Consider the following 56,915-nt stretch of genomic DNA (forward strand, 5'->3'; position numbering starts at 1 on the left):
CAACGATGTGGGCTGGACCAACCTCGGTGCGACCAAGCACCAGGGTATCGAGGCCTCGGTGCGCTATGACCTGGACGGTCTGGACCCGCGCCTGGAAGGGCTGTCGGTGAGCGGCGGCTACACCTATACCCGCGCTACTTATGAAGGGGACATCCCTGGCTTCGAGGGCCGTGACCTGCCGTTCTATTCACGCCAGGTGGCCACTGCCGGCGTGCGTTACGCGGTCAATCACTGGACCTGGAACCTGGATGCCTACGCCCAATCCAAGCAGCGCGCGCCGGGTACCGGGATCAATGCCGATGGCAGCTTCAACGGCGACTACATCACCGAGCCGAGTGCGGACGGGCAGTTTGGCGATATCCCGGGTTATGTGACCTGGCATGCCCGTGGCGGGTATGAGTTCGGGCCCCAGATGTCCAACCTGAAGCTGGCGGCGGGGGTGAAGAACCTGTTCGACAAGCAGTACTTCACCCGCTCCAGCGACAACAATGCCGGCATCTATGTGGGTGAGCCACGGACCTTTTACGTGCAGGCCAGTGTAGGGTTCTGACACCGCGTCGCCTGCTTCGCGGGTTTACCCGCGAAGAGGCCGGCACAGGCAATCCATTACTTGGGTTTTGAGCCGAGATTGCCGGGGCCGCTTTGCGGCCCATCGCGACACAAGGCCGCTCCTACAGAGGAGCGCGATCTGCTGTAGGAGCGGCCTTGTGTCGCGAAAGGGGCGCAGCGCGCCCCCGGCGATTACGAAACCACCGCCTCGGCCGGCGAGACAATGCTGGTCTTGGCCCCCCGCGAGCGCCCCGAACTCAGGTAAGCCGCAATCGACTCCTGCGTCACCTCGCCCAGGAACACCTGTTCGGCATCCAGCACCGGCAGCCACGCCCGGTTGAACTCGTACATCCGCGACAGCAGGATGCGCAAATGCTCATCATGCGACGCCGTGGCATTGAACGGCCGCAGGAAGTCGCCACAAGTCCCTTGCTGGCGATGCATGTCACGCCGGCGCACGTAGCCCAGTGCCTTGTTCTGCGCATCGGTCACCACCACGTAACGGCGGTCGTGCTCGTCCAGCAGCTCGAGTGCATCGCTCACCGGCGTCTGCGGGCTCACCGATGGCGCGTTGTCCGCCGCATCCTCCGCACGTACCAGCAGCAGGCGCTTGAGGGTGCTGTCCTGGCCGACGAAGTTGCTGACGAACTCGTCCGCCGGGTGCGCCAGCAAGGTGTCCGGGTGGTCCAGCTGCAACAGCTTGCCGGCGCGGAAGATGGCGATCTTGTCGCCCAGCTTGATCGCTTCGTCGATGTCGTGGCTGACCATGATCACGGTCTTGTTCAAGGCCCGCTGCATCTCGAAGAACTCGTTCTGGATCATCTCGCGGTTGATCGGGTCGACCGCGCCGAACGGCTCGTCCATCAGCAGCACCGGCGCTTCCGCCGCCAAGGCGCGGATCACGCCGATACGCTGCTGCTGCCCGCCGGACAGCTCGCGCGGGTAGCGCTGCAGGTACTGCTTGGGCTCCAGCTTGATCATGTGCATCAGCTCGCGGGCGCGTTCATGGCACTTCTGTTTGTCCCAGCCGAGCAGGCGCGGCACCACGGTGATGTTCTCCTCGATGGTCATGTTGGGGAACAGGCCGATCTGCTGGATGACATAGCCGATATGCCGGCGCAGGGTGACTTCGTCCAGCCCGGTGGTGTCTTCGCCATTGATGAATACCTGGCCGGAAGTGGGCGTGATCAGGCGGTTGATCATTTTCAGGGTAGTGCTCTTGCCGCAGCCCGAGGGGCCGAGGAACACGCAGATTTCCCCTTCGTTGACGGTGAGGCTTACCGAGTCGACGGCTTTGACGTCCTTGCCGTTGACGTTGAAGGTTTTGCTGAGGTTCTTCAGTTCGATCATGAGCGCAGTCCTTCTGGAGTCAGGGCACGTTGCAGGGTTTGCAGGAGCAGGTCGGCGATGATCGCCAGCAGGCTGACCAGCACGGCGCCGACCAGCAGCATCGACATGTCGCTGCGGCTGATGGAGGTGAGGATGAGTACGCCAAGGCCGCCGGCGCCGATGGTGGCGGCGATGGTCATCACGCCGATGTTCATCACCACGGCGGTGCGCACACCGGCGAGGATCACCGGCACTGCGATGGGCAGTTCGACCATGCGCAGGCGCTGGCCGAAGGTCATGCCGATGCCACGCGCGGCTTCACGGATGCCGGGTTCGACGTTGGTCAAAGCCAGGTAGGTGTTGCGCATGATCGGCAGCAGTGAGTAGAGGAACACCGCAGTGATCGCCGGCAGCGGCCCCAGGCCCTGGCCGAACCTGGAGTAGAACGGCAGCAGCAGGCCGAACAGGGCGATCGAGGGAATGGTCAGCAACACCGTGGCACTGGCCTGCAATGGGCCGGCGACGGCCGGGAAGCGGGTCATGAGGATGCCCAGCGGTACGCCGACGATGATCGCCAGGCCCACGGCGACGCCGACCAGCATGATGTGTTGCCAGGTCAGCTGCAGTACCTGGGCCCAGTCGAGGTGGGCGAACGTGTCGAGCAGGCTCATGGTTGTACCTCGCCAGGCATTGGGTGGTCACGCAGGAAGGCGGCGGCCACCTTGGTCGGGTTCTGGTGTTCGACGTCGACCTTGGCATTGAGCTGGCGCATGGTTTCGTCATCCAGTTGCTCGGCCAGAGGCTTGAGCAGGCCGGCCAGTTGCGGGTTGGCGTCGAGCACCTGTTTGCGCACCACCGGGGCGGCGGTGTAGTCGGGGAAGTAGTGCTTGTCGTCTTCCAGCAGCTTGAGGTTGAACGCGTTCAAGCGACCATCGGTGGTGTACACAAGGCCGGCGAACACCTGGTTGTTGTGCATGGCGGTGTAGACCAGGCCGGCATCCATCTGGCGGATGTTGGCGCGGCCCACTTGCAGGTCGTACATCGCTTTCAGGCCTACCAGGCCGTCCGGGCGGTTGGCGAACTCGGTGTCCAGCGCCACCAGGTGGTTGCGGTGGCTTTCGTCACGTAGTACCTGGTTGAGGTCGCTGATCGAGTTGATCTGCGGATAAGCCTCGGCGACCTGCTTGGGCAGGCCCAGCGCATAGGTGTTGCTGAACTTCGACGGGGTCAGCCAGATCAGGTCCTTCTTCGCGTCCAGTGCCTTGACCTTGGCGTAGGTGGCCTCGGCACTGGGCATGCGCTCGTCGATATGGTTGTACGACACCAGTGACACGCCGGTGTATTCCCACATCAGGTCGAGCTGGCCGGTTTCCTGGGCCTGGCGTGCGATGTTGCTGCCAAGGCCGCTGGTGACGCGCACATCAAAACCGTTGGCGCGCAGGTATTGCGCGGTGATTTCGGCGAGTACGGTCTGTTCGGTGAACACCCGCGCGCCGATACGGACAAGTGGTTTTTCCGCTGCCTGGGCAAATCCTGCGAACAGCAGGGTCGCGCCCAACAACAAGGCGATTCTCTTGCTCATATGTTCCCTCTCGTTATCCAGCCAGGCCACGTTCCAGCCAGCGCTTGCTGGAGAAACTCACCGCTGCGTCCAGCGCCAGCGCCAGTAGTGCGGTGCAGGCAGCCCCCAGCAGCAGTTGTGGCTGGTTGTTCAGGGCGATGCCGGGGAAGATCAGGCTGCCCAGGCTGTTGGCGCCAATCAGGAACGCCAGCGGTGCGGTGCCGACGTTCAGCGCCAGGGCCACACGCACGCCACCAACGATGATTGGCACGGCGTTGGGCAGCTCCACCTGCCAGAGTTGCTGGCGCGGAGTCATGCCGATGCCGGTGGCGGCTTCCTTGAGCGAGGCGGGGACGTTTTTCAGGCCCTCGTAGGTGTTGCGCACGATGGGCAGGAGGGAGGCGAGGAACAGCGCGAAGATCGCGGGCCCGGCGCCGATGCCCAGGATACTCAGGGCGATGGCCAGAACGGCCAGGGGAGGGATGGTGTTACCAACGTTGAAGAACTGCATGAAGCGTTCGGCTTTGTCGACCCGGTGCGGTCGACTTAACGCAATGCCGGCGGGGATGCCCACGGCGAGCGCCGCCGCCATCGAAGCCAGCACCAGTACCAGGTGCGCTTGCAGGTAGAACCCAAGATCGTCGCGATACCGCGCGATCGTGTCGATGCCGATCCAGTGGACCAGCAGGGCCAGGATGACGAGCACGGAGGCCCATCCCAACAGCCCTTTTCCGTAGCGTTTTGCCACAGGCGGACTCCTTGTGTAGTCGGCGAGCACACTTCTTGGTTGCCGACCAGTCCTGGCGGCGGGTGGTGTGTTCGCGAGTAGCAGCGTGACGCACGCCGAAGGCTGCGATCAGGCTATGAGCCGAACCCCGTCGGGCCCGAAAATGCTGATGAAAAAAGCTCCCCAACCGAAGCGGGTTGCAGGGGAGTGGACGTCTCCGTGGGCGTAAAGGTTCCCATCTGGGGCGGCATTTGGCCAGCGTTAATCACTGGCTGGTTGGAAAATTGACGAGAGAAAGCAACGGGTTGGTGCGCTGTAGGCGTTGAAATAACTGCCCTTTGGCCATTTGTCGTGATAAAGCGGCTGGTTGTTGAATTTGTAATGGCAGTGCCGGCCTCTTCGCGGGCACGCCCGCTCCCACAGGGATCTCCACTGCTGTGCAGGCCTGTGCAGTACCGGTGGGAGCGGGCGTGCCCGCGAAAGGGCCGGAACAGGCACCGCCGGTTCAGCAAATTTTGGTCCCGGCCCAACTTCAGGTATGATATCGCCCCTTTTTAATCCCCCAGTCAGGCGATTTCCCATGACCAACCAGGCCGCCGAAGTCGCGAAGCGCCGCACTTTCGCAATCATTTCCCACCCCGACGCCGGTAAGACCACCATCACCGAGAAGCTGCTGCTGATGGGCAAGGCCATTGCCGTCGCCGGTACCGTGAAGTCGCGCAAGTCCGACCGCCACGCCACCTCCGACTGGATGGAAATGGAGAAGCAGCGCGGCATCTCCATCACCACCTCGGTGATGCAGTTCCCGTACCGCGAGCACATGATCAACCTGCTCGACACCCCCGGCCACGAAGACTTCTCGGAAGACACCTACCGCACCCTGACCGCGGTGGACTCGGCGCTGATGGTGCTCGACGGCGGTAAAGGTGTAGAGCCACGTACCATCGCCCTGATGGACGTGTGCCGCCTGCGCGACACGCCGATCGTCAGCTTCATCAACAAACTCGACCGCGACATCCGCGACCCTATCGAACTGCTCGACGAGATCGAAGCCGTGCTGAAGATCAAGGCCGCGCCGATCACCTGGCCGATCGGTTGCTACCGCGACTTCAAAGGCGTGTACCACCTGACCGGTGACTACATCGTGGTGTACACCCCGGGCCACGGCCACGAGCGCACCGAAGCCAAGATCATCCAGAAGCTGGATTCGGACGAAGCCCGTGCCCACCTGGGCGACCAGTACGATTCGTTCGTCGAACAGCTGGAGCTGGTGCAGGGCGCCTGCCATGAGTTCAACCAGGAAGAGTTCATCAACGGCCAGCTGACCCCGGTGTTCTTCGGTACCGCGCTGGGCAACTTCGGTGTCGACCATGTGCTTGACGCCGTCGTCGACTGGGCGCCGCGCCCGCTGGGCCGTGTGGCTCACGAGCGCACCGTGGAGCCTGTGGAAGAGAAGTTCACCGGTTTCGTGTTCAAGATCCAGGCGAACATGGACCCGAAACACCGCGACCGCATCGCCTTCATGCGCATCTGCTCGGGCAAGTACGAGAAGGGCATGAAGATGCGCCACGTGCGCATCAACAAGGACCTGCGCATCGGCGACGCGCTGACTTTCTTCTCCTCCGAGCGTGAGCAGCTGGAAGAGGCCTATGCCGGCGATATCATTGGCCTGCACAACCACGGCACCATCCAGATCGGCGACACCTTCACCGAAGGCGAGGCGCTGGGCTTCACCGGTATTCCGCACTTCGCTCCGGAGCTGTTCCGCCGCGTGCGCCTGAAGGACCCGCTGAAATCCAAGCAGCTGCGTCAGGGCCTGCAACAGCTGGCCGAAGAAGGTGCGACCCAGGTGTTCTTCCCTGAGCGCAGCAACGACATCATCCTCGGTGCAGTCGGTGTGCTGCAGTTCGACGTGGTCGCCAGCCGCCTGAAGGAAGAGTACAAGGTCGAGTGCGCCTACGAGCCGATCACCGTGTGGTCGGCCCGCTGGATCGGCTGTGACGACAAGAAGAAGCTCGAGGAATTCCAGAACAAGGCCATGGAGAACCTGGCCATCGACGGTGGCGGGCACCTGACCTACCTGGCGCCGACCCGCGTCAACCTGTCGCTGATGGAAGAGCGTTGGCCGGACATCAAGTTCCGCGCTACCCGCGAGCACCACTAAGTATTGAAATGGGGCTGCGTTGCAGCCCTTCGCGGGCACGCCCGCTCCCACAGGGAATCACTACACCTGAAGGTTACGCGATACCTGTGGGAGCGGGCGTGCCCGCGAAGGGCCGCAAAGCGGCCCCATTCAGTTCCCGGCCTTGATACTGGTCCAGATCCGCGTGCGAATACGGTCGATCTTGGCCGGCATCGCCTCCAGCGCATACAGCTTGCCCATTACTTCCTCGCTCGGGTAAATCATCGTATTACCCTTCATCGCCGGATCCACCAGCCCGTCCGCCTTGAGGTTGCCGTTGGCGTATTGCACATGGTTGCTGATGTTGGCCATCACCTCTGGCTGCAGCAGGTAGTTCATGTAGGCATACCCGGCCTTTTCGTCCGGTGCATCGGCCGGCATGGCAACCATGTCGAACCACATCGGTGCGCCTTCCCTGGGTATCGAGTAGCCCACTTTCACCCCGTTCTTCGCCTCCTCGGCGCGGTTCTTCGCTTGCAGCACATCCCCTGAGAAGCCCACCACCACGCAGATGTCGCCATTGGCCAGGTCGCCGGTGTACTTCGAGGAGTGGAAGTAGCTGATATACGGTCGCACCTGCATCAGCAGCGCCTTGGCCTTGTCATAGTCCGCCGGGTCCTGGCTGTGGTGCGGCAGGCCCAGGTAGTGCAGGGCGATCGGTAGCAGTCCAGGGCCGTTGTCCAACACCGCGACGCCGCAGCTTTTCAGCTTGCTCATGTACTCGGGCTTGAAGATCAGGTCCCAGGAGTCCACCGGGGCATCGTCGCCCAGCACTGCCTTGACCTTGTCGATGTTGTAACCGATGCCGGTGCTGCCCCACAGGTATGGGAAACCGTACTGGTTACCCGGGTCGTTCACTTCGAGCGCCTTGAGCAGCACCGGGTTGAGGTTGTGCCAGTTGGGCAATTGCGACTTGTCCAGGCGCTTGAGGGCCTTGCCCTGGATTTGCCGGGCCATGAAATGGTTGGACGGAAACACCACGTCGTAGCCGGAGTTGCCGGTCATCAGCTTGCCGTCGAGGGTTTCGTTGCTGTCGTAAACGTCGTAGGTGGGCACGATACCGCTGGCTTGCTGGAAGTTCTTCAGTGTGTCGGGGGCAACGTAGCTGGACCAGTTGTAGATCTTCACCGTTTCGGCGGCGCCGGCCACGCTGGCGGCCAGCATCAGGGGGGCGAGAAGGAGCGTGCGCATGTCGGGGTTACCTTGCTTTGTGTGTTGTTATCGAAGGCAGGCGATCAGCGGATCAGAAGACAAGAACGTAGGTTTTGCGCACGGTCTCCTGGATGTCCCAGGTGCCAGTGCTGTTGGCCGGTAGCATCAGTGCGTCTCCGGCTTCTATGAGCAGGGGCTCGCCACCGTCGGGAGTGAAGGTGCAGCGGCCCTTGATGAAATGGCAGAACTCCTGCTGCACGATCTGCCGCCGCCAGCGCCCGGGGGTGCACTCCCAGATGCCGGTTTCGACGCCGTCGCTGCGTTCCACGCAGGTGACCGAAGTCACTGCAACGGGGTCGCCAAGCGGCACCGTGACCGGGTTGGAGCTGTCGAGCACGGCGCTGTCGGTGTTCTTGAAATGGGTGATGCTCATGACCGGTAAATCCTGTGTCAGTGAGGGGGAAAAATCAGCGCATGAAGCCTTCCATGAAGTCCGCAAGATTGCTGGCAAGGCGCCGCCTCCAGGGCGCACTGGCGGGGTTGGCGAGGGTCCGGTCCTCGTGGACGAAGCTCTGGATGATCGCGTTGTAGCCCAGCCATCGGCAGGGCTCGGGTGGCCAGCTGGCCAGGCTTGAAAGCGGGCGGTTGTCGAGCACCCAGGGTTGCGCGGTCAGTTCGTTGTGCTGGTTGAGGATCAGCGCGGCCAGGGTGCGCCCGCCCAGGTTGGTGGCGCCGACGCCTTCGCCGCCGTAGCCGCCCGCCAGGGCGATGCCGCGTTGACGGTCGCAGAGCATGTGCGGGCGGAAGCGCCGCGCCATGCCCAGGTTGCCGCCCCAGGAATGGGTGATGCGTGCGTGCTTCAACTGTGGGAACAACTCGCTGAACAGGTAGCGGCGCAGCTCGATTTCCTGTTCGTCGAGGTTGAAGTTTTCGCGCAGGCGGCCACCGAAGCGGTAGCCGCCACGGGCGCCGAATACCAGGCGGTTGTCGGCGGTGCGCTGGCCGTAAGTGACCTGGCGGCTGCTCTCGCTGAACGCCTGGCCCTGGTTCAGGCCGATCTGTTGCCAGGTGGCCTCCGGCAGTGGTTCGGTGGCCACCAACAGGCTCTGTACCGGCAGCTGATGTTTACCCAGTGGCGGCAGGCTGACGGCATAGCCCTCCACGGCGGGTACCGTCCATTGGCAACGGATGCGCGCCAACGGGGTGCGCACCTCACCCGGCTGCCAGTCGATGGCTGGGGTGTTTTCGTAGATGGTTACGCCCAGCGCTTCTACCGCCCGGGCCAGGCCACGCGCCAGCTTGGCGGGTTGGATGGTTGCGGTGTGCGGGCTGTAGATGGCGCCATAGGCGTTGCTGACCCGCAACTGAGCGTCAAGCTGTTCGGGGCGCAGCCAGCGGTAGTCGTCCTCGGTCATGCCTTGGCGATAAAGGTCGTCTAGGTAGGCGCGCAGGCTGCGCTCCTGTTCCGGGTAGCGCGCGGCGCAGTAGAGCACGCCGCCTTTGCGGTAGTCGCAGTCGATGCTCTCGCGATGCAGTACGCGGTGTACTTCATCGGGAATGCCATGCAGCAGGTCGATGCTGGCGCGGCGTTGTTGCGGTGAAAGGGTGGCCAGCAGGCGGTCTTCGCCGAGCAGGTTGCCCATCAGCCAGCCGCCGTTGCGCCCCGAAGCGCCGAAGCCGGCGATGTTGGCGTCGATTACCGCGATGTTCAACTGTGGCGCCTGGCGCTTGAGGTAGTAGGCGGTCCACAGGCCGGTGTAGCCAGCGCCGATGATGCACACATCCGCGTCCAGGTCCTGACGCAGGGCCGGGCGGGCGCACAACGGCTCGTCGAGCTGGTCCATCCACAGGCTGAGCGTGCGCAGGGGTTGCATCGGGTTCGGCTCCACATCCGTCAAGGTCTGTGGGCGATCCTAGTGGTGTCGGCGGGCGGCTGTCCTACGTGCGTGCACGCAGGGAAATTTGCTTCAGGTACGCCTTGGGCGTAAGCCCGGTGTGTTCGCGGAAACACTTGTAGAACGCCGACAACGAGTTGAAACCGGCATTGAACGCCAGCTCGTCGATCGTGGCCTCGATGCTGTCGTTATCAAGGCTGGCCATCAGGTGCTGCAGGCGGGCCTGGTTGACGTAGCGGTAGAAGCTTTGCCCGAGCACCTGGTTGAGCAGGTAGGAGATCTGGTTGCGGCTGTAGCCGCTGGCGTCGGCCACCTGCTGCAGGTCCAGCTCCGGGTCCAGGTAGGGGCGCTGGCGCTGGAAGTAGTGTTCCAGGTCCTGGGCCATGGTCGACAGCTGTCGGGGTGACAGGCCCAGGCGGCTGGTGGCCGGGCGCGGGCCGCTGCTGGCATGGCCACTGCTGCTCCGGCGGACCAGCGTGGCGTATTCGTTGACCTGCCAGATCAGGCCGTCCTTGACGGTAATCGCCTCGCTGGACTGGAACGCCACCAGGCCGTCGCCGCCCTGGACCGTGACCTGGTACTGGATGAACGCGGTACAGCCGTCGACGCGGATGCGGTCGCTGTGCACGATGTCTTCGCCGGCTTCATGGGGCAGGCAGGCGCGCACATAGTCACGCAGTTCCTGGTAGCCGAGCACGCGGTTCTGGAAGAAGTCGTGGTACTGGATGTCGGGGTGGTAGAGCGCCATGACGCCGTCGAGGTCGCGGTGCTTCCAGCACAGGTGGTAGCGCAGCACGGTGTCGGCGGTGAGCGGGGTCTGCTCGGGGCCGTCGGGGAGGGTGGTGGCGGTCATGAGCCTGATAGTGCATTGCAGAACACCCAGCTGCAAGGGGGCGGATCCGGCATATTGCACGGTTTTGCCAAGCGGCTTGGGGCGTAAGCCGTTGATTTGGTTGAGAGTGATTTTTTGACAGGGATGGCATGGCGAGTGCACCGGTCTGTTCAACATCGAACAAGGAGAAAGGCCATGCGCTCGATACTGCTCTGGATGATTGGGGTGCCGATTCCGGTGATTATCCTGATCTGGTTCTTCATGCATTGAGATTATTGGGGCCGCTTTGCGGCCCCGGCTATCCAAAGGCTAAAGAAACTGCTCGGCATAGTGACAAGCCACCTGCCGCGTACTCACCTGCCGCAACGCCGGCACCTCCTTGGCACACCGCTCCGTCGCATGCGGGCACCGTTTGTGAAACGCGCACCCATCCGGGGACCAGTCAGTTGAGGCGGTCATTGACTGTGTTTGACTTGGTGGGGCGGACTCCAGCAAGCCCTCGCATACTCAGGAAAAATCGAACTGAGTCTGGAATATCGATCCACGTCCCCGTTCTGTAAAGGGGGGCGGTGGACGCTACGGAGCTTCCTGATAGCGTGGGAATAACACTCGAGTCTCTTTGATGCGATAACCCGGTGATACTGAACGACTGTTGTCGAAGCAGGGAGACTGGTCAGCATCCAGGCAACCTAGATTCTGCAGCAACTCGGTCATGCTATCTGGCATGACCGGCCACAACGCAAGCGCCCCACGACGCAGAGCCTCAAGACAATCATGCAGAATATAACCTACTTGAGCGAGATTTTCAGGCTGTTTAATCAGCTTGTATGGTTCGGTAAAATTCACGTGCTGATCGATTGTCCGGAAGATAGTAAGTGCCAAGGCAATCATTTTGTCGTATTGGAATGCCTGTGCCTTTTCCCGAGATGCTTGGCTGAGATCGGTAATTTTATTGTGAAACTCACTGGCAATAGTAGGCTTTGCAGGTATTACACCATCAAAGTAGCGATTAACCATTCCTGTTATTCGATTGAGGCAATTGCCCACAGTATTGGCCAGGTTTGCGTTGTAGCTTTCTATGAACCGCAGATGCGAAAAGTCCGAGTCGCTAGCGCCCACCGGTCCCGTGCTGGCGAGAAAGAAACGAAGGCTGTCCACCCCGAACTCGCTACAGTAACGGTGCAGAGCTTCGATGCCGACGAAGTTACCCATGCTTTTCGACATCTTCTCGCCTTCGTGTATCCAGAATCCGTGAGCAAGGATGTTACGTGGTAGATCCAGCCACTCGTTCCCTTTCACTTTTTTTAGGGCCAACAACATGGCTGGCCAGATTACGGCATGGAACCAAAGAATATCTTTGCCGACCACCTGAAGTGTCGCTGGCCATAGGTGGCGAAGCTCGTCGGTGTCGATTGCAGTAAGATAATTGAACAAAGCGTCGACCCAGACGTAAACTACATGTGAGCTATCGCCAGGAATATTGATTCCCCAAGCTTCGGAGCTATATCTTGAAATTGGAATGTCGCTCAACCCATCTTGAACCCTTGCAACGATTTCTGCAGTCCGGCTAGCGGGATGGATATTCAGTTCACCGGTATTGAGTAACGCCAGTAACTGCTCCTGATAGCGACTAAGGCGGAAGAAGTAATTTTTTTCAGCGCGCTGAAGCAAAGGCTTTTTGTTAATGGGTGATTTATACTCATATTGCTTGGCCTTGGCATCGGACACGTATTCTTCTTGGCCCGCATCATACCAGCCAACATATTCGCCTAGATAAACATCGCCGGTAGCCATCAGCTGCTCTATGCGTCTGTGAACATTTACCTTGTGTCGTGGTTCGCTAGTCCTGATGAAATCATCGAAGCCGATGTTGAACGCTTTGAATGCCTGGCGGAATGCATCGGCATTATTTCGTGCCCAAGTCTTTACTGGAATTTCTCGGGATTGTGCTGCGTCGATTACCTTCGTCGAGTGTTCGTCCGTACCGGTCAACAGGAATTTTTCCTGGTTTTCGAGTTGCGCCGTGCGTGCTCCGATATCGGCGAGTAGCGTGGAGAATATGTGGCCAATGTGTGGCGCGTCATTGACGTAGTAGATGGGGGTTGTGAAATAGCTCGCTGACTTCATTGGCTGCGTCCAAATCAGGGGGAATAGAGCAAGGTAGCGGGTTAGGGGTGGTGGAGTAAATAAACATGGTGTTTAAAATTAAGCGTAGGATCTTTCCTACATATAAGCAGCGAGATTTTGGTGGTTGCGCTTGTGATTTTTTTCATGCTAGCGTTTATCTTCTCTGAGGTGGCGATCGCTCTGTGACGTTTGGGGTGTTTGTCGGTCGGTGAACTAACTATTGGCTATTTTAGTTATGTATAACTGTGTGCTGTCCAAGGATTGGTTAACAGCGTGCTATCTATTCCCAAATTTTCGAACAATGGGATGGAGCTACGATGAAACTTAATCGGCTCTTTGAATCGGAAGCTTAATGCTTTTGAGGGAGCGCTGTTAATTAAAAATGGAGTTTTATTATGGCAGGAAGAATCAACTATCCGTTAGGTGTGCGTGGCTATCAGGTTGCTGCGGTGCAGAAGCTCTGTGAGGGTGTGGATGCTGTCTACGGCTCGGCAGTCCAGGGGGATTTTATCGAGTTCGGCACCGGTTGGGGCACCACTGCGGGAGTTCTGGCTCAAGCCATGGCGGCCTGTGATCTGTCTTGGCCGGCTGATTGGGCCGAACGTCATGGTGTCAAGCAAGGCCGGGAGTTATACCTGCTCGACAGTTCCGATGGCCTGCCCACTGCTGAGCATGAAGCGGATGCGAACATGCCACATGTTCAGTCGGGGTATCGGAACCGGGGGGTGGGCAAAGCGTTGGATCCGCACCAACTCATGGGGCAGTGCGCCCAGCATCTACCTTCCGAGCGCATCTGCCAGTGTTCTTACAGTTAAAGAAACTGCTCGACATAGTGGCAGGCCACCTGCCGGGTACTCACCCGCCTGAGCGCCGGCACCTTCTTGGCACACCGCTCGGTCGCATAAGGGCAACGCTTGTGAAACGCACACCCATTCGGCGTGTTCAGCGGGTTGGGTATCTTCGGCCCAATCTCCGCCGGCCGGTGCCGATTCCGGTGATTATCCTGATCTGGTTCTTCATGCATTGAGATTTTTGGGGCCGCTTTGCGGCCCATCGCGACACAAGGCCGCTCCTACAGGAGATCGCGGTCCCTTGTAGGAGCGGTCTTGTGTCGCGATGGGCTGCAAAGCAGCCCCGGCTATCTAAAGGCTAAAGAAACTGCTCGGCATAGTGACAAGCCACCTGCCGCGTACTCACCTGCCGCAACGCCGGCACCTCCTTGGCACACCGCTCCGTCGCATGCGGGCACCGTTTGTGAAACGCACACCCATCCGGCGGGTTCAGCGGGTTGGGCAACTCCCCGGCAATGCGGATCTTCGGCTTCAAAGGGTCCGGGTGAATCGCCGGCGTCGCCGACAGCAGCGCCTGGGTATATGGGTGCAACGGCCTTTCGTAGATATCTTCTTTTGGCCCCATCTCCGCCGGCCGGCCGAGGTACATCACCAGCACCTGATCGGCCACATGCCGCACCACCGCAAGGTTGTGCGAAATAAACACGTAGGCGGTGTTGAACTCCTTCTGCAAGTCCATGAACAGGTTCAGCACCTGGGCCTGGATCGACACGTCCAGCGCCGAGGTCGGCTCGTCCGCCACCAGCACCTTGGGCTGCAGCATCATTGCCCGGGCTAGGGCAATACGTTGGCGCTGGCCACCGGAGAACATGTGCGGGTAACGCTGGTAATGCTCGGGGCGCAGGCCGACCTGTTCCATCATCTTCTGCACCTTTTCTCGCCGCTCGGCCTTGCTCAGCGAGGTGTTGATCAGCAGCGGCTCGGCCAGCTGGTCACCAATCTTCTGCCGTGGGTTGAGCGAGGCGTAGGGGCTCTGGAACACCATCTGCACGTCGCGGCGCAGTTGCTTGCGCTCGCTCTTGCTGGCGCCTTTCACTTCGGTGCCGGCAATTTGCAGCGAGCCGGACGACGGCTCTTCGATCAGGGTCAGGGCGCGGGCCAGGGTCGACTTGCCGCAGCCGGATTCGCCGACCACGGCCAGGGTCTTGCCGGCCTCCAGTTCGAACGACACGCCATTCAGCGCGCGGACCAGGGCGTGCCCCTTGAACAGCCCACGGGAGACTTCGTAATGCCGGGTCAGCTCCCGGGCGGATAGAACGACGGCCATCACGCCACCTCCTGGTTCAGCGGGTAGAAGCAACGCACCAGGCCATGGGCCTGGGGATCGAGGGGCGGGCGCTGGCGCCGGCAGTTGTCCTGCACGTACGGGCAGCGCGGTGACAGCAGGCAACCCACGGGGCGGTCGTAGCGGCCGGGGACGATGCCAGGCAGGGTGGCCAGGCGTTCGGCACCGATGCTGTGCTCGGGGATCGCCGCCAGCAACGCTTCGCTGTAGGGGTGGGCGGGCACGTCGAACAGCTCCGGCACCTGGCCCACTTCCACGGCCTGGCCGGCGTACATCACGCACACCCGCCTGGCCGTTTCGGCGACCACGGCGAGGTCGTGGGTGATCAGGATGAGCGCCATGTTGCGCTCCTTCTGCAGGTTGACCAGCAGCTCCATGATCTGCGCCTGGATGGTCACGTCCAGCGCAGTGGTGGGTTCGTCGGCAATCAGCAGCTTGGGTTCGCCGGCAATCGCCATGGCAATCGCCACGCGCTGGCTCATGCCGCCGGACAGCTGGTGCGGGTAGGCGTCCAGGCGGCTTTCCGCAGCCGGGATCTCGACCTTCTTCAGCAGCTCCAGGGCACGCTGGCGCGCGGCCTTGCCCTTCAGGCCCAGGTGCTGGCGCAGCACTTCCTCGATCTGGTAACCCACGGTGTAGCTGGGGTTGAGCGCGGTCATCGGGTCCTGGAAAACCATGGCGATGTCCTTGCCCACTACCTTGCGTCGCTGGCGACCGCTGAGCTTGAGCATGTCGGTGCCGTCGAAGGTGAGCGAGTCGGCGGTGATGCGCCCGGGGGCGTCGATCAGGCCCATCAGGGCCATCATGGTCACGGACTTGCCCGAGCCGGATTCGCCGACGATGGCCAGGATCTCGCCGGCTTCCACCGTCAGGTCCAGGCCATCGACTACCGGTACCGCATTGGTGTCGCCGAAGCGCACGTTCAGGTTGTTGATCTGCAACAGTGACATGGCGTTCTCCTCAGGCGGCGTTCTTGAGTTTCGGGTCCAGCGCATCGCGCAGGCCGTCGCCCATCAGGTTGATTGCCAGCACACTGAGCAGAATGGTCAGGCCGGGCAGGCTCACCACCCACCAGGCGCGCTCGATGTAGTCACGGGCCGAAGCCAGCATGGTGCCCCACTCCGGGGTCGGCGGCTGTACGCCAAGGCCAAGGAAGCCCAGGGCGGCGGCGTCGAGGATGGCCGAGGAGAAGCTGAGGGTGGCCTGCACGATCAGCGGTGCCATGCAGTTGGGCAGCACGGTGACGAACATCAGCCGTGGCAGCCCGGCACCAGCCAGGCGTGCGGCGGTGACGTAGTCGCGGTTCAGCTCGCCCATCACGGCGGCGCGGGTCAGGCGCACGTAGGATGGCAACGACACGATGGCGATGGCGATCACGGTGTTGATCAGGCCTGGGCCGAGGATGGCGACGATGGCCACCGCCAGCAGCAGCGAGGGCAGGGCGAGCATCACGTCCATCAGGCGCATGATCGACGGGCCGAGCAGTTGCGGGAAGAAACCGGCCAGCAGGCCCAGCAGGATGCCAGGGATCAGCGACATCACCACCGACGACAGGCCGATCAGCAGCGAAAGCCGTGCGCCCTGGATCAGCCGCGAAAGCAGGTCGCGGCCCAGTTCGTCGGTGCCGAGGATGAACTGCCAGCTGCCACCTTCGAGCCACACCGGTGGGGTCAGCAGGAATTCGCGGTACTGCTCGCTCGGGTCGTGCGGGGCGACCCACGGCGCGAACAGCGCGCAGAACACTACCAGGCACATGAAGGCCAGGCCCATCACCGCGCCTTTGTTGCGGGCGAAGGCTTGCCAGAATTCTTTGTATGGCGAGGGGTAGAGCAGGCTCTGGTCCACCGGGCTGGCCGGCGTGACGGATTTCGGAATCGGGCTAGTCATGGCGAAGGCCTCAGCGCTGATGACGGATGCGTGGGTTGGCCAGGCCGTAGAGGATATCCACGACGAAGTTGACCAGGATCACCAGGCAGGCGATCAACAGGATGCCGTTCTGGACCACGGGGTAGTCACGGGCACCGATGGCTTCGATCAGCCACTTGCCGATGCCCGGCCAGGAAAAGATGGTTTCGGTCAGCACCGCACCGGCCAGCAACGTACCGACCTGCAGGCCGAATACGGTCAGTACCGGGATCAGCGCGTTGCGCAGGCCGTGCACGAACACCACGCGGGCCGGCGACAGGCCTTTGGCGCGGGCGGTGCGGATGTAGTCCTCGCGCAGCACTTCGAGCATCGACGAGCGGGTCATGCGGGCAATCACCGCCAGCGGGATGGTGCCGAGCACGATGGCCGGCAGGATCAGGTGCATCACCGCGTCCTTGAACGCACCTTCCTCGTCGCTGAGCAGGGTGTCGATGAGCATGAAGCCGGTCTTCGGCTCGATGTCGTAGAGCAGGTCGATGCGCCCGGACACCGGGGTCCAGCCCAGGCTTACCGAGAAGAACATGATCAGGATCAGGCCCCACCAGAAGATCGGCATCGAATAACCCGCCAGCGAAATGCCCATCACCCCGTGGTCGAACAGCGAACCGCGCTTGAGCGCGGCGATCACCCCGGCCAGCAGGCCGACGATGCCGGCGAACAACAGGGCGGCGAAGGCCAGTTCGAGTGTGGCCGGGAACAGGGTGAGGAACTCGCTCCAAACGCTCTCGCGGGTGCGCAGCGATTCACCGAGGTCACCCTGGGCCAGCTTGCCGACGTAGTCCAGGTACTGGACCGGCAGCGGCTTGTTCAACCCCAGGCGCTCCATGGCCTGGGCATGCATTTCGGGGTCGACCCTGCGCTCGCCCATCATCACTTCCACCGGGTCGCCGGGGATCAGGCGTATGAGCGCGAAGGTCAGCAAGGTGATGCCGAAAAAGGTCGGTATCAGCAGGCCAAGGCGCCGGGCAATAAAGCTCAACATTGTCGGGGTTACCTCATCAGGCCGTGGGGCGATCAGCCCGCTACGGTGGTGCCGCCGGTTCCCGTGTGGGTTGCCGGCGGTCGTTGTTGTTCTACTTCACCTTGGTGGTGGCGAAGTTGTTGTTGGTCAGAGGGTTGATCACGTAGCCCTCCACGTTGTCACGCATGGCGGTGAACATCTTCGGATGGGCCATGCTGATCCAGGGTTGTTCGTCATCGTACACTTTCAATGCCTCGTTATAGAGCCTTGCACGCTCGTCGTTGTCGATCACTTCGCGGGCGCGGCTGATCAGCTCCTGGAACTTGGGGTTGCACCAGCGTGCATAGTTCTCGCCGCTTTTGGCGGCATCGCAACTGAGCAGCGGGCTGAGGAAATTGTCCGGGTCGCCGTTGTCGCCGGCCCAGCCGGTGGACACCAGGTCGGCCTCGCCCTTCTTGGCCCGGCGCAGCATTTCGGCCCACTCCATCACGCGGATGTCCAGCTTCAGTCCGATCTGCTTGAGGTCAGCCTGCAGCATCTCGGCAGACAAGCGCGGGTTGGGGTTGGTCGGGCCGCCGCCGTTGCGCGTGAACAGGGTGATTACCGTACCTTCGGGCACGCCCGCCTGCTTGAGCAGATCGCGCGCCTTGGCCAGGTCGCGGGGTGGGTTTCTGTTCTCGTTGTTGTAGCCGATCATGGTCGGCGGGTACGGGTTCACGCCGACCAATGCGTTGCCTTTGCCGAACAACTGGTCGACATGGGTCTGGCGGTCGAAGGCCATGTTGATGGCTTTGCGCACGCGAACGTCGCTCAGGTATTTGTGTTCGGTGTTCATCGAGATGTAACCGGTGACCAAGGCCTCGATCTCCTCGACCTTGAGTTTCGGGTCCTGCTTGATCGACGGCACGTCATCGGGCTTGGGATAGAGCGCTACCTGGCACTCGTTGGCGCGCAGTTTCTGCAGGCGCACATTGCTGTCGGTAGCGATGGCGAAGACCAGCGCATCGGCCGGTGGCTTGCCGCGGAAATAGTCCGGGTTGGGCTTGAAGCGAACCTGGGCATCCTTGTTGTAACGCTGGAAGATGAACGGGCCGGTGCCGATCGGCTTGCTGTTCAACTCGGCAGCCTTGCCAGCCTTGAGCAACTGGTCGCCGTATTCGGCGGAGTAGATCGAGGTGAAGCCCATGGCCATGTCGCGCAGGAACGGCGCTTCCGGTCGGGTAAGGGTAATCACCACGGTGTGCTCGTCGGCCTTGCTGACCGACTTGAGCAGGTCCTTGAAGCCCATGCTCTCGAAGTACGGGTATCCGACGCTGGTCTTGTCATGCCATGGATGGTTCGGATCGAGCTGGCGATTGAGGCTCCACAGGACGTCATCGGCGTTGAAGTCGCGGGTGGGCTTGAAGTAGTCGGTAGTGTGGAACTTCACGCCCTGGCGCAGATGGAAGGTGTAGGTCAGGCCATCGGCTGAAATGGCCCAACGCTCGGCCAGGGCCGGCTGGACTTCGGTGGTACCGGGCTTGAAGTCGACCAGGCGATTGAACACCGTCTCGGCCGAGGCATCGGCGGTGACCGCAGTGGTGTACTGGACGATGTCGAACCCTTCCGGGCTGGCTTCGGTGCACACCACCAATGGTTTGGCCGCCAGTTGCGTGGCACCGCCCAGAAGCAGTGCGGCCAGGGCCAGGCGCAGTGGCCGCGATTTCATGAAAGCTCTCTGCATGGGTTGAAACTCCCTGCTTGCATTGATTCCAGCGTAGCCGCCACGGCCCGCAGCGAAGCAGGCCGTGGCGCCGGCGGTCAGAGAATGTTGAATGGAATGGTGGTAACCACCCGGAACTCATCCAGGCTGCCATCGCCCTGGGCCTTGCTGGCGCGGTGCGCGGTGTAGGTGGCACGGATGCTGGTGTCTTTCAATGGCCCGCTCTGTACCGCGTAGCTGGTGCCGAAGCCCCACTCGTAGTGGGTTTCGCCATCCAGGCCGTTCACGTCGTAGGCGGTACCGCGGTAATGGGTACCATCGATGCCCCAGCCGCGGGCGTTGTACAGGTTGAACTTCAGGCCCGGCACGCCGTACGGCGCCATGTTCAGCACGTAGGAAATCTGCAGCGATTTCTCGTTGGGGCCGTTGAAGTCCGACAGCAGCGAGTTGGCCAGGTAGATGCCGTTGGTTTCGTGCAGGTAGTCGAAGTACTCGTTGCCGTTGACCTGCTGCCAGGAGGCGCTGAGGGTGTGGGCCTGATGGGTCAGGCCGAACGACAGGCTGTAGGTGTCGTTGTCGATATCGCCCATCTTCTTGCTGCCGGCGTCGACGGTCTTGTAGTAGTTCAGGCCGGTGCTCAGGCTTAGCACTGCACTATCACCGAGCACATGGTTGGCGCCGAAGTAGTACTGGTTCCAGAAGTCGTCGACCTTGGTGGCGTACAGGCTGGTGCTCAGGCTCTTGAACGGCTGGTAGTTGATGCCGGCGGTGCTGGCGCGGTCGGTCTCCACGCCAGTGGCGCTGTACTCGGTGCGGAACTTGCTGAGGCTCTGTTCGGTACGTGGCGAGACGCGGTCGAAGGTGCCCAGGTCGAAGCTCAGGTTGTCGAATTCGGCACTGTGCAGGAACGCGCCCTGGAAACTCGAGGGCAGGGCGCGGTTGCCGATGTAGGCGATCATCGGCGTGTCCACCGATTGGCGGCCGACGGTGAGCGTGGTGTTGGACACCCGCGCCTTGACGTTGGCCAGGCCCATCTTGCTCCACTGGCCGACCGGGTCGCCGTCGCTGTGGGTCAGGGTGCGGTTGTTGGGGCCGGCGACGTCCTCGCGGTTCTGCAGCAGGGCGATGGCATTGTAACCGGCGGCTTCGACGGCGAAGCCGACGGTGCCCTGGGTGAAACCGGAACTGTAGTTGAGGATGGTGCCCTGCACCCAGTTCTCGCGGCTGTGGGTGTCGTGGCGGGTGCCGTCGCTCTTGTAGTACTTCCACAGCGGGGCGCGTGCGGCGCGCTCGCGGGCATACCAGTTGCGGGTGCTGCCGGACAGGCTCTGGCCGTCGACGAAGCCGCTGGCCTGCTCCTGCTCGCTGCTGCCTTTGAGGGTGATGGGCACGTATTCCTGGCTTTGCGGGGCTGCCTGGGTCACGGTGGATAAGGCACTGATGGATAAAGCCAGTGCGGTCAAGGTGAATAGTCTCAAGGTTAAAGCTCCCTTTCTGTTCTTCTAGTTATTGCCTGGCCTTGTGGGCCGGGCTTCTTGCTGCGGTGTTGCCAGGGTTGCCCGGGGTCACCGGGCAGAATCGGGGCGTTGTGTTGGCTGTGCCGGCCTCTTCGCGGGCGCGCCCGCTCCCACAGGTTTCGTGAACCTGAGGAGAACCCTGTGGGAGCGGGTTTACCCGCGAAGAGGCCGGTACCGGCTAATGCTCAATCAACACTCACACCGGAAAAATCGTTGCGCCCGAAAGGGCTGACCTTGAATTCGGAAACCTTGATGCTCAGCGGTTGGTTGACCGTTGAATGTGCCACCGGGGTAATCGGCACCTGCTGCTTGAGCCGCTGCTGGGCCTGCTGGTACAGGGCGGTGCGCTGCGCGCGGTCGGTGACCTGCTTGGCCTGCTTGACCAGGCTGTCGTACTGCGGATCGCACCACAGCGAGTAGTTGTTGCTGCCGATGGCATCGCAGTTGTAGAGGGTGCCCAGCCAGTTGTCCGGGTCGCCGTTGTCCCCGGTCCAGCCGATCAGGGCGATATCGTGCTCGCCGCTTTTCATGCGCTTGAGGTACTCGCCCCATTCATAGCTGACAATGCGCACCTTGAAGCCGAGCTTGCTCCAGTCGGCCTGGAGCATTTCCGCCATCAGCTTGGCGTTTGGGTTGTACGGGCGCTGCACCGGCATGGCCCACAGGGTGATCTCGGTGCCCGGCTTGACTCCGGCCTGCTGCAGTAGCTGTTTGGCCTTTTCCGGATCGAAGGGGGCGTCCTTGATGCTGTCGTCATAGGACCACTGGGTTGGCGGCATGGCGTTGACTGCCAGCTGGCCGGAATCCTGATACACAGCCTGGATGATCGCCTGCTTGTTCACTGCCATATCCATTGCCTGGCGCACTTCCAACCGGTCGAACGGTGGGTGTTGAGTGTTGTAGGCGATATAGCCGAGGTTGAAGCCAGGCTGTTGCAGCACCTGCAGTTTGCTGTCGGCCTTGAGCGCCGGCAGGTCGGCGGGGCGCGGGTTCAGGGTGACCTGGCATTCGTTGCGGCGCAGCTTCTGGATGCGCACCGAAGGGTCGATGTTGATCGAGAACACCAGGTTGTCGATCTTCACGTCCTGCGGTGACCAATAGGCCTTGTTGCCCTTGTAGCGGATCTGCGAATCCTTCTGATAACGCTGGAACACGAACGGGCCGGTGCCGATCGGTTGCTGGTTGATGTCGCTGGGGCGCCCGCTGGTCATCAACTGTTCGGCGTATTCAGCAGAGAGGATCGAGGCGAAGCTCATGGCCAGGTTCTGGATGAACGCGGCATCGACCTTGTTCAGGGTGAATACCACGGTCAGTGGACCGGTCTTTTCGACACGGGCGATGTTCTTGTCCAGGCCCATGCTGATGAAATAGGGGAACTCGGTCGGGTAGGCCTGGCGGAACGGGTGGTTCTTGTCGAGCATGCGGTTGAAGGTGAACAGCACGTCGTCGGCGTTGAAGTCGCGGCTCGGTGCAAAGGCCTTGTTGCTGTGGAACTTCACCCCTTCGCGCAGGTGGAAGGTGTAGCGCAGGCCATCTTCGGACACCTCCCAGCGGGTCGCCAGGGCAGGGTGCACGGCAGTGCCGCCGCGTTCGAACTCGACCAGGCGGTTGTAGATCGGTTCGGCGGCGTCGTTGTCGGTGGCGCTGGTGTACTGGGCAGTGTCGAAGCCGGCGGGGCTGCCTTCGGAACAGAACACCAGGTTGTTGGCCAGCAGGGCCGGCGATTGGCTGATCAGGCCCAGGGCCAGCAGGGCGGAAACTCGGGTGGTATGGCGCATGGCAAGTCCTTTTACGTCTGTTTGCGCCGCCTCGGGGTACGAATGGCGGCAACAGGTCGCCGACCCCGCTGCGGATGGCAGCGGGACGACATGGAGGGGGACGAGGTTGGCGGGGCACCCGCAGCTCGGCGGGTGCCTTGGCTAGCCTATTTGTCCACGCTGACGCCGTAGAAGGAGTTCAGCGCGAACGGGCTGATCTTGAAGTCCTTCACCTTGGCGCTCATGGGCTGGTACACGGTGGAGTGGGCGATCGGGGTGATCGGCACCTGCTCCTTGAGGATGTGCTGTGCCTGCTGGTACAGCTCGGTGCGCTTGGCCTGGTCGGAAGTGGCCTTGGCCTGCTTGATCAGGTCGTCGTAGGGCTTGTAGCACCATTTGGAGAAGTTGTTGCCGTTCATGGCGTCGCAGCCGTACAGGGTGCCCAGCCAGTTGTCCGGGTCACCGTTGTCACCGCTCCAGCCGATCAGCATGGCGCCCTGTTCGCCGCCTTTGGAGCGCTTGATGTACTCGCCCCATTCATAGCTGACGATCTTGGCCTTGATGCCGACCTTGGCCCAGTCGGATTGCAGCATCTCGGCCATCAGCTTGGCATTGGGGTTGTACGGGCGTTGCACAGGCATCGCCCACAGGGTGATTTCGGTGCCTTCCTTGATGCCGGCTTCCTTGAGCAGTTGCTTGGCTTTTTCAGGGTCGAATGGCGCGTCCTTGATGCTGTCGTCATAGGACCACTGGGTCGGGGGCATGGCGTTGACTGCCAGTTGGCCGGCGCCCTGGTAGACCGACTCGATGATCTTTTTCTTGTCCACGGCCATATCCAGCGCCTCGCGGACCTTCAGCTGGGCCAGCGGGTTGGGCTCGTTGCTTCCCTTGACCTTGTCCATCACGTTGTAGGCGATGTAGCCGAGGTTGAAGCCGGCTTGCTGCGGCATCTGCAGCTTGGGGTCCTGTTTCAGCGGCTGGATGTCGGCAGGGCGCGGGAACAGGGTGACCTGGCACTCGTTCTTCTTCAGCTTCTGCATGCGCACAGAGGCGTCGGTGGTAATGGCGAAGATCAGGTTGTCGATCTTCACGTCATCAGGTTGCCAGTAGTCCTTGTTGCCCTTGAAGCGGATCTGCGCGTCCTTCTGGTACTTGCTGAACACGAACGGGCCAGTGCCGATCGGCTTCTGGTTGATGTCGGCGGCCTTGCCGTCCTTGAGCAACTGGTCGGCGTATTCGGCGGACTGGATCGAGGCGAAGCTCATGGCCAGGTTCTGAATGAATGCGGCGTCGACTTCGTTGAGGGTGAACCTGACGGTATGTTCGTCGAGCTTCTCCAGCTTGGCGATGTTCTTGTCCATGCCCATGTCGGTGAAGTATGGGAACTCGGTGGGGTAGGCCTTGCGGAACGGGTGGTCCTTGTCGAGCATGCGGTTGAAGGTGAACAGCACGTCGTCGGCGTTGAAGTTGCGGGTGGGCTTGAAGTAGTCGGTGGTGTGGAACTTGACCCCTTCGCGCAGGTGGAAGGTGTAGGTCTTTCCGTCGTCGGAGACTTCCCACTTGGTCGCCAGCCCCGGGATGACTGCCGTGCCGCCACGTTCGAACTGGGTCAAGCGGTTGAACACGGTCTCGGCCGAGGCGTCAAAGTCAGTCCCTGTGGTGTATTGGCCCGGGTCGAAGCCGGCCGGGCTGCCTTCGGAGCAGAACACCAGGTTGGACGCTGCGAGGGCCGACGGTGCGCCGGAGAGCAAGCCTGCGCCTAGCAGGAACGGAATGACTGCGTGTTTGAGCATGGTGGCCTCATTGTTGTCATTTTTCGATTGAGGTGGCCTCGTGAGCCGACCTGCGGATACTTATGCAGGGGGTGTTCCCAATGCAATATGCGGAGGGATAGTTGGCGCCAGAAAAGTGGTACGAGCGTACATGGATGTCGCATTGATATAACTTTCGAAGAAGTTAAACGTTTGCGTAGGCAAAATGATGGCTTTTTGCGGGATATTTCGAGGCGGGGTTGGCGTAGGAAGCACCTTATTGGTGCGTAGGAAATGTCTGAATCTGCGCTTTTTCGACTGACCTCATCGCCGGCAAGCCAGCTCCCACAGGTACAACACAAGGGCTGAAACCTGTGGTGTATCTGTGGGAGCTGGCTTGCCGGCGATAGGGGCGCAATGCGCCCCCGGCGAACTCAAGGCATCTGCACTTCGATCAGGCCATCGGCATTCATGCTCACTTCACTGGTCCCGGCCTCGATATCCGGCGCCGGTGCCGACTCATCAGCCCCCATTGCCTTCATCGCCATCGGCGCACTGCGCAGGTAAGGGCGCGGGTAACCGCTGCTGTTGAGGTTCAGGCTGACCACCTTGTAGCCCTTGCCACCCAGTGCCTCGGTAGCCAGTTGCGCGCGTGCCTTGAAGGCATCCACCGCATCCTTGAGCAGTGCATCCTCGCTGGCCTTGCGCGTGGCCGGGGCGATGGAGAAGTCCATGCCCCCCATCTTCAGCTCTTGCAGCAAGTCGGCGGTCAGCTGCGACAGGGCAGGGAAGTTGGCGCTTTCCAGGCGCAACTCGGCGCGCTCGCGCCAGCCGGTGATCTTCTGGCCCTTGCTGTCATATACCGGGTAGCTGTTGCGGCTACCTTGGCTGATCTTCACGTCCTTGACCTGGCGCGACTGCTGTACGGCCTTGTTCATGGTTTCGGTGATCTGCTTGGCGAGCTTGCCCGGGTCGGTGTTCTGCGCTTCGCTGTACAGGGTAACGACCATCAGGTCGCGCGCCACTTCCTTGCTGACCTCGGCACGCAGCGAGACCTGATTGTAGCGCGGCTCATCGGCAGCCAGCGCCGGCAGGCTGGCGAGCAGGCCGCAGGACAGGATCAGGGCGGTGCCGCGACGTGGGATTTGCATGTGATACTCCTTGGCAATATAAGGCGTGGGTTGTGGCCATCCATTCCACGCATGGCCCATCAGACCGGCAACAGTGTAGTGGGTTCAAAAGTGCCATCATGAACCTGTGACAAAGTGTGGCGCTTTGCCGCATCGCTGCAGCGAGGCGCCTGGCTTCGGTATACTCCAGCCGATTTTTCTGGAGCACTCATCAGGAGAGCTCATGCTCGCCGCCGTACAACCGCTGTCTGCTACTCGCCAGAACCTCTGGCGCCTGACCGTCATTCGGGTCCTGGTCCTGGCTGCCCAGGCCGGCTCCGTGGGCGTCGCCTACTGGACCGAACTGCTGCCTTTGCCCTGGCTGTCGCTGGCCGGCACCTTGGCCTTGTCTTCGCTGCTGTGCGCCTTCACGGCCCTGCGCCTGCGCCTGTCGTTGCCTGTTACCGAGCTGGAATATGCCCTGCAACTGGCCTGCGACCTGCTGATCCACAGTGCCTTGCTGTACTACTCCGGCGGTTCGACCAACCCGTTCGTTTCGTATTACCTGGTGCCGCTGGCGATTGCCGCAGTTACCTTGCCGTGGCTGTATTCGCTGATCCTGTCCGGCATTGCCCTGACCGCCTACAGCCTGCTGCTGGTGCAGTTCTACCCGCTCGAAGGCCTGCCGATGGCGCGGGACAAGATGCAGGTGTATGGCATGTGGCTGAGTATTGCCCTGGCCGCGGCGGTGATCACCTTCTTTGCCGCACGCATGGCCGAAGAGCTGCGCCGCCAGGAGCAACTGCGTTCCGAGCGGCGTGAAGAAAGCCTGCGCGACGAGCAGCTGCTGGCCGTGGCCACCCAGGCCGCCGGTGCCGCCCATGAGCTGGGCACACCGTTGGCGACCATGAGCGTGCTGCTGAACGAAATGCGCCAGGACCACGCCGACCCCTTGCTGCAGGAAGACCTGCAGATCCTTCAGGACCAGGTGAAGCTGTGCAAGGAAACCCTGCAACAGCTGGTACGCGCCGCCGAAGCCAACCGCCGCCTGGCCGTGGTGGAGCAGGATGTCACGGCCTGGCTGGACGAAGCGCTCAACCGTTGGCACCTGATGCGCCCGGAAGCCAGCTACCGCTTCCAGCGCTTGCGCGACGGCCAGGTGCCGCGCCTGACCCCGCCGCCGGACCTGACCCAGGCGCTGTTGAACCTGTTGAACAATGCCGCCGATGCCTGCCCCGACGACCTTGAAGTGCGCCTGGACTGGGACACCCATGACATCGTCATCAGCATCCGTGACCACGGCCCCGGCGTACCGCCGGCAATCGCCGAGGCCATCGGCAAACCCTTCATTACCACCAAGGGCAAAGGCTTCGGCCTGGGCCTGTTCTTGAGCAAGGCCAGCGTGACCCGTGCGGGCGGTTCGGTGAAACTCTATAGTCATGAACAGGGTGGCACCCTGACCGAACTGCGCCTGCCCTATGGCAAGCGAGGAGATGAATGATGAGCGAAGAAAACCAGGTCGAAGGCGAAGAGCTGCCGCACCTGTTGCTGGTGGATGACGATGCCACCTTCACCCGGGTCATGGCCCGGGCCATGAGCCGCCGCGGTTTCCGCGTCAGTACCGCCAGCTCTGCCGAAGAAGGGTTGATCCTTGCCCAGCAGGACCTGCCGGACTACGCCACGCTGGACCTGAAGATGGAAGGCGACTCCGGCCTGGTGCTGCTGCCCAAGCTGCTGGAGCTGGACCCGGAAATGCGCGTGGTGATCCTGACCGGTTACTCGAGCATTGCCACTGCGGTGGAAGCGGTCAAGCGCGGTGCCTGCAACTACCTGTGCAAGCCGGCCGATGCCGATGATGTGCTGGCTGCGTTGCTGTCAGAGCACACCGACCTGGACAGCCTGGTGCCGGAAAACCCGATGTCGGTCGACCGCCTGCAGTGGGAGCATATCCAGCGCGTACTGAACGAGCACGAGGGCAATATCTCGGCCACCGCGCGGGCGCTGGGCATGCACCGGCGGACCTTGCAGCGCAAACTGCAGAAGCGCCCGGTTAGGCGCTGATTCAGTACTGGCAGTACCGGCCTCTTCGCGGGTAAACCCGCTCCTACAGGTGTTCACAAGCCTCCAGACCTGTGCAGTACCTGTAGGAGCGGGTTTACCCGCGAAAGGGCCGTAACTGCCAGAAACTTCTCTTTATCACCCCGCGATCCCCGCAAGTCCCGGCCGTTGGCGTATCATTAGCCCCCTAACGGCAACCCCTCCAGGATCGCTTGCGCATGCTCGCCCTTCTTATCCAGACGTTGAACATCACGGCCCCGGTCTTCGCCATGCTGTTCATGGGCGTGCTGCTCAAACGTATCCGCCTGATCGACGACAATTTCAACCGTGTAGCCTCGCAACTGGTGTTCAACGTGTGCATGCCGGCGTTGCTGTTCCTCGGCATCTATCACGCCGACCTGGCCACGGCGGTCAAACCCGGCGTCCTTCTCTATTTCATCGTCGCCACCCTGGCCGGCTTCGCCATTGCCTGGGGCATGGCCATCTGGCGCAGCCCGCTGGCCGACCGGGGCATCTATACCCAGGGCGCATTCCGTGGGAACAACGGCGTGATCGGCCTGGCCCTGGCCGCCAGTCTCTACGGCGACTACGGCATCTCCCTGGGGGCGGTACTCGCCGGCCTGGTCATCCTCATGTACAACTCGTTGTCGGCAGTGGTGCTGGCGGTTTACAGCCCGGACCTGAAATCCGACCCGTGGAGCATCTGCAAGAGCATCTTCAGCAACCCGCTGATCATCAGTGTGCTGGTGGCCACGCCCATGGCCTACGGCCAGGTGCCGCTGCCCAACTGGCTGCTGACCTCGGGCGATTACCTGGCGCAGATGACCCTGCCGCTGGCGCTGATCTGCATCGGTGGCACGCTGTCGATGGCGGCACTGCGCGACAGTGGCAGGCTGGCCATCGACGCCAGCCTGGTGAAGATGGTCTGGCTGCCGCTGCTGGGTACCCTTGGAGCCTGGCTATGCGGCTTCCGCGGCGCCGAGCTGGGCATCCTGTTCCTGTACATCGGCAGCCCGACTGCAGCTGCCAGCTACGTCATGGCGCGGGCGGCGAACGGCAACCATGAGCTGGCTGCATCGATCATCGTGATTACCACGCTAATGGCGGCGATCACCACCAACATTGGTATTTTCATCTTGCAGTGGGGCGGATGGATCTAGATCCTTGACTGCAAACAACACAAAAACACAGCCTCACTGAGCTAAAGGACACTTCATGCAAGACCAGAGCACGCCCGAGCGGTTACAGCGCGGGCTGAAGAATCGCCATATCCAGCTGATCGCGCTGGGCGGGGCCATCGGTACCGGGTTGTTCCTGGGCATTGCCCAGACCATCCAGCTGGCTGGCCCCTCCGTCCTGCTGGGCTACGCCATTGCCGGCCTGATGGCCTTCCTGATCATGCGCCAGCTCGGTGAAATGGTTGTTGAAGAGCCCGTGGCCGGCAGCTTCAGCCACTTCGCCCACCAGTACTGGAGCGAGTTTGCCGGGTTTGTTTCGGGTTGGAACTACTGGGTGGTGTACGTACTGGTCGGCATGGCCGAGCTTACAGCGGTGGGCATCTACGTGCAGTACTGGTGGCCCGGCTTTCCCACCTGGGCCACGGCGGCGATCTTTTTCGTGGTGATCAACCTGATCAACCTCACCCAGGTTAAGGTCTACGGCGAGATGGAGTTCTGGTTCGCCCTGGTCAAGGTGGTGGCCATCGTCAGCATGATCGGTTTCGGCGCCTGGCTGCTGACCAGCGGCCATGGCGGCCCGGACGCCAGCGTGGCCAACCTCTGGCAGTACGGCGGCTTCTTCCCCAACGGCGTCACCGGCCTGGTGATGGCACTGGCAGTGATCATGTTCTCGTTCGGTGGCCTGGAGCTGGTGGGCATCACCGCCGCTGAGGCTGACAACCCGCGTCAGAGCATCCCAAAGGCCACCAACCAGGTGGTGTACCGTATCCTCATTTTCTATATCGGTGCCTTGGCGGTGCTGCTGTCGCTGTACCCATGGCAGAAGGTGGTGCAGGGTGGCAGCCCGTTCGTGATGATCTTCCATGAACTGGACAGTGACCTGGTGGCGACCATCCTCAATATCGTGGTGCTGACGGCCGCACTGTCGGTGTACAACAGCTGTGTGTACGCCAACAGCCGCATGCTGTTCGGCCTGGCCAGCCAGGGCGACGCTCCGCTTCAGTTGCTGAAGGTAAGCCGTAGCGGCGTGCCGCTGACCGCGCTGGGTGTGTCGGCTTTTGCCACCGGGCTGTGCGTGCTGATCAACTACCTGATGCCGGGTGAAGCCTTTGGTCTGCTGATGGCCCTGGCGGTGTCGGCGCTGGTGATCAACTGGGCGAGCATCAGCATCACCCACCTGAAGTTCCGCAAGGCCAAGCTGGCGGCCGGGATTACCCCGTTCTACAAAAGCTGGGGGCACCCGGTAACCAACTACCTGTGCCTGGCGTTCATCGTGCTGATCCTGGTGGTGATGTACCTGACCCCGCCGATTCGCATCTCGGTGATGCTGATTCCGGGGTGGATCCTGGTGCTGTGGGTGGCCTTCAAGATGAAGAAGGCTCGCCAGGCCAGGTAGGTAACACAGTGCCGGCCTTTTCGCGGGTAAACCCGCCCCCACAGGGATCCCACAGGCTCTGAGACCTGTGCAGTACCTGTGGGAGCGGGTTTACCCGCGAAGAGGCCGGGCCTGAAAAAGGCTGGGTCAGCCTTGATAGCTGTCGATCACTTCCTGTGCCGCACGGAACGCATCAATCGCCGCCGGCACCCCCGCATACACCGCGCAATGCAGCAGCGCTTCGCGAATCTCCTCCACCGTACAGCCATTGTTCAACGCCCCGCGCACATGCCCCTTGAGCTCCTGCGGGCACTTGAGTGCCGTGAGCGTGGCCAGGGTAATCAGGCTGCGGGTTTTCAACGGCAGCCCGTCGCGGGCCCACACGCTGCCCCAGGCATGTTCGTTGACGAAGTCCTGCAGCGGCTGGGTAAAGTCGGTGGCATTGCCCAGGGCGCGGTCGACGAATGCATCGCCCATCACCTGGCGCCGAATCTGTTCGCCGGTTTTCTTGCTATCAGCCATGTTGTTTTCCTTAGTGTTGGCGGCGCCAGGCTCGTGCGGTGGTGTACAGCAACACCATGGCGAGCACCGGCAGTACGTAGAACAGCATCAACCGCTCCAGGCGGCCGGCCAGTGGCATGCCCATGGTAAACGCCGCCACGTGCAGCCCATAGGCCAGGTACAGGCAGAGGAACACCAGGCCTTCGGCGCGAGTGATGCGGTAGCCGGAATAGAACACCGGCAGGCTCAGCGCAGCAACACCCAGCATTACCGGCAGATCGAAGGCCAAGGCGTTGGGCGAGATCGACAGCGGCTCGGGAGTGACCAGCGCGGTCAGGCCCAGCACGGCCAGCAGGTTGAACAGGTTGCTGCCGATCACTGTGCCCACGGCGATTTCCCGTTCACCGCGCAGGGCGGCGATCAGTGCAGCGGCCAGTTCCGGCAGGGAGGTGCAAATGGCAACGACGGTCAGGCCGATGATGCGCTCGGACAGGCCCAGGTCGGTGGCCACCTCCACGGCGGCTTCCAGCAACAAGTGACCCGCCAGGCTCAGCAGGCCCAGGCCGGCCAGCACCTGCAGCAGCGTGCCCGACCAGAAGCGCCCGGTACTGCTGATGACGGTTGCCGGTGCGGGGTAGGTGCGGGCGTAGTGGCGCGACTGGTGCCAGAGCATTGCCAGGTAGCCGACCAGGCCGATCAACAGCAACACCCCTTCGACCCGGCCCAAGTGGCCGTTGGCGGATAACGCGTAGACCAGGCCGCTGGCGACGATCATCAGTGGAATGTCCATGCGCACCAGTTGCCGCGACACGCGCAGCGGGATGATCAATGCGGCCAGGCCGAGAATGACCAATACGTTGAAGATGTTGCTGCCGATGACGCTGCCCACCGCCACATCCGGCGCGCCCTGGTAGGCGGCCTGCAGGCTCACGGTCATTTGTGGGGCAGTGCTGCCGAAGGCCACCAGGCTCAGGCCGATGATCAGCGGGCGTACGTGCAGGCGCTGGGCCAGGCTCAGGGCTGCGCGTACCAGCAGTTCGGCGCCGCCGATCAGCAACAGCAGGGCGATGCCCAGTTGCAGGAGGCTGGAGGTGGGAAGGGTAGCCAGGTCGAAAATGGTCGGACTCCTGTCGCGTCAGTCGCTAAGTCCTTGTACTCGCACGCGCGCGGTTCCGCTACGGATCATGCCGATTTTTTCTGCGGCGGCACGTGAAAGATCGATCAGGCGGCCGCGGGTGTGTGGGCCACGGTCGTTGATGCGCACCACGACGCTGCGCTGGTTGGCCAGGTTGGTCACCCGTACCCGGCTGCCGAAAGGCAGGCTGCGGTGGGCGGTGGTGAGGCCGTGCTGGTTGAACGGTTCGCCGCTGGCGGTGCGTTTGCCATGGTGGCGAGAGCCGTAATAGGAGGCGGTGCCGGTCTTGTCGTAACCGTTGGGGTCGATGTCCTGGCTGGCGCAGCCGGCCAGCAGGGAGAAGAGGGCGAGGGTGCTCAGGGATCGCTTTAGCAAGTCAGGAGGTCTCCAGTGCAGCCATTCGCGGGCTTGCCCGCTCCCACAGGTATATCACCGCCTGTGAAAGCGGCGCAGTATCTGTGGGGGCGGGCAAGCCCGCGAACGAGGGCAAAGCCCTCGCAGCATATTCAGATCACCCTTCGAGCTTGGCCTTGAGCAATTGGTTCACTTGCCCCGGGTTGGCCTTGCCCTTGGAGGCTTTCATCGCCTGGCCGACAAAGAAGCCGAACATCTTGCCACGCTTGGCCTCGTCGGCTGCGCGGTACTGTTCGACCTGCTCGGCGTTGGCCGCCAGCACTTCGTCGAGCATCTTGTCGATCGCACCGGTATCGGTGACCTGCTTCAGGCCCTTGCTTTCGATGATGCTGTCGGCATCGCCTTCACCGGCGGCCATGGCCTCGAACACGGTCTTGGCGATCTTGCCGCTGATGGTGTTGTCACGGATACGCAGCAGCATGCCGCCCAGCTGTGCGGCGCTGACCGGCGCCTGGTCGATCTCGATGCCCAGCTTGTTCAGCAGGCTGCCCAGTTCGACCATGACCCAGTTGGCAGCCAGCTTGGCATCGCCACCGATTTTCACCACTTCCTCGAAGTAGTCCGCCTGCTCGCGGCTGGAAGCCAGCACGTTGGCGTCGTAGGCCGACAGGCCGTACTGGTTCTGGAAGCGCTCGACCTTCTGCGTCGGCAGTTCCGGCAAGCCGGCGCGGACGGTTTCGAGGAAGCTGTCCTCGATCACCACCGGCAGCAGGTCCGGGTCGGGGAAGTAACGGTAGTCGTTGGCTTCCTCCTTGCTGCGCATGGAGCGGGTCTCGTCCTTGTTCGGGTCGTACAGACGGGTTTCCTGTACCACCTTGCCGCCGTCCTCGATCAGGTCGATCTGGCGCTGGATCTCGCTGTTGATCGCGCGCTCGATGAAGCGGAACGAGTTGACGTTCTTGATCTCGCAGCGGGTGCCGAATTCGGCCTGGCCTTTCGGGCGGATCGACACGTTGCAGTCGCAACGCAGCGAGCCTTCGGCCATGTTGCCGTCGCAGATGCCCAGGTAACGCACCAGCGCGTGGATTGCCTTGACGTAGGCCACGGCTTCCTTGGCGCTGCGCATGTCGGGCTCGGAGACGATTTCCAGCAGCGGGGTGCCGGCACGGTTCAGGTCGATGCCGGTGGAGCCGCTGAAGTCTTCGTGCAGGCTCTTGCCGGCATCTTCTTCCAGGTGCGCGCGGGTTACCCCGATGCGCTTGATGGTGCCGTCTTCCAGGGCGATGTCGAGGTGGCCCTTGCCGACGATCGGCAAGTCCATCTGGCTGATCTGGTAGCCCTTTGGCAGGTCCGGGTAGAAGTAGTTCTTGCGCGCGAACACGTTGCGCTTGCCGATCTCGGCATCAATGGCCAGGCCGAACATGCACGCCATGCGCACGGCTTCCTGGTTCAGCACCGGCAGTACGCCAGGCATGCCCAGGTCAACCAGGCTGGCCTGGGTGTTCGGCTCGGAACCGAAGGTGGTGGCGCTGCCGGAGAAGATCTTCGACTGGGTGGCGAGCTGAGTGTGGATTTCCAGCCCGATCACAACTTCCCATTGCATGTGTGAATTCCTCAGAAGCCGTTGGGGGCGCGGGTGTGCCAGTCGGTCACTTGCTGGTAGCGGTGCGCGACGTTGAGCAGGCGGCCTTCCTGGAAGTATGGCGCCAGCAGCTGCACGCCAACCGGCAGGCCATCGACGAAGCCGGCCGGCATCGACAGGCCCGGCAGGCCCGCCAGGTTGGCGGTGATGGTGTAGACGTCTTCCAGATAGGCGGCGACCGGGTCGCTGCTCTTGGCGCCGAGCTTCCAGGCCGGGTTTGGCGTGGTCGGGCCGAGGATCAGGTCGACGTCGTTGAAGGCGGCCATGAAGTCGTTCTTGATCAGGCGGCGGATCTGCTGAGCCTTCACGTAGTAGGCATCGTAGTAGCCGGCCGACAGGGCGTAGGTGCCGACCATGATGCGGCGCTGCACTTCGACACCGAAGCCTTCGCCACGCGAACGCTTGTACAGGTCGGTCAGGTCTTTCGGGTTCTCGCAGCGGTAGCCGAAGCGCACGCCATCGAAACGCGACAGGTTGGACGAGGCTTCAGCGGGGGCGATCACGTAGTAGGCCGGGATGGCGTGCTGCATGTTCGGCAGGCTGATTTCCTTGACCACCGCGCCGAGCTTTTCCAGCTCCTTGACGCTGGCCTGGACCAGGTCGGCGATGCGTGGGTCGAGGCCGGCACCGAAGTACTCCTTCGGCAGGCCGATGCGCAGGCCTTGCAGCGAAGCATTCAGGTTGGCGCTGTAGTCCGGCACCGGTTCTTCGATGCTGGTGGAGTCCTTGGCGTCGAAACCGGCCATGCCCTGCAGCAGCAGGGCGCAGTCTTCGGCGGTACGGGCCAGCGGGCCACCTTGGTCGAGGCTGGAGGCGTAGGCGATCATGCCCCAGCGCGACACGCGGCCGTAGGTTGGCTTGAGGCCGGTGAGGTTGGTCAGTGCCGCCGGTTGGCGGATGGAGCCGCCGGTGTCGGTGCCGGTGGTGGCTGGCAGCAGGCGTGCAGCCACTGCCGCGGCCGAACCGCCCGACGAGCCGCCCGGGACGTGCTCGAGGTTCCATGGGTTCTTCACCGCGCCGTAGTGGCTGGATTCGTTGGCCGAACCCATGGCGAATTCGTCCATGTTGGTCTTGCCCAGGGTGACCATACCGGCTTCGGCCAGCTTGGCAACCACGGTGGCGTCATACGGCGCCTTGAAGTTGTCGAGCATCTTCGAGCCGCAGCTGGTGCGTACGCCGTTGGTGCAGAACAGGTCCTTGTGGGCGATGGGGGCACCCAGCAGCGCGCCGGTTTCGCCAGCGGCGCGACGGGCGTCGGCGGCACGCGCCTGGCCCAGGGCCAGGTCTTCGGTGATGCTGATGAAGCTGTTGATCTGCGGGTCGAGCTGCTTGATGCGCGCCAGCAGGGCGCCGGTCAGCTCTTCGGAGGAAAACGACTTGTCGGCGAGTCCGCGGGCGATCTCGGCCAGGGTCAATTGATGCATGGCAGGCACTATCCCTTACTCGATGACTTTGGGAACCAGGTACAGACCGCTTTCGGTCGACGGCGCGATGGCCTGGTAGGCGTCGCGCTGGTTGCTTTCGGTGACCTGGTCGGGACGCAGGCGCTGGCTGGCCTCCAGGGGGTGGGCCAGTGGCTCGATGCCAGTAGTGTCGACCGCTTGCATCTGGTCGACCAGCCCGAGAATGCTGTTCAGTGCGTCAGTAATGCGTGGCAGTTCGCCATCATTCAGGCCCAGACGGGCCAGATGGGCGATCTTTTCCACGTCGCAGCGTTCAAGCGCCATGGGGATCTCCAGGGGAAACAAAGACCGGAATTCGGGTCCGCAGTGAGGAACATGTCAGCTTTCTGGCGGTCTAAAGGCCGCGAAATTCTGCTGGCGTGCTCGGAAAAACAGCCAATTTAACATATTGGCTCCTTGCCCAAAATCCCTGCCATTGTTAGAGTTTGCCGCACTTTTTTACCCACGCTTTCCCCAGGGTCACTTTCCCATGTTCAAGAAACTGCGTGGCATGTTTTCCAGCGATCTGTCCATCGACCTGGGTACTGCCAACACCCTTATTTACGTGCGTGAGCGCGGTATCGTCCTGAATGAGCCCTCGGTTGTTGCCATCCGTACCCATGGCAATCAGAAAAGCGTCGTCGCCGTCGGTACCGAAGCCAAGCGCATGCTGGGCCGTACGCCTGGCAACATTGCTGCCATTCGTCCGATGAAGGACGGCGTCATCGCCGACTTCAGCGTCTGCGAAAAAATGTTGCAATATTTTATCAACAAGGTTCACGAGAACAGCTTCCTGCAGCCGAGCCCGCGCGTGCTGATCTGCGTGCCGTGCAAGTCGACCCAGGTAGAGCGCCGCGCCATCCGCGAATCGGCGCTGGGTGCCGGTGCCCGTGAAGTGTTCCTGATCGAAGAGCCGATGGCCGCCGCCATCGGTGCCGGCCTGCCAGTCGAAGAAGCCCGCGGTTCGATGGTCGTCGATATCGGTGGTGGTACCACTGAAATCGCGCTCATCTCCCTGAACGGCGTGGTCTATGCCGAATCCGTCCGCGTTGGCGGCGACCGCTTCGACGAAGCCATCGTCACCTACGTGCGCCGCAACTACGGCAGCCTGATCGGCGAGTCCACCGCCGAGCGCATCAAGCAGGAAATCGGCACTGCCTACCCGGGCGGCGAAGTACGTGAAGTCGACGTGCGCGGCCGCAACCTGGCCGAGGGCGTACCGCGTGCCTTCACCCTGAACTCCAACGAAGTGCTTGAAGCACTGCAGGAATCCCTGGCGACCATCGTCCAGGCGGTCAAGAGTGCCCTGGAGCAATCGCCGCCCGAGCTGGCCTCGGACATCGCCGAGCGTGGCCTGGTGCTGACCGGTGGTGGCGCGCTGCTGCGTGACCTCGACAAGCTGCTGGCCCAGGAAACCGGCCTGCCGGTGATCGTCGCCGAAGACCCGCTGACCTGTGTCGCCCGTGGCGGCGGTCGCGCCTTGGAGATGATGGACAAGCACGCGATGGACCTGCTCTCCAGCGAGTGATTCCGCTCGCTGTTCACGAGCGCCCGGTTTACAGGTAGTACGCACAGTGCTACCTGTATGTGCTGGGCTGGCGCCCGTTCGGGGCGCCGTATCCGTCAACCCGCAACCAGGCTGGTGCGTTGTCCCATGTCCAATGACCTCCTGAGTCGTCCACGAGGAACGGCCCATTAAACCGCTTTTCTCCAAGGGCCCTTCGCTGGGCGTTCGCCTGCTCGTCCTGGTGGTGATGTCGGTCGCGTTGATGGTTGTCGACGCGCGCTTCGACGTGCTCAAACCAGTGCGCAGCCAGATGGGCCTGGTACTCATGGAGTCGTACTGGATCACCGACCTGCCGCAGCGTGCGTGGCAAGGTGTGGCCGGCCAGTTCGGCAGCCGCACCGAACTGATCGCCGAAAACGAAAAGCTCAAGACCGAAGCCCTGCTGCTGCAGGGGCGCCTGCAGAAACTGGCGGCCCTGACCGAGCAGAACGTGCGCCTGCGCGAGTTGCTCAACTCTTCGGCGCTGGTAAACGAAAAGGTCGAAGTGGCGGAGCTGATCGGTGTCGATCCCAACCCGTTCACCCACCGCATCCTGATCAACAAGGGCGAACGTGATGGCGTGTTCCTTGGCCAGCCGGTGCTCGATGCCCGTGGCCTCATGGGCCAGGTGGTCGAGCTGATGCCGTACACCTCGCGCGTACTGTTGCTGACCGATACCACCCATAGCATCCCGGTGCAGGTCAACCGCAACGGCCTGCGCGCCATCGCCAGCGGCACCGGCAACCCGGAGCGCCTGGAACTGCGCCATGTGGCCGATACCGCCGACATCAAGGAAGGCGACCTGCTGGTCAGTTCCGGCATGGGGCAACGGTTCCCGGCCGGCTACCCGGTGGCCACGGTCAACGAAGTGATCCACGATTCCGGCCAGCCGTTCGCCATCGTTCGTGCCATCCCCACCGCCGCGCTCAACCGCAGCCGCTACATGCTGCTGGTGTTCAGCGACCGGCGCAGCCCGGAACAGCGCGCCACCGATGCCGCCATTGCCCAGGAAGAGGCTGACCGCAAGGGCACCTCGGCCCCAGGCCAGCCGGCCACGACGGGCGAGCAGGGTGCACCAGCTGGCAGCGCACCTGCCACGCCGGCCACACCAGCGGCCCCGACAGCCCCGGCTGCGCAGCCTGCAGCTCCGGTGGCCGCACCTGCCACGCCGGCTGCCGCGCCTGCCGCACCCGCTCACACCCGGAGGCAATGATGGCTGCATCACGCCGCAACAACGGCTGGGTCATCTGGCTGACTTTCGCCATCGGCCTGCTGCTCAGCGTCTCGCCCATGCCGCAGTTCATGGAAGTGTTCCGGCCCATGTGGCTGGCCTTGCTGGTGTCGTTCTGGACCCTCGCCGTACCGAACAAGGTCGGCATGACCACCGCGTTCGTGCTGGGCCTGGCCGAGGATGTGCTGTACGGCACCTTGCTGGGGCAGAACGCGCTGATCCTCACCCTCATCACCTTCCTGGTGCTGTCCTTGCAGCAGCGCCTGCGCATGTTCCCCATGTGGCAGCAGAGCCTGGTGATTCTGGTGATCTTCGGCATTGCCCAGCTGATCCAGCTGTGGCTCAGCGCGCTGACCGGCAACCGGCTGCCCACCCTGGCGCTGGTCTGGTCAGCGGTAATCAGTGCCTTGCTCTGGCCGTGGATCAGTTTCGCCCTGCGCGACCTGCGCCGACGCTTGCATATCAACTGACGGCGCCGCCGCGACTGACAGGGAGATGTCTGCATGAACCCGCTATACCTGGCCTCCGGCTCGCCCCGTCGTCGTGAACTGCTGGCCCAGATCGGGGTGCCGTTCAGCGTTGTCAGTGCCCCCATCGATGAAACCCCGCTGCCCAATGAAAGCGCCCCGGCCTACGTCGAGCGCCTGGCCCGGGCCAAGGCTGCCGCCGGCCTGGCCTGCCTCGAAGGCCCAGCTGTGGTGCTGGGTGCAGACACTGCCGTGGTGCTCGATGGTCGTATTCTCGGCAAACCGGAAAACCGCGAAGATGCCCTGGCCATGCTGGCCGACCTGTCGGGCCGCGAGCACCAGGTTTTGACCGCGGTCGCCCTGAGCGATGGCCAGCGCGTGCACAGCCTGTGCGTCACCAGCAAGGTGCGCTTCCGTGCAATCAGCGCCGAGGAAGCGCAACGCTACTGGGCCAGCGGCGAGCCCGCGGACAAGGCCGGCGGCTATGCCATCCAGGGCTTGGGCGCGGTGTTCGTCACCGGCCTTTCCGGTAGCTACTCGGCGGTGGTCGGCTTGCCCCTCAGCGAAACGGCCGAACTGCTTGGCCAATTCGGCATTGCCTGCTGGCAATCGCCCGCGCATACGCCAGAGGTAACAAACCAGCGGTAGCCAGCACTGCATACGCCATCCATCATTACCCAAGACCTTTGACGAGAGCCTGCCATGAGTGAAGAGATCCTGATCAACATCACCCCGATGGAGTCGCGCGTGGCGGTGGTGGAAAACGGGGTGCTGCAGGAAGTGCATGTCGAGCGCACCCAGCGCCGGGGCATCGTCGGCAATATCTACAAAGGCAAGGTGGTGCGTGTGCTGCCGGGCATGCAGGCGGCCTTCGTCGACATCGGCCTTGAGCGCGCGGCATTCATCCATGCCTCGGAAATATCCCAGCGCGAAGGCTCGGCGGTAGAGAACATCACCGCCCTGGTGCACGAGGGCCAGGCCCTGGTGGTACAGGTGACCAAGGACCCGATCGGCACCAAGGGCGCGCGCCTGACCACCCAGCTGTCGATCCCGTCACGCTACCTGGTGTACATGCCGCGCAGCAGCCATGTCGGCATTTCCCTGAAGATCGAAGACGAAGCCGAGCGCGAGCGCCTCAAGCAGGTAGTCAGCGACTGCATGGAAAGCGAGAACATCAAGGACGCCGGTGGCTTCATCCTGCGCACCGCCGCCGAAGGCGCACGCGCTGAAGAGATCCTGCAGGACATTCGCTACCTGCGCCGCCTGTGGGAGCAGATCGGCACCCAGATCAAGACCTGCGGTGCGCCCACGGTCATCTACGAGGACCTGGGCCTGGCCCTGCGTACCTTGCGTGACCTGGTCAACCCGAAGATCGAGAAGATCCGCATCGACTCGCGGGAAACCTTCCAGAAGACCACGCAGTTCGTTGGCGAACTGATGCCGGAAATCGCCGACCGCCTCGAACACTACCCGGGCGAACGGCCGATTTTCGACCTGTACGGCGTCGAGGACGAGATCCAGCGTGCACTGGAGCGCAAGGTGCCGCTGAAGTCCGGTGGCTACCTGGTGGTCGACCCGGCTGAAGCGATGACCACCATCGATGTGAACACCGGCGCCTTCGTCGGCCATCGCAACCTTGAAGAGACCATCTTCAAGACCAACCTCGAGGCCGCCACCGCCATCGCCCGGCAACTGCGCCTGCGCAATATCGGCGGCATCATCATCATCGACTTCATCGACATGGAAGACGAGGAGCACCAGCGCCAGGTGCTGCGAACGCTGGAAAAGCAGCTGGAGCGCGATCACGCCAAGACCAACATCATCGGCATCACCGAGCTGGGCCTGGTGCAGATGACCCGCAAGCGCACACGCGAAAGCCTGGAACAGGTGCTGTGCGAGCCCTGCCTGGCCTGTCAGGGTCGTGGCAAGCTGAAAACCCCCGAGACCATCTGTTACGAAATCTTCCGCGAGATCCTGCGCGAGGCCCGTGCATATCAGGCCGAAGGCTACCGCGTGCTTGCCAACCAGAAGGTGGTCGATCGGTTGCTGGATGAAGAATCCGGTAACGTCGCGGAGCTGGAAGCCTTTATCGGCCGAACCATTCGTTTCCAGGTGGAGTCGATGTATTCGCAGGAACAATACGATGTGGTGCTGCTCTGAGGCCTTCTGAAACGCGCCGCAGGTGGCCCGGGCTGGAAAATCCGGGGCTACGGGCCATCATGGATAAACGACCTGGAGGGCCATGGCCATGGGACGTCTGAACCGCGTTCTTGTCGCCTTGACCCGCTGGGGGCTGGGCGTTTGCGCCCTGCTGGCAGTACTGGTGGCACTGTATGTCAGCCTCGGCCGCGAACTGGTGCCGTTGGTGGCCGAGTATCGCGCCGATGTGGAAAGCAAGGCCGAGCAGGCTTTGGGCCTGCCCGTGCACGTTGGTGCCCTGGAAGGCCGCTGGAGCGGCCTGGCACCGGTGCTGCGGGTGCGTGACCTGCAACTGGGCGATGGGGCGACGGCCCTGCGCCTGGACGACGTCAAGGTAGTCCCCGATGTCTGGGCCAGCCTCACTGCCCGAGAAGTACGCCTGGCACGCATTCAGTTGGGCGGCCTGCAGTTGATCCTGCGCGAGAACGAGCAGGGCGCCTGGAACCTCGAAGGCCTGCCGAAGAAGGACGATGCGCCGCTCGACCCCGCCGAGTTGTTGCAGCGCCTGCGCCAGTTGGGCCGCATCGATGTGTTCGACAGTCAGGTCACCCTGCACCCCTGGCAGCGCGACCCGTTGACCCTCACTTATGTGAGCGTTGGCCTGCAGGCCGGAGCTTCGCGCCATGCCCTGGATCTGCGCGCGACCCTTCCCGATGGCCAACCGCTTTCGCTGAACCTGCGCAGTCGTGCCACGCCCAGCGCCTGGCGCGACGGCAAGGTCGAAGCCTACCTGAGCCTGCCACAGAGTGACTGGGCGCGTTGGCTGCCGCCACGCTTGCTGGGCCAGTGGCATGCCGACGCCCTGCGGGCGGGCGGCGAGTTCTGGGTCGACTGGAGCAAGGGGCAGTTGCAGCAGGCCGTTGTACGCCTCAATGCACCGGAGCTGCACGGTGCCTATGCCGGGCGCAAGGCGGCCAGGCTGAACAACCTGGCGCTGGGTGCCTGGTTCCTGCGCCAGGAACAAGGCTTCGATGTGGTAGTCGACTCCCTGGCCATGGACGTCGGCAAGACCCGTTGGGAGTCGCACCTGCAATTGCAGCAGCGTCCAGGCGAGGACGCTGCCGCGGAAAGCTGGAACGTGCAGGCCGACCGCCTCGACCTCACGCCGTTGACACCGCTCGTCGATGCCCTGGCGCCACTGCCGGACAAGGTCATGGCCGTGGTCGATGGCCTGAATGTGACCGGCGCGTTGCGCAATGTGCGTCTGGTAGCCCGGCCCAAGGCAGAGGGTGACCAGCGCCTGCAGTTCGAAGCCAACCTGGAGAAGGTCGGTTTCGATGCCTATCACAATGCCCCGGCAGCCGGTAACGTCAGCGGCAGCATCAGCGGAGACCTTGGTCATGGCGAACTGCGCCTTGATACCGATGCGTTCATGCTGCACCTGTACCCGATCTTCGCCAAACCCTGGCATTACCAGAAGGCCAATGCGCGCCTGACCTGGGCCCTGGACAAGGAGGGTTTCACCCTGGTCGCGCCTTACCTCAAGGTACTGGGCGAGGAGGGCAAGATCGCCGGTGACTTCCTCATTCGCCTGTTGTTCGAAGAAGGCCGTGAAGACTACATGGACCTGCGCGTCGGCCTGACCGAAGGCGATGGCCGCTACACCGCCAAGTACCTGCCCGAGGTGCTCAGCCCGGCACTCGACGAATGGCTGCGCAGTGCGATCGTCAAAGGCACGGTGGACGAAGGCTACTTCCAGTACCAAGGCTCGCTGAACCATGGTGTCGCGCCGGAAGCCCGCAGCATCAGCCTGTTCTTCAAGGTGCGTGATGCAGCCCTGGACTTCCAGCCGGGCTGGCCGCAGGTGCAGCACGTGGATGGCGATGTGTTCATCGAGGACAGTGGTGTGCGCGTCAAGGCCCAGCGTGGCGTACTCCTCGACACCAAGGTCAGTAATGTGAGCGTCGATATCCCGCATGTCGACGAGGGCCAGCAAAGCCACCTGTACCTCGATGGTGACTTCGACGGGAGCTTGGGCGATGGCCTGAAGATCCTCAAGGAGGCTCCAATCGGCACCGGCGAGATATTTGCCGGCTGGGAGGGCGAGGGGCCGCTCAAGGGCAAGGTCAAGCTCGACATTCCGCTGGCTCGCGGGCAGCGGCCGAAAGTGCAGGTAGACTTTGCCACCGACGATGCGCGGTTGAAGGTTGCGCCGCCGAGCCTGGAGTTGAGCCGCCTGAAGGGTGACTTCAGTTTCGATTTGGACAAGGGCCTGAGCGGCAAGGGCATCAGCCTGCAGGCCTTCGGCAAGCCGGTGACGGCGCAAATCACCGCCGAAGGCCAGCCCGGGCAGATGCAGACACGCGTCAACGCCAGCGGCCAGGTGTCGCTCAAGGCACTGACCGACTGGCTGCAGTTCAAGCAGGCCTTGCCGGCGTCCGGCGACCTGCCTTACCAGTTGCAGGTCAGCCTGGGTAGCCGGGACAACCGCCTGAGTGTCGATTCCAGCCTCAGGGGCTTGGCCATAGACCTGCCGGCACCGTTCGGCAAGGCAGCGGCCGATACCCGTGACACACGCTTCAGCATGACCCTCCAGGGGCCGGAGCGGCGCTTCGATGTCGCCTACACCGACCTTGCCCGCTTTGCCTACGCCGCGCCGGCCGAGAAGCTGGGGCAGGGCCGTGGCGAGTTGCTGCTGGGCACCGGTAACGCCCAGGTACCTGCCGGCCAGGGCCTGCGAGTGCGCGGGCACCTGGAGACGCTGGACCTGGGGCCCTGGCAGGAACAGGCGGCGCGCCTGGCCGGCGATGACCCGGGCGGTAGCGCGAGGCAGAACCTGCAAGGCGTAGACCTGAGCATCGGCCAGCTGAAAGCCTTTGGCCTGGACCTGAACCAGGCCGTGGTGCGCCTGGCCCGTGGCGGCCCCGCCTGGGATCTGCGCTTCGATAGCAAGGAAGTCATCGGCAACGCCCGGGTGCCGGATGCCAAGGGCGCGCCAATGGTGGTGCGCATGCAGACCTTGCGCCTGCCCGCCGCCAGCGCGGCGGAAAAGCAGGCAGAGGCACAGGCCGAGGAGGGCCCGGACCCGCTGGCTTCGTTCGACCCGCGCAAGGTTCCGGCGCTGGACCTGAGCATTGACAAGCTCTATCGCGGTGACGACCTGTACGGCAGTGCGTCGCTCAAGCTGCGGCCGACCGCGCGTGGCGTGACCGCCAGCGATATAGACCTCGACTTCAAAGGCCTGCGTATCGATGGTGGCGGTGGCTGGGAAGGCGAACCGGGCAGCACCAGCAGCTGGTACAAAGGGCGCCTGGACGGCAAGAACCTGGCGGATGTGCTCAAGGCCTGGGGCTTTGCACCGACCGTGACCAGCCGCGACTTCCGCCTGGATGTGGATGGCCGCTGGCCGGGTTCGCCGGCCTCGGTGAGCCTCAAGCGCTTCTCTGGCAGCATGGACGCAGCACTGCGCACCGGCCAGTTCGTAGAGGTCGAAGGCAGTGCCCAGGCGCTGCGGGTGTTCGGCCTGCTGAACTTCAACTCCATCGGTCGGCGCTTGCGCCTGGACTTCTCCGACCTGTTCGACAAGGGCCTGGCCTACGACCGTGTCAAAGGTTTGCTGGTAGCCAGTGACGGTGTCTATGTGACCCGCGAGCCAATCGCTGTGACCGGCCCGTCGAGCAACTTCGAGCTGGACGGTACCCTGGACCTGGTACGCGACCGGGTCGATGCCAACCTGCAGGTGAGCCTGCCAGTGACCAACAACTTGCCGCTGGCGGCCTTGATTGTCGGCGCGCCGGCCGTGGGCGGGGCGCTGTTCCTGGTGGACCGGCTGATCGGTGACCGGGTGTCACGCTTCGCCAGCGTGCACTACCGTGTCGAAGGTCCGGTGAAAGAGCCTAGAATCACATTTGTGAAACCTTTCGAGAAATCCCGCTAGGAGTGCCCATGAAGGCAGCTGTAATCCAGATGGTCAGCCAGGACGATGTGCTGGCCAACCTGCAGCGCGCCGGTGCCCTGTTGGAGCAGGCCGCCTCTGGCGGCGCACGGCTGGCGGTGCTGCCGGAAAACTTCGCTGCCATGGGCCGCAAGGACGCCGCTGCCATCGGCCGCGCCGAAGCGTTGGGCGAAGGGCCGATCCTGCCATGGTTGAAACGCACCGCCCGCGACCTCAAGTTATGGATTGTCGCCGGTACCTTGCCATTGCCACCGGTCGGCCAACCTGAAGCCAAGGCCCATGCCTGCTCGCTGCTGATCGACGAACACGGTGAGGTAGCGGCACGCTATGACAAGCTGCACCTGTTCGATGTGGACGTTGCCGACAATCGTGGCCGTTACCGCGAGTCCGACGACTATGCCCACGGCGCCCAGGTAGTGGTGGCTGATACGCCGGTGGGGCGGCTGGGGCTGAGCGTGTGCTACGACCTGCGCTTCCCCGAACTGTACAGCGCACTGCGCGCCGCCGGCGCGGAACTGATCACTGCGCCGGCCGCCTTCACTGCGGTAACGGGCGCGGCACATTGGGAAGTGCTTGTGCGCGCCCGTGCCATCGAGACCCAGTGCTACCTGCTGGCTGCGGCACAGGGCGGCACCCACCCGGGGCCACGGGAAACCCATGGCCATGCGGCGATCGTCGACCCCTGGGGGCGCATCGTCGCGGAACAGGCGCAAGGTGAAGCGGTGCTGCTCGCCGAGCGCGACATTGACGAACAAGCGTCCATCCGGGCGCGCATGCCGGTGGTATCGCACCGGCGCTTTTTCTCGCAGGGCGCGTTGCGGCCTGCGCATACCTCGGAGTGACTATGAGCCAGATGTTATCCACCGTCAGCGAGCAGCTCCTGGCCCCAGGCGGCTTGACCCTGGACAGCCTGCAGAGCGTGCTGGGTGAGTTGGCCGGCCCCGGCATCGATGCCGCCGACCTGTATTTCCAGGGCCAGATCTCGGAAACCTGGGCGCTGGAAGACGGCATCGTCAAAGAGGGCAGTTTCAACCTCGACCAGGGCGTGGGCGTGCGTGCCCAGTCCGGTGAAAAGACCGGCTTTGCGTACAGCAACGCAATCAACCTCGAAGCGCTGACCTCGGCCGCCCGTGCCGCCCGTTCGATCTCGCGTGCCGGGCAGAACGGCAAGGTGCAGGCCTTCCGCAGCCAGGACGTGACTGCCCTTTATCCGGCGGACAACCCGCTGGATGTGCTCAGCCGTGCCGAAAAGGTCGAACTGCTCAAGCGTGTCGACGCCGCCACCCGCACCCTTGACCCGCGTATCCAGCAGGTCAGTGTGAGCATGGCCGGGGTCTGGGAACGCATCCTGATCGCTGCGGCCGATGGCAGCCTGGCCGCCGACGTACGCCCGCTGGTGCGCTTCAACGTCAGCGTAATCGTCGAGCAGAACGGCCGCCGCGAGCGTGGCGGGCAGGGCGGTGGCGGGCGTACCGACTACCGCTTCTTCACCGAAGAACGGGTCATGGGCTATGCCCGCGAAGCGCTGCGCCAGGCCCTGGTGAACCTGGAGGCGATCCCGGCACCGGCTGGTACCCTGCCGGTGGTGCTGGGTTCGGGCTGGTCGGGCGTGCTGCTGCACGAGGCTGTCGGCCATGGCCTGGAAGGTGACTTCAACCGCAAGGGCAGTTCGGCGTTCAGCGGCCGCATTGGCGAGAAGGTGGCGTCGAGCCTGTGCACCATTGTCGACGATGGCACCCTCGAAGGCCGCCGTGGCTCGCTGAGCGTGGATGACGAAGGCACCCCGACCGAGTGCACCACGCTGATCGAGAACGGTGTGCTCAAGGGCTACATGCAGGACAAGCTGAACGCGCGCCTGATGGGCATGGCGGTGACCGGCAACGGCCGCCGCGAATCCTACGCGCACCTGCCGATGCCGCGCATGACCAACACCTACATGCGTGCGGGCGAAAGCGACCCGCAGGAAATCATCGCTTCGGTGAAGAAGGGTATCTACTGCGCCAACCTCGGCGGTGGCCAGGTGGACATTACCAGCGGCAAGTTCGTGTTCTCGACCAGTGAGGCCTACCTGATCGAAGACGGCAAGATTACCGCGCCGGTGAAGGGGGCTACCCTGATCGGCAACGGGCCGGAGGCGATGAGCCGGGTGTCGATGGTCGGTAACGACCTGGCGCTGGACAGCGGGGTAGGGACTTGCGGCAAGGACGGGCAGTCGGTGCCGGTGGGGGTCGGGCAGCCGACCTTGAAGCTGGATGCGATCACCGTGGGCGGTACAGGGGCGTGATGGCTTCAGGGACCGCTTTGCGGTCCATTCGCAGCACAAGGCTGCTCCTACAGGGATCGCGTATTTCTGTAGGAGCCGCCTTGTGCTGCGAATGGGCCGCAAAGCGGCCCCATGGCGATCAGCGCAATCCGCGCTGCAGCTCGTCGAGATCGCGGATGTACTTGAACACCTTGCGCGCGGCGGCAGGCGGCTTGTTCCGGGCCTTCTCGTGCTGGGCATGGCGTACCAGCGAGCGCAGCTGCTGGCGGTCGGTGTCGGGGTATTCGTTGACGAAGCGTTCGAGGTCTTCGTCGTTACCGTCGATCAACCGGTCGCGCCAGCGCTCCAGGCTGTGGAAGCGCTCATTGTACTGGCGGGTCGAGCTGTCCATCTGTTCGAGCAGAGCGTGGATGGCATCCAGGTCCTGCACGCGCATCAGCTTGCCGACAAACGACATGTGGCGTTTGCGGGCACCGTGAGCGGTGTGCTTGCTGGCTTCGGCCAGGGCCTTGCGCAGCTCGTCGGTCAACGGCAGGCGAGCCAGGGTATCGGCCTTGAGCGTGGTAAGGCGCTCGCCGAGTTCGACCAGCGCATGCAGCTCGCGCTTGATCTGGGTTTTGCTTTTTTCGCCGTCGAAGGCGTCGTCGTTTGAATCAACCATGGTGGCAGTCCGCTAGAAATCGCCGCCATGATAACCAGTCGGGGGCCGCTTGTCCGGCCCGGTCGTAGAATGACCCTCGCCGAACGCAGAATTTGAGTGGAGAGAACCATGAGTGCAGTCCAGAGCGTAGGTCCGAAGGACCTGCCAGCATTGCAGGAGCAGGTCGAGGCGATCATCGCCGAGGCGCGCCGCCAGGGGGCCAGCGCCTGCGAAGTGGCGGTGTCGCTGGAGCAGGGCCTGTCCACCACGGTACGTCAGCGAGAGGTCGAGACGGTCGAGTTCAACCGCGACCAGGGCTTTGGCATCACCCTCTATGTGGGCCAGCGCAAAGGCTCGGCCAGCACCTCGGCCAGTGGCCCGGAAGCGATCCGCGAAACCGTCGCCGCGGCCTTGGCGATTGCCAGGCATACCTCCGAGGACGAATGTTCCGGCCTGGCCGACGCAGCGTTGATGGCCCGCGATATCCCGGACCTGGACCTGTACCACGACTGGAACCTCGAGCCAGAGAAGGCCATCGAGATGGCCCTGGCCTGCGAAGCGGCGGCGTTCGACGCCGACCCGCGTATCCTCAATGCCGACGGTACCACCCTCAATACCCACCAGGGTTGCCGCGTGTATGGCAACAGCCATGGTTTCATCGGTGGCTACGCCTCGACCCGGCACAGCCTGAGCTGTGTGATGATCGCCGAAGGGGACGGCCAGATGCAGCGTGACTACTGGTACGACGTGAACCGGCAGGGCAACCTGCTGGCCGACCCGCGTAGCATCGGCATGCGCGCTGCCCAGCGTGCAGCCAGCCGTCTGGGGGCGCGGCCGGTGCCGACCTGCGAGGTGCCGGTGCTGTTCTCGGCCGAGCTGGCCGGTGGCCTGTTCGGCAGTTTCCTGTCGGCCATCTCCGGCGGCAACCTGTACCGCAAGTCGTCATTCCTGGAGGGGACCATCGGCCAGCGCCTGTTCCCCACCTGGCTGACCCTCGACGAGCGCCCGCACATTCCGCGGGCACTGGGCAGTGCCGCATTCGACGGCGATGGCCTGGCTACCTATTCCAAGCCGTTCGTCGACAAGGGTGAGCTGGTGTCGTACCTGCTGGGTACCTATTCCGGGCGCAAGCTGGGTTTGCCAAGCACGGCCAATGCCGGCGGCGTGCACAACCTGTTCGTCAGCCATGGGGTCGAAGACCAGGCGGCGCTGATCCGGCGCATGGGCCGAGGGCTGCTGGTGACCGAGTTGATGGGGCATGGCCTGAACATGGTGACGGGTGATTATTCCCGTGGCGCGGCGGGCTTCTGGGTCGAGAATGGCGAGATTCAGCACGCGGTGCAGGAAGTGACCATTGCCGGGAACATGAAGGACATGTTCCAGCAGATTGTCGCGATCGGCAGCGATCTTGAGACCCGCAGCAACATTCACACCGGTTCGGTGCTGATCGAGCGGATGACTGTGGCTGGTAGCTGATCCACAGCCTTTACCGCCCTCTTCGCGGGTAAACCCGCTCCTACAGGTACTGCACAAGACTGAGCCTTATGCGATTCCTGTGGGAGCGGTTTTACCCGCGAAGAGGCCGGTGCAGGCACTACAGAATTTTCAATGAAACCAAAGACCCGGCCCCCGCGCCGGGTTTTTTGTTCCATCAGCTTCCTATTGAAGTGATTCTATTTATCATTTAATAATTAATATCATTATCCAGTAACCCGGCGATGATGTTCATGAAACCCGTCCTCCGCGAACTGCCCTACCTGGAAAACTGGCGCTGGCTCAGCCGACGCATCCGCTGTGCGCTCGAGCCCGACGAACCGCGCCTGATCGAGCATTACCTGGCTGAAGGCCGTTACCTGGTGTACTGCACCGAGACTTCGCCATGGACGGTGGCGCTGACCTCCTTCCGCCTGCTGCTGGATACCGCCTGCGACCGCATGCTGCCCTGGCATTGGCGCTGCCTGTGCCTGGACCAGGCCTGGCGCCCATTGCTGGACCTGCGCAACCTCGACCGCGAGGCACAGAGCCAGCGCTGGCAGCCCTACGCCCTGCAGTTGGCCAATTGCCGCCTGCTGCCGTCGATTTCTCCCGATGAACTGATGCAAGGATTTGATGATGAGTGATACCCGTATCGAGCGTGACAGCATGGGCGAACTGCAGGTGCCGGCCCAGGCCCTGTACGGTGCCCAGACCCAACGCGCGGTCGACAATTTCCCGATCAGCGGCCAGCGCATGCCGGCCCAGTTCATTCGTGCACTACTGCTGGCCAAGGCTGCCGCGGCCAAGGCCAACGTCGAACTGGAACAGTTGTCGACCGCGCAAGGCCAGGCCATCGTAACGGCAGTCGAGCAACTCTTGGCGGGTGACTTCATCCAGCATTTCCCGGTGGATGTGTTCCAGACAGGCTCCGGAACCAGCTCGAACATGAACGCCAACGAGGTGATCGCCACACTGGCCAGTCGCGTGCTGGGTGAGGCCGTCAACGCCAACGACCACGTCAACTGCGGCCAGAGCAGCAACGACATCATCCCGACCACGATTCACGTCAGCGCCGCCCTGGCCTTGCACGAGCAGCTACTGCCCGCCCTGGCGCACCTGGTACAGGTGATCGAGGCCAAGTCGGCACAGGTGCATCAGTACGTGAAGACTGGCCGCACCCACCTGATGGACGCCATGCCGGTGCGCATGAGCCAGGTGCTGGATGGCTGGGCGGCACAGATCAATGGCGCCAAGGCACACATCGAAGCGACCCTGCCTAGCCTGCAGGCGCTGGCCCAGGGTGGCACGGCCGTGGGTACCGGCATCAACGCCCACCCGCAATTCGCTGCTGGTTTCGCCCGCCACCTCAGCGGCCTGACCCAGGTCGAGTTCACCCCCGGGCAGAACCTGTTCGCCCTGATCGGCTCGCAGGACACCGCAGTGGCCCTGTCCGGCCAGCTCAAGACTGCCGCCGTGGCGTTGATGAAGATTGCCAACGACCTGCGCTGGATGAACTCTGGCCCGCTGGCCGGGCTGGGCGAAATCGAGCTGCAAGGCCTGCAGCCGGGCTCTTCTATCATGCCTGGCAAGGTCAACCCGGTGATTCCAGAGGCCACCGCCATGGTCGCCGCCCAAGTGATCGGCAATGACGCCACCATCGCCATCGCTGGCCAGTCCGGCAACTTCGAGCTGAACGTGATGCTGCCGGTGATCGCCCGCAACCTGCTGGAGAGCATCGAACTGATGGCCAACGTTAGCCGCCTGCTGGCCGACAAGGCCATCGCCAGTTTCAAGGTCAACGAAAGCAAGCTCAAGGAAGCCCTGGCACGCAACCCGATTCTGGTCACGGCGCTGAACCCGATCATCGGCTACCTCAAGGCCGCCGAAATCGCCAAGACCGCTTACAAGCAAGGCCGTCCGATCATCGACGTGGCGCTGGAACACACCGACCTGTCGCGTGACCAGCTGGAAGCGCTACTGGACCCGGAAAAACTCACCGCCGGTGGTATCTGACACTGAGTCACGGCCCAAGCGTCAGCGGTGGCCGCGTTGGTCATCGCCCAACCCATGCCTACGGAATTCACTGATATGCCCCATACCTTGCCTGCACTGCCTTACGCTTACGCTGCGCTGGAACCGCACATCGACGCGCAGACCATGGAAATCCACCACACCAAGCACCACCAGACCTACGTCACTGGCCTCAACGCCGCCATCGAAGGCACCGAGTGGGCTGAGTGGCCGGTGGAAAAACTGCTCGGCGCGGTCGGGCAACTGCCGGAAGACCTGCGTGGTGCGGTGACCAACCATGGCGGCGGGCACGCCAACCACAGCCTGTTCTGGACCGTGATGTCGCCGCACGGCGGGGGAGAGCCGCAGGGCGCTCTGGCGCAGGCCATCGACGCCCAACTGGGCGGCTTCGATGCCTTCAAGGAGGCCTTCACCAAGGCTGCGCTGACCCGCTTCGGCAGTGGCTGGGCCTGGCTCAGCGTGACCCCGCAGAAAACCCTGGTAGTGGAAAGCAGCGGCAACCAGGACAGCCCGCTGATGCACGGCAACACGCCGATCCTCGGCCTGGACGTGTGGGAGCATGCCTACTACCTGAAGTACCAGAACCGTCGTCCGGAATACATCGGTGCCTTCTACAACGTCATTGACTGGGCGGAAGTGGAGCGCCGCTACCTCGAAACCCTGAAGTGAGTCTCCCCGGTATGCGCTCCCAGATGATGTCTGTCAGCCGCGTGCGCCTGTTTCGCCTGTTTCGCCTGGCGCTCGGGACTTTGCTGTTGCTGGCAGGCACTGCGTTGCTATTGGCGCGCGGCTTCGCCTGGTTGGACCTGGCCTGGCCCGCTTGGGGATGTTCATCGGTTTGCGCCGGATGATGGGGTGTTCACCGGCTTCGCTGTGGGAGCGGCTTTAGCCGCGAACATCGGCGCAGCCGGTGCCATGCACCGCGTTGGATTCTTCGCGGCTAAAGCCGCTCCCACAGGGTACGCGTACCGCTTGCGGATTCAGTTCTCTACGCGACAGCGCAGCCAAAAGGACTGGGCAATCTCCTAAAGGCTTTTTTGTGCAAAAAAGCTGTTCCCACACGGACCGTGCGGGCCTGCGAACTTTATTCGCCTTCGTCGAAATAATTGTTGATCAGTTCGACCAGCGCTGCCATGGCATCGTCGTCCTGCTCGCCTTCGGTATGCAGGTGCACCTGGGTGCCTTTGCCGGCCGCCAGCATCATCACCGCCATGATGCTCTTGCCATCCACCAGCTTGTCCGGCGCACGGCCAACCCTGACCTGGCAGGGGAAGCGGCCGGCAACGCCGACGAACTTGGCTGCCGCCCGGGCATGCAGACCCAGCTTGTTGATGATGGTGATTTCACGGGCGGGCATCGTGGGGCGGATCCTTGGGCTAGAGGTCGCGGTGGCGGACCTGGACGTTTTTCAGGGATTGCTGCAACAACTGGCCAAGGCGTTCGGTGATGTACACCGAGCGGTGGTGGCCGCCGGTGCAGCCAATGGCAATGGTGACGTAGGCACGGTTGCTGGCAGCGAAGCGGGGCAGCCACTTGAGCAGGTAGCTGGAAATGTCGTTGAACATCTCTTCGACATCCGGCTGTGCGGCCAGGTAGTCGATCACCGGTTGGTCGAGGCCGGAGTGCTCACGCAGCTCGGGCTTCCAGTAAGGGTTGGGCAGGCAGCGCACATCGAACACCAGGTCGGCATCGACCGGCATTCCTCGCTTGAAACCGAACGACTCGACCAGGAACGCGGTGCCAGGCTCGGGCTGGTTGAGCAGGCGCAGCTTGATCGAATCACGCAGCTGGTACAGGTTCAGGCTGGTGGTGTCGATCTTCAGGTCGGCCAGGTCTGCAATCGGCCCCAGCAATTCGCTTTCCACCCGGATCGCTTCCGCGAGCGAGCGGTTGGCGTTGGTCAGCGGGTGGCGTCGGCGGGTTTCCGAGAAACGCTTGAGCAGTACGTCTTCGTCGGCATCCAGGTACAGCACGTCGCACTGGATATGCCGGGCGCGGGCTTCTTCGAGCAACTCGGGGAAACGCGTCAGGTGGCTGGGCAAGTTGCGCGCGTCGATCGACACGGCGACCTTGGGTTGCTGCAACTCGGTGTTGATCAGCGCATTTTCCGCCAGTTGCGGCAGCAGCCCGGCGGGCAGGTTGTCAATGCAGTAGAAACCGTTGTCTTCCAGGACATCGAGGGCGGTGCTCTTGCCGGAGCCGGACCGGCCGCTGACGATGATCAGGCGCATGTTCAGTGCTCGTTCTGTACGTCCAGGACAACCTGGAACAGGGCCTCGCTGCTGGTGGCCGCACGCAGGCGATCACGGACCTCCTTGCGATCGAGCATGCTGGCAATCTGGCGCAGCAATTCCAGATGGGCATCGGTGGCGGCTTCTGGCACCAGCAGGACGAACAGCAGGTCCACCGGCGCGCCATCGATGGCGTCGTAGTCGATAGGCGCTTCCAGGTGCAGCAGGGCGCTGACCGGAGCGGAACATCCTTCAAGCCGGCAGTGCGGGATGGCGATGCCGTTGCCGAAACCGGTCGAACCGAGTTTTTCCCGGGCGACCAGTTTTTCGAAGACGTCTTGCATCTCCAGTTCGGGCACTTGTTCGGCGATGACGGTGGCGACCTTTTCCAGGGCGCGCTTCTTGCTGCCGCCCGGCACGTTCACGAGGGAACGGCCGGGGGTCAGGATGGTTTCAAGTCGGATCATGGATGAGGGGGATCAGCGGGCAGCTGCACCTTGCAGCAGGCTTTGCTGTTTTTCCTTGTGTTTTTTCAGTTGGCGGTCGAGCTTGTCGGCCAAGGCGTCGATCGCTGCATACATGTCTTCGTGTTCGGCGTTGGCAACCACTTCGCCGCCGGGAATCTGCAAGGTCGCCTCGACCTTTTGCTGCAGCTTCTCGACTTTCATGATGACCTGCACGTTGGTGATCTTGTCGAAGTGACTTTCCACGCGAGCGAGCTTTTCAAGCACATAATCGCGCAGTGGCTGGGTGACTTCTACATGCTGTCCACTGATATTGACTTGCATACAGCTTCTCCTTTGTTGCCCGTGCATAAAGAGGCAGGTCTTGCACCTGCCCCACAAACGCTGTGGCACATCTCAGGGGCTACATCAGTCGCTTGCGCTCGCTCGACGGTGCGATGCCGAGGGACTCGCGGTACTTGGCGACGGTGCGACGGGCTACCTGGATGCCTTGTGCCTCCAGTAAACCAGCGATCTTGCTGTCACTCAATGGCTTTTTCTGATTTTCCGCCGCAACCAGTTTCTTGATGATCGCGCGGATCGCCGTAGACGAGCATTCTCCGCCTTCGGAGGTGCTGACGTGGCTGGAGAAAAAGTATTTCAGTTCGTAGATGCCACGCGGGGTGTGCATGTACTTCTGCGTGGTTACCCGCGAAATGGTCGACTCGTGCATGCCCACCGCTTCGGCAATGTCATGCAGTACCAAGGGCTTCATCGCTTCGTCGCCGTGGTCGAGGAAGCCGCGCTGGTGCTCGACGATCTGCGTGGCCACCTTCATCAGGGTTTCGTTGCGGCTTTGCAGGCTCTTGATGAACCAGCGCGCTTCCTGCAGCTGGTTGCGCATGAAGGTGTTGTCGGCGCTGGTGTCGGCCCGGCGCACAAAACCGGCGTACTGCGGGTTGACGCGCAGGCGCGGAATGGCCTCCTGGTTCAGCTCCACCAGCCAGCGGTCGCTGTCCTTGCGCACGATGACGTCGGGCACCACGTACTCGGGTTCGCTGGACTCGATCTGCGAGCCGGGGCGCGGGTTGAGGCTTTGTACCAGCTCGATGACCTGGCGCAGCTCGTCTTCCTTGATTTTCATGCGACGCATCAGCTGGCTGTAATCACGGCTGCCGAGCAGGTCGATGAAGTCGGTGACCAGGCGCTTGGCTTCCGTCATCCACGGGGTGCTGGCGGGCAGCTGGCGCAATTGCAGCAACAGGCATTCGCCAAGGGTGCGGGCGGCAACGCCTGCTGGCTCGAACTGCTGGATGCGGTGCAGAACCGCTTCGACCTCGTCCAGCTCGATATCCAGCTCCGGATCGAAACCGGCGCAGATCTCCTCGAGGGTGTCTTCCAGGTAGCCCTGGCCGTTGATGCTGTCGATCAGGGTGACGGCGATCAGGCGGTCGGTGTCGGACATCGGAGCCAGGTTCAGTTGCCACAGCAGGTGGCTTTGCAGGCTTTCGCCGGCCGATGTGCGGGTGGTGAAGTCCCACTCGTCGTCGTCGTTGCTCGGCAAGCTGCTGGCACTGGTCTGGTAGATGTCTTCCCAGGCGGTGTCGACCGGCAGTTCGTTGGGGATGCGCTCGCTCCATTCACCGTCTTCCAGGGTGTCGGCACTGGTGGTGCTTTCCTGGAAGCTGTTGTCCTGGACTTCGGCGGCCGGCTTGTTCTCGGCGTTGTCCGCCATCGGGTCGCTGTTGTCGAAGTCGTCGCCGTCTTCCTGACGTTCGAGCATCGGGTTCGACTCCAGCGCTTCCTGGATTTCCTGTTGGAGGTCCAGGGTGGAGAGCTGGAGCAGGCGGATGGCCTGTTGCAACTGCGGTGTCATCGTCAGTTGCTGGCCCATTTTTAGGACGAGCGATGGTTTCATGGCTGGGGCTTAATACCTTGTTCGCCGGCGCGCATGCGCCATCCACTACACGAGGGCGCCGGGGCGCCAGATCAAGCAAGTTTTATGCCTTAAATTGTAGCGTTTGCCTAGAGTACCGTAACACTTTACCCCAGGTTCCAGGGCGATTTGCCAGTACTCCAGGCGCGTGCCGGGCTCAGAGCCGGAACTCGTGGCCCAGGTAAACTTCTTTGACCAGGTCGTTGGCCAGGATGGTTTCGGCGTCGCCTTCGGCGATCAGCCGGCCATCATTGACGATATAGGCGGTTTCGCAGATATCCAGGGTCTCACGCACGTTGTGGTCGGTGATCAGTACACCGATGCCCTTGGCCTTGAGGTGATGGATGATCTGCTTGATGTCGCCGACCGAAATCGGGTCGACACCGGCAAACGGTTCGTCCAGCAGGATGAACTTGGGTGCGGTCGCCAGTGCGCGGGCAATTTCCACGCGGCGGCGCTCACCACCGGACAGGCTCATGCCGAGGTTGTCGCGAATGTGGCTGATGTGGAATTCCTGCAGCAGGCTTTCCAGCTCTTTGCGCCGGCCGTCGCGGTCGAGTTCCTTGCGGGTCTCGAGGATGGCCATGATGTTGTCGGCCACCGACAGCTTGCGGAAGATCGAGGCTTCCTGCGGCAGATAGCCGATGCCCGCGCGGGCGCGACCGTGCATGGGCTGGTGGCTGACATCGAGGTTGTCGATCAGCACGCGCCCCTGATCGGCCTGGACCAGGCCGACGATCATGTAGAAGCAGGTGGTCTTGCCGGCGCCGTTGGGGCCGAGCAGGCCGACGATCTGGCCGCTGTCGATAGACAGGCTGACGTCACGTACGACTTGCCGCCCCTTGTAGCTCTTGGCCAGGTGCTGGGCTTTGAGGGTTGCCATTTACTCGGCCTTCTTCTTGGGCTGGATCACCATGTCGATACGCTGACGCGGCGAGGTCACGTTGCCACCACGACCGGCGGTCGCCACCTGGGTCTGGGTGTTGTAGACGATCTTCTCGCCTTCGGTGGTGTTGCCTTCGTTCTCGACCTTGGCGCGGTCGGTGAGTATCACCATGTCCTTCTGCGACTGGTACTGGATGGTCACCGCCCAGCCTTTCATCTTGTCCGGCTTGGCTGCGCTCTGCTGCTGCTCGAAGTAGGCCAGGTTGCCCACCGAGGTCACCACGTCGATGTCGCCGGAGGCGGAACGGGTGATGGTCACGGTGTTGCCTTTGATCATCATCGAACCCTGGGTGATGATCACGTCGCCGGTGTAGGTGGCCACGCCCTGCTTGTCGTCCAGGTGGGCGTTATCGGCCTGGATGCGGATAGGCTGGTCACGGTCATTCGGCAGGGCGAGGGCGCTCGCGCTTCCCAGTGCTGCGCTCAGGCTGAGCAAAAGGGGGAGGGTTTTAACGAGCCTCATACTGTCCTCTTACGTTAGAGAGCAAGTCCATCTTGCCTTCTTTCAAATACGCTTTCATTCCTTTGCCCGTAGTTGTGCCACCGGCGCCGTCGATTCTAACGGCTTGCTCGGTCTGCGCATATTGCTTCTGCGGGAACACGGTCATGCGTGAGCTGGTAATGATCATTTCACGCTGCTTTTCGTCGGTGCGGGCGACCCGTACGTTGTCGATCAGTTCGACTTCGCTGCCGTCCGGGTTGACCTCGGCGCGG

General features: G+C 62.7%; 53 protein-coding genes and 1 pseudogene (2 of these 54 only partly in view). 19 read left to right on the plus strand and 35 right to left on the minus strand.

The annotated features are described in order from the left end of the window. Positions 1–550, plus strand: the 3' end of a protein-coding gene (locus GEV38_RS05170; protein WP_137137923.1) for a TonB-dependent siderophore receptor. The gene continues 1,880 nt to the left of window position 1, outside the view; only the last 550 of its 2,430 coding nucleotides appear in the window; the start codon falls outside the window, past its left edge; the stop codon is at positions 548–550. Positions 551–741: 191 nt separating this feature from the next. On the opposite strand, the gene GEV38_RS05175 is transcribed toward GEV38_RS05170, so the two are convergent. Genes GEV38_RS05175 through GEV38_RS05190 form a run of 4 tightly spaced genes read right to left on the minus strand, consistent with a single transcriptional unit; the run spans position 742 to position 4,187 of the window. Further along, positions 742–1,899, minus strand: a complete 1,158-nt coding sequence (locus GEV38_RS05175) for a betaine/proline/choline family ABC transporter ATP-binding protein (RefSeq protein ID WP_054573159.1) — start codon at positions 1,897–1,899, stop codon at positions 742–744. Then, the gene (locus GEV38_RS05180) at positions 1,896–2,549 is read right to left on the minus strand and encodes an ABC transporter permease (RefSeq protein ID WP_013971042.1); all 654 of its coding nucleotides are present in this window, start codon (positions 2,547–2,549) and stop codon (positions 1,896–1,898) included. Before GEV38_RS05180 ends, GEV38_RS05175 begins: the two co-directional genes overlap by 4 nt. Beyond that, positions 2,546–3,460, minus strand: a complete 915-nt coding sequence (locus GEV38_RS05185) for a glycine betaine ABC transporter substrate-binding protein (protein ID WP_054573158.1) — start codon at positions 3,458–3,460, stop codon at positions 2,546–2,548. The genes GEV38_RS05180 and GEV38_RS05185 overlap by 4 nt, the downstream gene beginning before the upstream one ends. A gap of 13 nt (positions 3,461–3,473) precedes the next feature. Continuing rightward, positions 3,474–4,187, minus strand: a complete 714-nt coding sequence (locus tag GEV38_RS05190; protein WP_054573157.1) for an ABC transporter permease — start codon at positions 4,185–4,187, stop codon at positions 3,474–3,476. Between the two features lie 559 nt (positions 4,188–4,746). Here GEV38_RS05190 and GEV38_RS05195 point away from each other — a divergent pair. Further along, on the plus strand, positions 4,747–6,330 hold the full coding sequence (locus tag GEV38_RS05195; protein WP_003257876.1) for a peptide chain release factor 3: 1,584 nt from the start codon (positions 4,747–4,749) through the stop codon (positions 6,328–6,330). 129 nt (positions 6,331–6,459) lie between these two features. Here the strand turns inward: GEV38_RS05195 and GEV38_RS05200 are convergent, their stop codons facing one another. The 6 genes and pseudogenes from GEV38_RS05200 to metG form a co-directional block, all read right to left on the minus strand. Then, entirely contained in the window at positions 6,460–7,539 is a 1,080-nt protein-coding gene (locus tag GEV38_RS05200; RefSeq protein WP_173895602.1) for a polyamine ABC transporter substrate-binding protein, read from the minus strand. Positions 7,540–7,591: 52 nt separating this feature from the next. Then, entirely contained in the window at positions 7,592–7,933 is a 342-nt protein-coding gene (locus GEV38_RS05205) for a cupin domain-containing protein (RefSeq protein ID WP_015269035.1), read from the minus strand. Between the two features lie 34 nt (positions 7,934–7,967). Then, entirely contained in the window at positions 7,968–9,374 is a 1,407-nt protein-coding gene (locus GEV38_RS05210) for an FAD-binding oxidoreductase (RefSeq protein ID WP_015269036.1), read from the minus strand. Between the two features lie 64 nt (positions 9,375–9,438). After that, positions 9,439–10,248: a nuclear transport factor 2 family protein gene (locus GEV38_RS05215; protein ID WP_015269037.1), complete on the minus strand. Its 810-nt coding sequence runs from the start codon at positions 10,246–10,248 to the stop codon at positions 9,439–9,441. A 288-nt stretch (positions 10,249–10,536) separates the two neighbouring features. After that, positions 10,537–10,662, minus strand: a pseudogene (locus tag GEV38_RS05220) (dipeptide ABC transporter ATP-binding protein); the annotation flags it as partial. Between the two features lie 141 nt (positions 10,663–10,803). Further along, complete coding sequence (metG, locus tag GEV38_RS05225; protein WP_054573156.1) at positions 10,804–12,354, minus strand: methionine--tRNA ligase; 1,551 nt, start codon at positions 12,352–12,354, stop codon at positions 10,804–10,806. Between the two features lie 395 nt (positions 12,355–12,749). Between metG and GEV38_RS05230 the strand changes: the two genes are divergently transcribed. Beyond that, positions 12,750–13,169 (plus strand): hypothetical protein, encoded by a 420-nt coding sequence (locus tag GEV38_RS05230; RefSeq protein ID WP_054573155.1) that lies wholly within the window; start codon positions 12,750–12,752, stop codon positions 13,167–13,169. Here the strand turns inward: GEV38_RS05230 and GEV38_RS05235 are convergent. The 10 genes from GEV38_RS05235 to GEV38_RS05280 form a co-directional block, all read right to left on the minus strand. Next, positions 13,166–13,408 carry an oligopeptide/dipeptide ABC transporter ATP-binding protein gene (locus GEV38_RS05235; RefSeq protein ID WP_081013990.1) on the minus strand — a complete coding sequence of 81 codons (243 nt, stop codon included), beginning with the start codon at positions 13,406–13,408 and terminating at the stop codon, positions 13,166–13,168. The genes GEV38_RS05230 and GEV38_RS05235 overlap by 4 nt on opposite strands. A 95-nt stretch (positions 13,409–13,503) precedes the next feature. Continuing rightward, positions 13,504–14,472 (minus strand): peptide ABC transporter ATP-binding protein, encoded by a 969-nt coding sequence (locus GEV38_RS05240; RefSeq protein WP_054573154.1) that lies wholly within the window; start codon positions 14,470–14,472, stop codon positions 13,504–13,506. Beyond that, positions 14,472–15,440: an ABC transporter ATP-binding protein gene (locus GEV38_RS05245; RefSeq protein WP_054573153.1), complete on the minus strand. Its 969-nt coding sequence runs from the start codon at positions 15,438–15,440 to the stop codon at positions 14,472–14,474. The genes GEV38_RS05240 and GEV38_RS05245 overlap by 1 nt, the downstream gene beginning before the upstream one ends. Before the next feature lie 10 nt (positions 15,441–15,450). Further along, positions 15,451–16,377 carry an ABC transporter permease subunit gene (locus tag GEV38_RS05250; protein WP_015269040.1) on the minus strand — a complete coding sequence of 309 codons (927 nt, stop codon included), beginning with the start codon at positions 16,375–16,377 and terminating at the stop codon, positions 15,451–15,453. Positions 16,378–16,387: 10 nt separating this feature from the next. After that, on the minus strand, positions 16,388–17,398 hold the full coding sequence (locus tag GEV38_RS05255) for an ABC transporter permease subunit (protein ID WP_012316108.1): 1,011 nt from the start codon (positions 17,396–17,398) through the stop codon (positions 16,388–16,390). A gap of 91 nt (positions 17,399–17,489) precedes the next feature. Next, the gene (locus GEV38_RS05260) at positions 17,490–19,100 is read right to left on the minus strand and encodes an ABC transporter substrate-binding protein (protein ID WP_170976269.1); all 1,611 of its coding nucleotides are present in this window, start codon (positions 19,098–19,100) and stop codon (positions 17,490–17,492) included. A 77-nt stretch (positions 19,101–19,177) separates the two neighbouring features. Then, a complete protein-coding gene (locus GEV38_RS05265; protein ID WP_054573152.1) occupies positions 19,178–20,557 on the minus strand; it encodes an OprD family porin in 1,380 nt (459 codons plus the stop codon). Positions 20,558–20,781: 224 nt separating this feature from the next. Further along, complete coding sequence (locus tag GEV38_RS05270) at positions 20,782–22,374, minus strand: ABC transporter substrate-binding protein (RefSeq protein ID WP_054573151.1); 1,593 nt, start codon at positions 22,372–22,374, stop codon at positions 20,782–20,784. Positions 22,375–22,520: 146 nt separating this feature from the next. After that, positions 22,521–24,146, minus strand: coding sequence for an ABC transporter substrate-binding protein (locus tag GEV38_RS05275; protein WP_013971054.1), 1,626 nt, complete (start codon positions 24,144–24,146; stop codon positions 22,521–22,523). A gap of 392 nt (positions 24,147–24,538) precedes the next feature. Beyond that, the gene (locus GEV38_RS05280) at positions 24,539–25,255 is read right to left on the minus strand and encodes an SIMPL domain-containing protein (protein ID WP_015269044.1); all 717 of its coding nucleotides are present in this window, start codon (positions 25,253–25,255) and stop codon (positions 24,539–24,541) included. 202 nt (positions 25,256–25,457) lie between these two features. Here GEV38_RS05280 and GEV38_RS05285 point away from each other — a divergent pair, with 202 nt between their 5' ends. The 4 genes from GEV38_RS05285 to GEV38_RS05300 all read left to right on the plus strand — a co-directional run bounded on the left by GEV38_RS05285 (position 25,458) and on the right by GEV38_RS05300 (position 29,845). After that, positions 25,458–26,714: an ATP-binding protein gene (locus GEV38_RS05285; RefSeq protein WP_003257889.1), complete on the plus strand. Its 1,257-nt coding sequence runs from the start codon at positions 25,458–25,460 to the stop codon at positions 26,712–26,714. Further along, positions 26,714–27,274 carry a response regulator transcription factor gene (locus tag GEV38_RS05290; RefSeq protein ID WP_015269045.1) on the plus strand — a complete coding sequence of 187 codons (561 nt, stop codon included), beginning with the start codon at positions 26,714–26,716 and terminating at the stop codon, positions 27,272–27,274. Before GEV38_RS05285 ends, GEV38_RS05290 begins: the two co-directional genes overlap by 1 nt. A 215-nt stretch (positions 27,275–27,489) precedes the next feature. Next, positions 27,490–28,431, plus strand: a complete 942-nt coding sequence (locus GEV38_RS05295) for an AEC family transporter (protein WP_015269046.1) — start codon at positions 27,490–27,492, stop codon at positions 28,429–28,431. A 55-nt stretch (positions 28,432–28,486) separates the two neighbouring features. Next, on the plus strand, positions 28,487–29,845 hold the full coding sequence (locus GEV38_RS05300) for an amino acid permease (RefSeq protein ID WP_054573150.1): 1,359 nt from the start codon (positions 28,487–28,489) through the stop codon (positions 29,843–29,845). A 126-nt stretch (positions 29,846–29,971) separates the two neighbouring features. On the opposite strand, the gene GEV38_RS05305 is transcribed toward GEV38_RS05300, so the two are convergent. The 6 genes from GEV38_RS05305 to gatC all read right to left on the minus strand — a co-directional run bounded on the left by GEV38_RS05305 (position 29,972) and on the right by gatC (position 35,183). Further along, positions 29,972–30,346 (minus strand): carboxymuconolactone decarboxylase family protein, encoded by a 375-nt coding sequence (locus GEV38_RS05305; protein WP_013971059.1) that lies wholly within the window; start codon positions 30,344–30,346, stop codon positions 29,972–29,974. 10 nt (positions 30,347–30,356) lie between these two features. After that, positions 30,357–31,400, minus strand: a complete 1,044-nt coding sequence (locus GEV38_RS05310) for a calcium/sodium antiporter (RefSeq protein WP_043935364.1) — start codon at positions 31,398–31,400, stop codon at positions 30,357–30,359. A 60-nt stretch (positions 31,401–31,460) separates the two neighbouring features. After that, entirely contained in the window at positions 31,461–31,835 is a 375-nt protein-coding gene (locus GEV38_RS05315; RefSeq protein WP_173895604.1) for a septal ring lytic transglycosylase RlpA family protein, read from the minus strand. Positions 31,836–31,971: 136 nt separating this feature from the next. Next, on the minus strand, positions 31,972–33,417 hold the full coding sequence (gene gatB, locus GEV38_RS05320; protein ID WP_013971062.1) for an Asp-tRNA(Asn)/Glu-tRNA(Gln) amidotransferase subunit GatB: 1,446 nt from the start codon (positions 33,415–33,417) through the stop codon (positions 31,972–31,974). A gap of 11 nt (positions 33,418–33,428) precedes the next feature. Next, a complete protein-coding gene (gene gatA, locus GEV38_RS05325; protein ID WP_015269049.1) occupies positions 33,429–34,880 on the minus strand; it encodes an Asp-tRNA(Asn)/Glu-tRNA(Gln) amidotransferase subunit GatA in 1,452 nt (483 codons plus the stop codon). Between the two features lie 15 nt (positions 34,881–34,895). Continuing rightward, positions 34,896–35,183, minus strand: a complete 288-nt coding sequence (gene gatC, locus GEV38_RS05330) for an Asp-tRNA(Asn)/Glu-tRNA(Gln) amidotransferase subunit GatC (RefSeq protein WP_003255165.1) — start codon at positions 35,181–35,183, stop codon at positions 34,896–34,898. 205 nt (positions 35,184–35,388) lie between these two features. Here gatC and mreB point away from each other — a divergent pair, with 205 nt between their 5' ends. The 8 genes from mreB to tldD all read left to right on the plus strand — a co-directional run bounded on the left by mreB (position 35,389) and on the right by tldD (position 46,520). Then, on the plus strand, positions 35,389–36,426 hold the full coding sequence (gene mreB / locus GEV38_RS05335; RefSeq protein WP_003255163.1) for a rod shape-determining protein MreB: 1,038 nt from the start codon (positions 35,389–35,391) through the stop codon (positions 36,424–36,426). A gap of 196 nt (positions 36,427–36,622) precedes the next feature. Then, positions 36,623–37,657, plus strand: a complete 1,035-nt coding sequence (mreC, locus tag GEV38_RS05340; RefSeq protein WP_220467601.1) for a rod shape-determining protein MreC — start codon at positions 36,623–36,625, stop codon at positions 37,655–37,657. After that, positions 37,657–38,145, plus strand: coding sequence for a rod shape-determining protein MreD (gene mreD / locus GEV38_RS05345; RefSeq protein WP_015269051.1), 489 nt, complete (start codon positions 37,657–37,659; stop codon positions 38,143–38,145). The genes mreC and mreD overlap by 1 nt, the downstream gene beginning before the upstream one ends. A gap of 33 nt (positions 38,146–38,178) precedes the next feature. Then, the gene (locus tag GEV38_RS05350; protein WP_015269052.1) at positions 38,179–38,790 is read left to right on the plus strand and encodes a nucleoside triphosphate pyrophosphatase; all 612 of its coding nucleotides are present in this window, start codon (positions 38,179–38,181) and stop codon (positions 38,788–38,790) included. 54 nt (positions 38,791–38,844) lie between these two features. Next, on the plus strand, positions 38,845–40,302 hold the full coding sequence (gene rng, locus GEV38_RS05355; RefSeq protein WP_013971067.1) for a ribonuclease G: 1,458 nt from the start codon (positions 38,845–38,847) through the stop codon (positions 40,300–40,302). Positions 40,303–40,384: 82 nt separating this feature from the next. Beyond that, positions 40,385–44,218: a YhdP family protein gene (locus GEV38_RS05360; RefSeq protein WP_054573149.1), complete on the plus strand. Its 3,834-nt coding sequence runs from the start codon at positions 40,385–40,387 to the stop codon at positions 44,216–44,218. Positions 44,219–44,226: 8 nt separating this feature from the next. After that, a complete protein-coding gene (locus tag GEV38_RS05365; RefSeq protein WP_015269054.1) occupies positions 44,227–45,078 on the plus strand; it encodes a carbon-nitrogen hydrolase family protein in 852 nt (283 codons plus the stop codon). Between the two features lie 2 nt (positions 45,079–45,080). Beyond that, positions 45,081–46,520: a metalloprotease TldD gene (tldD, locus tag GEV38_RS05370; RefSeq protein WP_054573148.1), complete on the plus strand. Its 1,440-nt coding sequence runs from the start codon at positions 45,081–45,083 to the stop codon at positions 46,518–46,520. A 118-nt stretch (positions 46,521–46,638) separates the two neighbouring features. On the opposite strand, the gene yjgA is transcribed toward tldD, so the two are convergent. Continuing rightward, on the minus strand, positions 46,639–47,160 hold the full coding sequence (yjgA, locus tag GEV38_RS05375) for a ribosome biogenesis factor YjgA (RefSeq protein ID WP_003255152.1): 522 nt from the start codon (positions 47,158–47,160) through the stop codon (positions 46,639–46,641). 108 nt (positions 47,161–47,268) lie between these two features. On the opposite strand from yjgA, the gene pmbA reads away from it, so the two are divergent. From pmbA to GEV38_RS05395, 4 genes are all read left to right on the plus strand, one after another. Next, complete coding sequence (gene pmbA, locus GEV38_RS05380; RefSeq protein WP_015269056.1) at positions 47,269–48,615, plus strand: metalloprotease PmbA; 1,347 nt, start codon at positions 47,269–47,271, stop codon at positions 48,613–48,615. Positions 48,616–48,857: 242 nt separating this feature from the next. After that, positions 48,858–49,259, plus strand: coding sequence for a FagA protein (locus GEV38_RS05385; protein ID WP_081013989.1), 402 nt, complete (start codon positions 48,858–48,860; stop codon positions 49,257–49,259). After that, positions 49,252–50,628 carry a lyase family protein gene (locus GEV38_RS05390; RefSeq protein ID WP_015269058.1) on the plus strand — a complete coding sequence of 459 codons (1,377 nt, stop codon included), beginning with the start codon at positions 49,252–49,254 and terminating at the stop codon, positions 50,626–50,628. Before GEV38_RS05385 ends, GEV38_RS05390 begins: the two co-directional genes overlap by 8 nt. 75 nt (positions 50,629–50,703) lie before the next feature. Continuing rightward, positions 50,704–51,315 (plus strand): superoxide dismutase, encoded by a 612-nt coding sequence (locus tag GEV38_RS05395; RefSeq protein ID WP_054573147.1) that lies wholly within the window; start codon positions 50,704–50,706, stop codon positions 51,313–51,315. Positions 51,316–51,730: 415 nt separating this feature from the next. Here the strand turns inward: GEV38_RS05395 and GEV38_RS05405 are convergent, their stop codons facing one another. From GEV38_RS05405 to lptC, 8 genes are all read right to left on the minus strand, one after another. Continuing rightward, the gene (locus tag GEV38_RS05405; protein ID WP_013971075.1) at positions 51,731–52,003 is read right to left on the minus strand and encodes an HPr family phosphocarrier protein; all 273 of its coding nucleotides are present in this window, start codon (positions 52,001–52,003) and stop codon (positions 51,731–51,733) included. A gap of 19 nt (positions 52,004–52,022) precedes the next feature. Next, the gene (rapZ, locus tag GEV38_RS05410; RefSeq protein ID WP_013971076.1) at positions 52,023–52,877 is read right to left on the minus strand and encodes an RNase adapter RapZ; all 855 of its coding nucleotides are present in this window, start codon (positions 52,875–52,877) and stop codon (positions 52,023–52,025) included. A gap of 2 nt (positions 52,878–52,879) precedes the next feature. Next, positions 52,880–53,344, minus strand: coding sequence for a PTS IIA-like nitrogen regulatory protein PtsN (ptsN, locus tag GEV38_RS05415; RefSeq protein WP_015269060.1), 465 nt, complete (start codon positions 53,342–53,344; stop codon positions 52,880–52,882). Between the two features lie 12 nt (positions 53,345–53,356). Next, positions 53,357–53,665, minus strand: a complete 309-nt coding sequence (gene hpf / locus GEV38_RS05420) for a ribosome hibernation-promoting factor, HPF/YfiA family (protein ID WP_003255135.1) — start codon at positions 53,663–53,665, stop codon at positions 53,357–53,359. A 79-nt stretch (positions 53,666–53,744) separates the two neighbouring features. After that, positions 53,745–55,238 (minus strand): RNA polymerase factor sigma-54, encoded by a 1,494-nt coding sequence (locus GEV38_RS05425; protein ID WP_054573146.1) that lies wholly within the window; start codon positions 55,236–55,238, stop codon positions 53,745–53,747. 175 nt (positions 55,239–55,413) lie between these two features. Continuing rightward, a complete protein-coding gene (gene lptB / locus GEV38_RS05430) occupies positions 55,414–56,139 on the minus strand; it encodes an LPS export ABC transporter ATP-binding protein (protein WP_015269062.1) in 726 nt (241 codons plus the stop codon). Next, positions 56,140–56,664, minus strand: coding sequence for a lipopolysaccharide transport periplasmic protein LptA (lptA, locus tag GEV38_RS05435; RefSeq protein WP_015269063.1), 525 nt, complete (start codon positions 56,662–56,664; stop codon positions 56,140–56,142). Next, positions 56,651–56,915 carry the final stretch of an LPS export ABC transporter periplasmic protein LptC gene (lptC, locus tag GEV38_RS05440; protein WP_003257918.1) on the minus strand. It continues 308 nt past the right edge of the window, so 265 of the gene's 573 nt are visible here — the last part of the coding sequence; the start codon falls outside the window, past its right edge; the stop codon is at positions 56,651–56,653. The genes lptA and lptC overlap by 14 nt, the downstream gene beginning before the upstream one ends.

The sequence above is a fragment of the Pseudomonas sp. 13159349 genome, assembly GCF_013305685.1.
GTDB classification, from domain to species: domain Bacteria; phylum Pseudomonadota; class Gammaproteobacteria; order Pseudomonadales; family Pseudomonadaceae; genus Aquipseudomonas; species Aquipseudomonas asiatica.

Coding starts and splice junctions, on each gene's coding strand:
- GEV38_RS05175 (WP_054573159.1), bottom strand. CDS start 1,899: ATGATCGAACTGAAGAACCTCAGCAAAACCTTCAACGTCAACGGCAAG.
- GEV38_RS05180 (WP_013971042.1), bottom strand. CDS start 2,549: ATGAGCCTGCTCGACACGTTCGCCCACCTCGACTGGGCCCAGGTACTG.
- GEV38_RS05185 (WP_054573158.1), bottom strand. CDS start 3,460: ATGAGCAAGAGAATCGCCTTGTTGTTGGGCGCGACCCTGCTGTTCGCA.
- GEV38_RS05195 (WP_003257876.1), top strand. CDS start 4,747: ATGACCAACCAGGCCGCCGAAGTCGCGAAGCGCCGCACTTTCGCAATC.
- GEV38_RS05200 (WP_173895602.1), bottom strand. CDS start 7,539: ATGCGCACGCTCCTTCTCGCCCCCCTGATGCTGGCCGCCAGCGTGGCC.
- GEV38_RS05205 (WP_015269035.1), bottom strand. CDS start 7,933: ATGAGCATCACCCATTTCAAGAACACCGACAGCGCCGTGCTCGACAGC.
- GEV38_RS05210 (WP_015269036.1), bottom strand. CDS start 9,374: ATGCAACCCCTGCGCACGCTCAGCCTGTGGATGGACCAGCTCGACGAG.
- GEV38_RS05215 (WP_015269037.1), bottom strand. CDS start 10,248: ATGACCGCCACCACCCTCCCCGACGGCCCCGAGCAGACCCCGCTCACC.
- metG (WP_054573156.1), bottom strand. CDS start 12,354: ATGAAGTCAGCGAGCTATTTCACAACCCCCATCTACTACGTCAATGAC.
- GEV38_RS05230 (WP_054573155.1), top strand. CDS start 12,750: ATGGCAGGAAGAATCAACTATCCGTTAGGTGTGCGTGGCTATCAGGTT.
- GEV38_RS05235 (WP_081013990.1), bottom strand. CDS start 13,408: ATGGGCCGCAAAGCGGCCCCAAAAATCTCAATGCATGAAGAACCAGAT.
- GEV38_RS05240 (WP_054573154.1), bottom strand. CDS start 14,472: ATGGCCGTCGTTCTATCCGCCCGGGAGCTGACCCGGCATTACGAAGTC.
- GEV38_RS05245 (WP_054573153.1), bottom strand. CDS start 15,440: ATGTCACTGTTGCAGATCAACAACCTGAACGTGCGCTTCGGCGACACC.
- GEV38_RS05250 (WP_015269040.1), bottom strand. CDS start 16,377: ATGACTAGCCCGATTCCGAAATCCGTCACGCCGGCCAGCCCGGTGGAC.
- GEV38_RS05255 (WP_012316108.1), bottom strand. CDS start 17,398: ATGTTGAGCTTTATTGCCCGGCGCCTTGGCCTGCTGATACCGACCTTT.
- GEV38_RS05260 (WP_170976269.1), bottom strand. CDS start 19,100: ATGCAGAGAGCTTTCATGAAATCGCGGCCACTGCGCCTGGCCCTGGCC.
- GEV38_RS05270 (WP_054573151.1), bottom strand. CDS start 22,374: ATGCGCCATACCACCCGAGTTTCCGCCCTGCTGGCCCTGGGCCTGATC.
- GEV38_RS05275 (WP_013971054.1), bottom strand. CDS start 24,146: ATGCTCAAACACGCAGTCATTCCGTTCCTGCTAGGCGCAGGCTTGCTC.
- GEV38_RS05280 (WP_015269044.1), bottom strand. CDS start 25,255: ATGCAAATCCCACGTCGCGGCACCGCCCTGATCCTGTCCTGCGGCCTG.
- GEV38_RS05285 (WP_003257889.1), top strand. CDS start 25,458: ATGCTCGCCGCCGTACAACCGCTGTCTGCTACTCGCCAGAACCTCTGG.
- GEV38_RS05290 (WP_015269045.1), top strand. CDS start 26,714: ATGAGCGAAGAAAACCAGGTCGAAGGCGAAGAGCTGCCGCACCTGTTG.
- GEV38_RS05295 (WP_015269046.1), top strand. CDS start 27,490: ATGCTCGCCCTTCTTATCCAGACGTTGAACATCACGGCCCCGGTCTTC.
- GEV38_RS05300 (WP_054573150.1), top strand. CDS start 28,487: ATGCAAGACCAGAGCACGCCCGAGCGGTTACAGCGCGGGCTGAAGAAT.
- GEV38_RS05305 (WP_013971059.1), bottom strand. CDS start 30,346: ATGGCTGATAGCAAGAAAACCGGCGAACAGATTCGGCGCCAGGTGATG.
- gatB (WP_013971062.1), bottom strand. CDS start 33,417: ATGCAATGGGAAGTTGTGATCGGGCTGGAAATCCACACTCAGCTCGCC.
- gatA (WP_015269049.1), bottom strand. CDS start 34,880: ATGCATCAATTGACCCTGGCCGAGATCGCCCGCGGACTCGCCGACAAG.
- gatC (WP_003255165.1), bottom strand. CDS start 35,183: ATGGCGCTTGAACGCTGCGACGTGGAAAAGATCGCCCATCTGGCCCGT.
- mreB (WP_003255163.1), top strand. CDS start 35,389: ATGTTCAAGAAACTGCGTGGCATGTTTTCCAGCGATCTGTCCATCGAC.
- mreD (WP_015269051.1), top strand. CDS start 37,657: ATGGCTGCATCACGCCGCAACAACGGCTGGGTCATCTGGCTGACTTTC.
- GEV38_RS05350 (WP_015269052.1), top strand. CDS start 38,179: ATGAACCCGCTATACCTGGCCTCCGGCTCGCCCCGTCGTCGTGAACTG.
- rng (WP_013971067.1), top strand. CDS start 38,845: ATGAGTGAAGAGATCCTGATCAACATCACCCCGATGGAGTCGCGCGTG.
- GEV38_RS05360 (WP_054573149.1), top strand. CDS start 40,385: ATGGCCATGGGACGTCTGAACCGCGTTCTTGTCGCCTTGACCCGCTGG.
- GEV38_RS05365 (WP_015269054.1), top strand. CDS start 44,227: ATGAAGGCAGCTGTAATCCAGATGGTCAGCCAGGACGATGTGCTGGCC.
- tldD (WP_054573148.1), top strand. CDS start 45,081: ATGAGCCAGATGTTATCCACCGTCAGCGAGCAGCTCCTGGCCCCAGGC.
- yjgA (WP_003255152.1), bottom strand. CDS start 47,160: ATGGTTGATTCAAACGACGACGCCTTCGACGGCGAAAAAAGCAAAACC.
- pmbA (WP_015269056.1), top strand. CDS start 47,269: ATGAGTGCAGTCCAGAGCGTAGGTCCGAAGGACCTGCCAGCATTGCAG.
- GEV38_RS05385 (WP_081013989.1), top strand. CDS start 48,858: ATGATGTTCATGAAACCCGTCCTCCGCGAACTGCCCTACCTGGAAAAC.
- GEV38_RS05390 (WP_015269058.1), top strand. CDS start 49,252: ATGAGTGATACCCGTATCGAGCGTGACAGCATGGGCGAACTGCAGGTG.
- GEV38_RS05395 (WP_054573147.1), top strand. CDS start 50,704: ATGCCCCATACCTTGCCTGCACTGCCTTACGCTTACGCTGCGCTGGAA.
- GEV38_RS05405 (WP_013971075.1), bottom strand. CDS start 52,003: ATGCCCGCCCGTGAAATCACCATCATCAACAAGCTGGGTCTGCATGCC.
- rapZ (WP_013971076.1), bottom strand. CDS start 52,877: ATGCGCCTGATCATCGTCAGCGGCCGGTCCGGCTCCGGCAAGAGCACC.
- ptsN (WP_015269060.1), bottom strand. CDS start 53,344: ATGATCCGACTTGAAACCATCCTGACCCCCGGCCGTTCCCTCGTGAAC.
- hpf (WP_003255135.1), bottom strand. CDS start 53,665: ATGCAAGTCAATATCAGTGGACAGCATGTAGAAGTCACCCAGCCACTG.
- GEV38_RS05425 (WP_054573146.1), bottom strand. CDS start 55,238: ATGAAACCATCGCTCGTCCTAAAAATGGGCCAGCAACTGACGATGACA.
- lptB (WP_015269062.1), bottom strand. CDS start 56,139: ATGGCAACCCTCAAAGCCCAGCACCTGGCCAAGAGCTACAAGGGGCGG.
- lptA (WP_015269063.1), bottom strand. CDS start 56,664: ATGAGGCTCGTTAAAACCCTCCCCCTTTTGCTCAGCCTGAGCGCAGCA.